Raw genomic sequence first — 57,671 nt, 5'->3', positions numbered from 1 at the left:
AGCAAAAGTTCGTTTGTGTAAACTTCTGATGCGTGAAAGCAACTGGATTTTGTTTGATGAGCCGACCAACCATTTGGATGTGACAGCCAAAGCAGAGTTGAAACGTGCCTTGCAAGAATTCAAGGGTACGGTATTGCTCGTATCCCATGAACCTGAATTCTATGAAGGATGGGTAACCAAAACATGGGATGTTGAGGCTTGGTCCGAGAAACAATAGTAAGTTATCCTAGAATTGAACCAGCTAGTTCAATCACTACATTGATCTTAAAGCAATAGATGAGCAGCGTAATCAATGGAAATGTACGGTGACAAAAAAAGGTGTCTATGGTAACATAGGCTACAGCTTCATATGAACACTAGGGGGGCCGCACGATGCGGCTGAGATGGAAGAATTCGATTCCGGACCCTTTGCACCTGATCTGGATTATACCAGCGTAGGGAAGTGGCGTCTTTCAGCTAATGACAAGAAACAATAATCGTTCATTTTATTGTGACATTGTCTACAAAGTCCAAGCATGCAGTTCTTGTGTATATAACAATAGGACTATCGGTTCTGTGATTATCATGCATAGAGTAACCGCGTGCGAAGCTCATTCAGCTGATACATGAATTTTAAATTCGTGGCCACTCCCCTACGGGAGTGGCTTTTTTGTTTTTTATATATCAAGGTAAATTAGGCAAGAGGAGGGTGAACAGGACGGCGATCTTCCATCAGCATGTAACCACACGATCTTTTGAATTGCATGTGGTTTCACCAGGTACAGGTGATATGGACCTTTTTTGGAACACCGCTAAGGACATATGGCGGTACGTCGATTATATTCACATTCGGGAAAAACAGCTCAGCCTGAAGCAACGGATGCTTTGGGCACAAACATTGAAAAGGCAAGGTGTTCCGTCTAACCGAATCATTATGAATGGCTCAGGTCAGTTGGCTCAACATGGGTTGGTTGGCGGTGTGCATTGGGGCCAAGCTGCTATTCGCAGTTATGATAAGGAGTTGGGGAGAGTCGATCGGCTTCGTCTAGGGGTATCGGTTCATTCTCTGGAAGAAGCAAAAGTTGCAGAAGAACGGGGAGCGGATTATCTCTTTTACGGGCATATATATGCCTCACCCAGTAAGCCAAATTGCGAGCCTAGAGGACTCGCTTCGTTGGCTGAGGTATGCTCCAAACTTTCAATTCCGGTGATCGCGATTGGTGGGATTGGGACAGAGAATATTGCTGCCATTCGAACTGCTGGCGCTAAAGGGGCTGCGGTGATCTCTGCGATTTGGTCAAGCAATAACCCGGAGCTGGCTGCAGCTTCACTGCGGCAGGCGATTACGGATTCAGAGAAGTACGCCGAACCAAGGAGATGAGATCATGAGAGATGAAGCAAAAAGTCGAAGCGGGAATCGTTCAGCTTCTCATCCAGGAGCAGTATCGAGGAGTAACGTTGGATCGGAAATTCGAGGCAAGCTTCATGCAGAAACCATTATTGTAGGCGGTGGAGTTATCGGTTGTGCCATCGCATGTGAACTCGCTACCCGAGGTCATGATGTTCTTCTGGTTGAGCGTGCGCGGATCGCTGGAGGAACTTCCTGTGCAGCCGCCGGGATGCTTGCTGCTGACAGTGAGGAATTCACTCATAGCGTGATGGCGAGGCTTGCCAGGGAGAGCAGAGCATTACTACATGAACAGAGGGAACGGATCAGTTTGCTTAGCGGAGTGGAAATGGGGTTGCAGCAGCATGGATTTATTACTCCTTTTCGTTCATACAGTGAGGTCAGCAGTTTCAAGAATAAACGATCGTCCACCTTATCTACAGAGCATATGTGGTGGGATCGTGTCGCTGTCCAGCAGGAAGCATCATGGTTAAACAGGGATACGTATGGTGCATATTACAGACCTTCCGAGAGCGAGGTTCTTCCTGTTAATCTCACGCAGGCTTTTGCCAGAGCGGCTCAAACCATGGGCGCAAGGGTGCTGGAAGGAGTACAGGATGTCCATTTGCATGCAAATCTAAACGGAATTCAGGGAATTCGATCTTCCATTGGAACGATGACCTCAAAGAACGTCATTGTTGCCGCAGGTTTACATGGAGAAGAATTAATGAGGGATGTAGGGCTGAGTTTGCCTGTTTTGCCTGTGAAAGGAGAGATTGCAGCGGTGCATTTCTCATCTCAACACGTCAGTTACAGACCTGACAAAACGGTGTATGCGGAGGATATATATATTGTACCCAAAGCCAACGGAGAAGTATGGCTCGGTGCAACGAGCCTCCCCGGAAGAACGGACACGAAAGTCTCGGTTCAGGGAATTCAGAAGCTGATTACAGCTGCAACAAGTTGGGTGCCTGGCATGAAGGAAGCCCATTTTCTCCGGGCCTGGGCGGGGGTTAGACCTTCGACGCCGGACGGATTGCCCTATATAGGGGCTTGTGAAAGTATCCCGGGTTTATTCGCTGCTTTTGGACATTATCGTAATGGAATCCTGCTCAGTGCAATTACGGCAAAACTCATGGCTGACTTGATTTGTGGCAAAACTTCGGAGGAGCTGGGGATTCAGGATCTTTATCCAGAACGCTTGAACAGAAAGGAGATATTGCATTGAACATCGTGGTCAACGGGCAATCCATGCAAATTGAAGATAGCTTGAATCGTGTGGATAAATTGCTTCAGTCATTCAATCTGCAAGTGAAAACCGTAGTGGTTGAATTGAATCGGCAAATTTTAACGCAGGAATATCATGAAACGACGGCTTTAAGAGACGGAGATCGGATTGAAATTGTACATTTTGTGGGAGGCGGTTAACACATGTTGAAGATTGGAAAATATACGTTCGGATCCAGACTGCTGCTGGGTACAGGAAAATTCTCGGATTTGGAAGTACAAAGCCAAGCGGTAGAAGCTTCAGGTACGGAAGTGTTAACATTCGCTGTTCGGCGTTTGAATCTGGAGGACCGTAACAAACAACATTTCCTGGACACACTGGATTTGAAAAGATATACCCTGCTTCCCAATACAGCAGGCGCTTCAACGGCAGAGGAGGCAGTACGAATCGCGGAACTTGCTCGGGCTTCAGGACTGTGTGATATGATAAAGGTGGAAGTCATTGGTGATGGAATCACGCTGCTTCCAGACCCGATTGAAACCTATAAAGCTTGCGAGATCTTGCTTGAAAAGGGTTTTACAGTATTGCCTTATATCTCGGACGATGTTATTCTGGCCAAACGATTGCAACTACTCGGCGTACATGCTGTCATGCCTGGTGCTTCACCCATAGGGGCAGGGAGAGGAATCATTAATCCATATAATCTGGAGATTATTATTGAGCAGGCTGTCGTTCCTGTCATTGTAGATGCTGGACTTCGTGCACCCAAAGATGCTGCTCATGCGATGGAATTGGGAGCTGATGGTGTATTGTTGAATACGGCTGTTTCGGGATCTGGAGACCCTGTGAAGATGGCTAAGGCAATGCGAATGGGGGTTGAAGCAGGCAGATTGGCTTATAAGGCAGGGATGATTCCCATTAAGCGTTATGCGGCAGCAAGTAGTCCGGCGGAAGGAATGATTCATACATGACGACTCAGACACGATCCTCTGAGCAGGGAGACCGTTACTCCAGACAGGAACGGTACGCTCCGATCGGTAAGGAAGGTCAGAATAGATTGAGTAACAGCAGAGTTTTAATTGTTGGAGCGGGTGCGCTTGGCACCGGCATTGCAGAAACACTGGTACGTTCAGGTATTGGGCATATTACCATTGCAGATCGTGATTATGTGGAGTGGAGCAACCTGCAGCGACAACAGCTATATGTGGAACAAGATGCCATTCAGCGAATGCCAAAAGCAATGGCAGCCCAGAAGCGCCTATCTGACATTAATTCTACCGTGGAAGTGATAGGCAAAGTGATGGACGTCAGGGTGGATGAACTGGAAGAATTGGTTCAAAGCGCAGACTTGATTATGGATGCGACGGATAATTTTGATACACGGTTATTAATCAATGACATGTCTCAAAAATATCGTATTCCCTGGATTTATGGCGGATGTGTGGGCAGTTATGGAATTACCTATACGTTTCTGCCTGGAGAAACCCCTTGCCTAAACTGTCTGTTAGGTGAGGTTCCGTTAGGGGGAGACACCTGTGATACGTCAGGTATTATCCCTCAAGCGGTGCAGATGGTTACGGCGAATCAGACAGCAGAAGCGATGAAGATACTTAGCGGCAATACAGATGCATTGAGACGCAAATTACTGTCATTTGACGTATGGAGGAATGAGTACATATCCATTAACGTTGATGGTGCCAAAAAAGCAGATTGCCCTTCATGCGGTGAAAAGGCTGCATATCCGTACCTGTCGGCCTCTAATTTGGAAAAAACCGACGTATTATGCGGTAGGGATACAGTCCAGATCCGTCCTTCTCGCCATATGAAACTGGATTTGCAGCAAACGGCTGTTCGTCTGGGCAAACTGGATGAAGGCAAAGTGGAAGCCAATCCGTTTCTTGTCTCTTTTACCACGGGTCCGTACCGAATGGTCATTTTTCAGGATGGACGGGTCCTTGTTCATGGAACAAAAGACACGGCTCAAGCACGTACACTGGTTCACAGATATTTTGGTTAAATCATAATACTCCGAGTCCGTTCCTTTGAGGAATGGACTTTTTCATTTTACGGCATGATAAACAAACAACGTTGTGCGATGCCAGTGAAAAGATGCAGCAGCGCATAGAGACAGGCCGGGTGAAAAAATGACAACATCCATGTTACTGGTTGGCAGCGGAGAGCAGGTTACTTTTATCCAAGATGTATTATGTGCAGAAGGGTATTGCGTTGAACGATTGGAATGGGCCGAATTGAAGCATGGTTCCAAATTACCTTTGGCGGAACTAAGCATGTTTATATTAGTGAATGAAACGAGTAAGGAAGAGGAAGAGTATGTGAAAACGGGACTGGAGTTGTTGGTACAAAAGGGTGTCATTTCCCCACTGCTTGTTATAACCCCAAAGATTTCTCCAGAACGAATTGTGGAATGGCTGGACTATGGTGCTAATGATGTGATGGAAGAGCCAATACATCGTAATGTGCTGATGGCCAGAGTGCGAAATCTGTTACGTGTATTTGCACATGTCACACAGGAAGATGAGGAAGTCATTGTAGTGCATGATCTAAAAGTGAATCTGCGTTCACGTCGAGTGAGTCGAGCGGGTGAATATCTAATGCTTACTCCGAAGGAATACGAATTGCTGGAGTTTCTTGCCCGACATGTCAACGAGGCATGTGCGCGGAACGTCATTCTGAGGGAAGTATGGGGATATGATTTTGCAATGGATACCAACGTGGTAGACGTATATATCAAACATTTGAGGGTAAAGGTGGATAAGGGGAGGGACATGAAATTAATTCATACGGTTCGTGGAGTCGGCTATATGCTGCATACCCAATAAAAGAATACGTTTAACCAAAAACCGGATCATGTTTCCACATACCACCAGTTTGGGAAAGTCCACTTATCGGGTAAATATAAAAGGACCGGATCATTAGATCCGGCCCTACTCGCTTTGGTGTAATTGAAATATGAACTACAATACGCGGCGAGCTTTGATATACGTTTTTTTCCAGTGTCCCGAGTTCAAATCGGAAAGCGTTACACCAGGAGAACCGTACGTGTGCAGAACTTTTCCGTTTCCTGCGTATACTCCAACATGAGTAATATTGGAGCCAGTGGAACGACTACCGCTGGAGAAGAATACCAGATCTCCTACACGCAGATTTGCTTTGGAAACTGCTACGCCTTCTTTGGATTGCTTAACGGATGTACGCGGCAAGTTTACACCATACTTTTTGAAGATGTATTTCATAAAAGAAGAGCAGTCAAAATTCTTTGTTGTAGAAGTTGACGCACCAAATTTATATGGAGTTCCGGTGAATTTTTTACCATAGTTTACAATTTGTTGTCCTGTGGATACAGATGCGCTTGCGGCCTGTGCAACAGGTGCATTAGTCATTAATACAGCTCCAAAACCTAGTGTAGCGCACAACCCGACGGTTACGGCCTTTTGGACAAAGATGTTTGTTTTCATGTGAGTACCTCCAAAATTCGTTTTCGTTTAGTTGCTAGAGCGAGTATAACAGCTTTGTAACAGCCTAAAAATTGGATGAGCCACGCCAAAGCTTAGGGCCGCAACGGTTTGGGTTTGTTTATTAAAATACCATTAAAAATGTCAAAAAATTAATCATTGACGAGTCAGCATGAGTTATAAATACAGAAAAGACCCTTGATATCAAGGGTCTTTGACGTTTTTTTTGATTATATTTAACTATAATCATAGATTACAAAATCGTAATAAGTATATTCAAAAAAAGTTAATCTTTGCTCTGAATAATAAGCAATAACCCGCTTTCGATAGAGACGTTCCCCGACTTTCCGAGCAGTTTGTTACTAATTCCTAAAGACTGCCCCATACGTATGGTCGCATGATCTAAGGGGTACATGAATCCTTCCAATGTAATACCGGTCACTTCATTGGTTAGTGGCAGCAGGGAGATATATTCATAACCACGGTCCTCCACAAAAGCATCGGAGGTCGTTAGCATCATATAATTGTGTTCATCCTGAAGTGTACAGGAAATATGATGCTGCATAGCGCGAACCATAATATGTACGTTGGCAAGCGTATGATCCATCCGTGTACCTGTTGCACCCAACATCAGAATATCGGTAGGCTCAAGATCCAGTGCTGTCTCAAATGCCATCTCGGTATCCGTCAAATCCTTATGCACCGGATCACAGGTGATGATCCGTTCACTGTTATCTCGTACACTCTCCCGTTCCTCTTCGGTAATGGAATCAAAATCTCCAACAGCTATATGAGGTTGAATCCCATGTTCTATTAGAAATAAGGCGCCGCGGTCGGCCGCGATTATAATATCGTCTTTACTGATTTCTTTGAGGAACTCCGAAGAAAGGCTTCCACCTGTAAAAATAATAACTCGTTTCTTAGTCATTCTATTTCATCCTTCCTGATTAATGAGAAACTGGTTCTCTTCTTATACAATGTGGTCGATCTGTACAAGGAACATTCCCAAAACCAGTATAATCCACAAAATGTAGTTGCACAATTTCGGCCCTCGCGGATACAATGGGTAGAGCGACATGGAGATGACTTGAAAAGTGAGGTTTGAACAGGTTGGACTTGCACATTTTTGAAGTATTCAGCATTATAGGCACCATTGCCTTTGCAATGTCAGGGGCCTTCGTAGCAATGGAAGAGGAATATGATATTCTTGGGGTTTTGGTGTTGGGCCTTGTCACCGCATTTGGAGGCGGGGTGATTCGTAACGTGCTGATTGGGGTACCTGTGACAACTCTGTGGAGCCAGGGAGTGCTTATTATGCTAGCCCTTGTATCCGTAGCCGTTGCGTTCATACTACCACTCAAGTGGATTGGTCACTGGAAGCGCACGGAAGCGCTGTTCGATGCGATTGGACTTGCGGCTTTTGCGATTCAGGGGGCATTATATGCGGTGAATATGGGGCATCCCATTAGTGCAGTTATCGTAGCCGCAGTAATGACCGGAATAGGCGGAGGGATCATTCGTGATTTGCTGGCTGGCCGGAAACCACTGGTGCTGCGTGATGAAATCTATGCCGTCTGGGCAATTACAGCTGGTTTTGCGATCGGCATGGGGTGGTTCACAACGAATGTTGGGCTGCTAATATGCTTCGGTGCTGTTGTGTTCTTTCGGATGTGTTCGGTTCATTATAAATGGAAACTGCCCCGTCGTTCTCTTGTACATAAGGAGAATGTGAAACCTCAGGCAGCACAACCGGCATTTAACCACACCTTGAGTAAGGGGGAATAACATGATACACGTTTTGTTTGTATGTTTGGGCAACATTTGCCGATCTCCGATGGCTGAGGCAGTACTGAGACACAAAGTGAAGGAAAAAGGTTGGGATCAACTGATTCAGGTAGACTCGGCAGGCACAGGAGACTGGCATGTGGGTAAACCTCCACATGAGGGCACTCGTAATTTGCTTGATTCGTATCGGATTTCCTATGCCAATATGGCTGCAAGACAATTCGAGAGTGCAGACTTCTCACATTTCAACTACATTATATGTATGGATGATTCCAACGCAGCGAACGTACGGAACGTTCCAGGTGGAGAAGAAGCTGAACTGATCCAATTGATGGATTTGCTTCCTGATGAAACACTTCGCGAAGTGCCTGATCCATACTATACAGGGAATTTTGAAGAAGTGTACAGGCTTGTTGATGCGGGTTGCGACGTGTTGCTGGAACGGATTGAGAAGGATCATTCATTAGTTTAACTATGCTACAGAAGATTTGATGTATAACTACAAGGTTGATAGAAGAGAAGAAGATGGACCGAGAAAGCAGGAGAGTCTGCTTCTTTTTTGAATACATATGTAAGCGGTATCATTCAAAGGTAAAACAATAGCGGCATTTCAGCCGCCGTTGAAGTTGTTGGATTAATGTTCTTGTAGAAAATAAAGCAAAGCTTCGGGCAGTTCCTTCTGCCAGAATCCCCATTGATGATGACCGTCTTTCTCCCGATAGGAGACGAGTGCACCACGTTTTTCAAGCAAATCGCGAGTATCCTGATTCAATTGTACAAAATTATAGGTTCCTGTGTCCGCTTCAAAAGCAGTTTCCTGTAATCCAACAATCATCCAGATCGAGAGCCAGGACAAGTCCTGCTCTGCAGCATAGATTTCCTGAGAAGCTGAGTAGAAGGCGCCGGACAGGCTGATGACACGAGTAAACAGATCAGGGTAGAGCAGGGCAAGATGAAGTGAAACACTGCCACCGAGTGAGTCTCCCGCAAGGACACGCTCTTGTGGAGAGCGGCGAACAGGATATTTCTCTTCTACATAGGGAATAATCTCTTCAGCGAAACATGCGGTATATGCCTTGAACCGATCGCCGAAGGGGGCATATTCTTGAGTTCGCACGGAAACGTCAACCTGAACCCCTACTATAATGAAAGGTTCGGCTCCCTCGTCAAGGATAATGCGGTTAGCAGTGGTGGCAATACGACCAAAGTTGAAAAATTCTTCACCGTCCTGACAGTAAACAACAGGATAGCTTAGCAATTCGTTATAGCCTGGGGGAAGATAAATTCGCAGTGTACGCTTCTCTCCAAGAAAGCGACTCTCAATCTCTTCTTTCACAATCGTACGTTTCAAATAGCGGGAATCCGTCATAAAACGTCACCTTTCTCGGTTAATTTTTGCATTCGACCTCGCAATACGGTAAGATTAACGTTGTGCGGGGATAGGTCAAATACGCAAACATGTATTATGCTGTTATACTAATATTAAGCCCCTGTTATACATACAATCCGGAAGGAAACACAAAAAAATTACGGATATCTTTGACGTATGCAGTGAAACAGGTGTATAATAATATTATAACAGCGGAACTTGATATTCAAATTTTTTGTTGAGGTGAAGAAAAAAATGAGCAAGGTTCCTTATGAAGTGTATACGGAGGATGTAGAAGCTCTGTCCGTGCTGTCTCCTGACGGCGAAATTGTTAACAAAGACATGATGCCTAAACTTTCCGACGATCAATTAAAAGAAATTATGTACCGCATGGTATTTACCCGTACTTGGGATGACCGTGCAGTAAACCTGGGCCGTCAAGGTCGTCTTGGTTTCTATGCTCCAGTATCTGGTCAAGAAGCTACAATGGTTGGTAGTGAATTTGCAATTGAAAAAGAAGACTTTGTATGTCCTGGCTATCGCGACATTCCGCAACTCGTATGGCATGGACTTCCTCTTTATCAAGCATTCTTGTACTCCCGTGGACACCAACATGGTGGACAAATTCCAGATGGCGTTAATGTATTGATGCCACAGATCATCATTGGTGCACAAATCCTGCACGCAATGGGTATTGCTATGGGTTACAAATTGAAGAAACAAAAACAAGTTGTTATTACGTACACAGGTGATGGTGGTTCTTCCGAAGGCGACTTCTATGAAGGTCTGAACTATGCTGGTGTGTATAAACTGCCTGTTATTTTCTTCGTACAAAACAATGGTTATGCCATCACAACTCCTTTTGCCAAACAAACGGCAGCTCTGTCCATCGCTCACAAAGCGGTAGCAGCAGGGATCAAAGGTGTTAAAGTTGACGGTATGGACATCTTCGCAGTTATCAAAGCAGTTCAGGAAGCTGCTGAACGTGGTCGCAACGGCGAAGGCGCAACTCTGATCGAAGCAGTAACTTACCGTTTCCGTCCTCACTCCCTTTCGGACGATGCTTCCAAGTATCGTACAAAAGAAGAAGAGGCAGAATGGAATGCTAAAGATCCAATCGCACGTTTTGCTAAATATCTGGAGAAAAAAGGTCTTTGGACTGAAGAAGATACAGCACGCGTGAAAGAAGAAGCAAAAGCTAAAGTAAATGAAGAAATCAAAAAAGCGGAAAAAACCGAGAAAATGACGATTTCAGGCTTGATCGACAGCATGTTCGAACAAACGCCTAAGCACTTGGAAGAGCAAAAAGCTGATTTCCAATAAGTTTTTTCCGATAAAGCATAAACATCCGGGACGGATTCCGGTGTCCCGGTATACATGTATGAATTCAAATGTGAACTGTCAATGTTTAAGGAGGAAATGAAGCAAATGGCACAAATGAACATGAAAGAAGCAATCCGTGATGCGCTTCGCGTGGAGTTGAAACGTGATCCTAACGTTCTGCTTTTCGGTGAAGACGTAGGTAATGTAGGCGGCGTTTTCCGTGTAACGGAAGGTCTGCAAAAAGAGTTTGGCGAAGAGCGTGTATTTGATACTCCACTCGCTGAGTCCGCTATTGGCGGTCTGGCTGTAGGTCTGGGTGTTCAAGGCTTCCGTCCGGTTGCCGAGATCCAATTCGTTGGTTTTATCTTCGAAGCACTTGACCAAATGGTAGTTCAAGCAGCTCGTATGCGTTTCCGCTCCGGTGGCAAATACAATTCTCCAATCGTTTTCCGTACACCATTCGGTGGCGGTGTAAAAGCGGCAGAATTGCATACAGATTCCCTCGAAGGTTTGCTTACGCAAACTCCGGGTATTAAAGTGGTAGTACCTTCTAACCCTTACGATGCAAAAGGTCTGATGATTGCATCTATTCGCGACAACGACCCTGTATTCTTCATGGAGCACTTGAACTTGTACCATGCATTCCGTGCAGAAGTGCCTGAAGAAGATTACACCGTTGAGCTGGGCAAAGCGAACGTTGTTCGTGAAGGTTCTGATGTAACGATCATTACTTACGGTATGATGGTTCACACTTCTGTGAAAGCAGCAGAAGAGCTAGAAAAACAAGGAATCAAAGTTGAAGTTATCGACCTTCGTACAGTTAGCCCGATCGATATCGATACCATCGTTGCTTCCATTAAGAAAACAAACCGTGCAATTGTTGTACAGGAAGCTCAAAAGAGCGCAGGTGTTGCAGCTGAAGTCATTGCCCAAATCAATGAAAAAGCAATCCTGCACCTGGAAGCACCGGTTCTGCGTGTAGCTGGTCCGGATACTGTATATCCATTTGCACAAATCGAAGATACATGGCTTCCTAACCCAGCGCGTATCGTTGCTGCGGTTAATAAAGTCGTAAATTTCTAATTTAATCATCTGACATGCCGCAAGGCGCAGTATGGTGATCCACACCGCAGCGCAAGCTGCACTGTAAACAGCCATTAGCCCCTTGAGTAACAGTTTATTGCACTAGCAGTAACGGTTGTTTCTTGGAGTTAAGGGTTGTTTTCAGGATTGAGACATAATCAAGGAGGTTTTTCAGTTGGCTAAATTTGAATACAAATTCCCTGAACTGGGCGAAGGCCTTCACGAAGGCGAAATCATCAAGATGCACATCAAAGTCGGTGACAAAGTAACTGACGACGATATCATCATGGAAGTACAGAACGACAAAGCAGTCGTTGAAGTACCTTGTCCGGTTAACGGAACAGTAACAGAAGTGTTTGCTAAAGACGGTCAAGTTTGCCACGTAGGCGAAGTTGTCGCTGTTATCGATGCTGAAGGTGAGCTTCCTGAGCAAGACGACGCTCCAGCTGGCGATCAAGGGGAGCAAGAAAAAGATGCAGCTCAAGGCGGAGCTGACACAAGCGGTTCTTCCGCAGCAGCATCCAGCTCGGATGCAGCTAAAGAAGGCGGTAACAACAGCGTTCCGGCAGTACCTGCCAAAGACGTTCTGGCAACGCCAAGCGTGCGTAAATTTGCTCGCGAACAAGGTGTAGACATCGCTCAGGTTAATGGTACTGGCAACAACGGTAAAGTAACCAAAGAAGATGTTGAATCTTTCAAAAATGGTGGCGGTTCTTCCGCAGCGGCATCTTCCGAAGCTCCGGCTCAAGAAGAGAAAAAATCCGCAGCACCAGCAGCTGTAGCAGCTGATCAACGCCTTGAAGAAGAGCGCGTACCATTCAAAGGTATCCGTAAAGCAATCTCCAATGCAATGGTTAAATCTGCTTACACAGCACCTCACGTTACCATCATGGACGAAGTGGACGTAACTGAACTGGTTGCTTTCCGTACTCGCATGAAACCTATCGCTGAGAAAAAAGGAACAAAAGTTACTTACCTGCCATTCATCGTTAAAGCATTGGTTGCGGCTTCCCGCCAATTCCCTGCTCTGAACGCAATGATCGATGAAGAAGCTAACGAAATTGTTTACAAAAAATACTACAACATCGGTATCGCCACAGATACAGACAACGGCTTGATCGTTCCTGTTATCAAAGATGCTGATCGTAAATCCATCTGGATGATTGCTGATTCCATTCGTGATCTGGCAGCTCGCGGCCGCGACGGCAAATTGAGTGCCAATGAAATGAGAGGAAGCACGATCTCCATCAGTAACATCGGTTCTGCTGGCGGTATGTTCTTCACTCCGATCATCAACTTCCCTGAAGTTGCAATTCTCGGAACTGGACGCATCAGCGAAAAAGCCGTTATCAAAAATGGCGAAGTTGTTGCAGCACCTGTAATGGCTCTTTCCCTGAGCTTCGACCACCGTATTATCGATGGCGCAACAGCACAAAACTTTATGAACTACATTAAACAGCTGCTCGCTAACCCTGAGCTGCTTGTTATGGAGGTGTAAGATATGGTAGTAGGCGACGCTTCTCTCAATATCGACACATTAGTAATTGGTGCGGGTCCTGGTGGCTATGTAGCTGCCATCCGTGCTGCTCAACTGGGCCAAAGCGTATTGATCGTAGACAAATCCGAACTGGGTGGCGTTTGTTTGAACCGCGGATGTATTCCATCCAAAGCCCTGATCTCGGCTGCACACCAATATGAGTCTGCACTGCACGGCGAAGCTTTTGGTATCTCTGCTGAGAACGTAAAAGTGGACTTTAGCAAAACTCAAGAATTCAAAAACGGCGTTGTTAAGAAAATGACTGGCGGCGTAGCTGGTTTGCTCAAAGGCAACAAAGTTGAAGTTTTCAACGGTGAGTGCATGTTCATCAACGAAAACGAAGCTCGTGTATTCAATGATCACGAGTCTCCACGTTACAAATTCAAAAATGCAATCATTGCAACAGGTTCCCGTCCAATCGAGCTGAAACCTTTCCCGTTTGGCGGACGCATTCTGTCTTCGACAGAAGCTCTGAACTTGCCTGAAGTTCCAAAAAGCATGATCGTTATCGGTGGTGGATATATCGGTGCCGAGCTTGGTCAAATGTACTCCAAATTCGGTGCGAAAGTAACGATCATCGAAGGTTTGGATACTGTACTGCCAGGTTTCGATAAAGACATGACTAGCCTCGTTGCTAAAAACATGAAGAAAACAGGCATCGAAATCGTAACGGGTGCAAAAGCGGAAAGTGCTGAGCAAACGGATAAAGATGTAACTGTTAAATATTCTGTGAATGGTGAGTCCAAAGAAGTAACTGCAGATTATCTGCTCGTTACTGTTGGACGTCGTCCAAATACAGACGGAGAGCTTGGTCTGGACCTGATTGGCGTAGACGTTGACGAGCGTGGATTTGTCAAAGTTGATCACCAAGGCCGTACTAGCATTCCTCACATCTTCGCAATCGGTGATATCGTATCTGGTCTGGCACTTGCCCACAAAGCTTCTTATGAAGGTAAAGTGGCTGCTGAAGCAATCGCAGGACAACCATCTGTAGTTGACTACAAATGTATGCCTGCAGTTGTGTTCACAGATCCTGAGTGCTCCAGCGTAGGTTACACTGAGAAAGAAGCGAAAGAAAAAGGCTACAAAGTAAAAGCTGGCAAATTCCCTTATGCGGGTAATGGCCGTGCAGTATCTTTGAACCATGCTGAAGGCTTCGTGAAAATCGTAGCTGACGAAGAAAGCGGCCTCGTATTGGGTTGCCAAATCGTAGGTCTGGAAGCTTCCAATCTGATTGCTGAGCTTGGTCTTGCAATCGAGATGGGCGCTACTCTGGAAGATTTGGCTCTGACTATTCACGCTCACCCAACTTTGGGCGAGATCGTGATGGAAGCTGCGGAATTGGTTATGGGTCACCCGATCCACATCATTTCCCGCTAAGATCGTCTAAGCTTCGGATTCGTCCGGCATTATTCGTAAATTAAAAAGGGATGGATAACGTGATTCAACGTTGTCCGTCCTTTTTTTATGTGAAACACCTAAAGAGAGAAGGTATTTAAGACTTGAATAATGAAGCTACTACAGCACAAGAATCATGCAAACTGAGGCTCGATGTGGTACACTGTAACAACCAATATGACAGCATAGAGGCCCATAGGTCGATGCTGCTTTCAAATAAGGCAAATTGGAGCAAACACAAGCTGTGTGAATGTTCTTGTTTGTTTTTATTGTTATGAAATAAGAAGTGCGAGGAGAATATAATTTGAAAAACTATCTCGATTTATTACAGGATATCCTGGACACAGGCGTTCATAAGGGAGACCGCACCGGAACCGGAACACAGTCTGTATTCGGTAGACAGCTTCGCTATGATCTTTCCGAAGGTTTTCCACTTGTTACAACCAAACGAATCCATTTGAAATCGGTTATTCATGAGCTGTTGTGGTTTTTGAGCGGGGATACGAATATATCCTATCTGAAGGAAAACGGCGTGAAGATCTGGGACGATTGGGCAGATGAGAACGGCGACCTGGGACCCGTGTATGGTTCGCAGTGGCGTACATGGGAAGCACCTAATGGAGAGAAAATTGATCAAATTGCGGCGGTTATTGATTCGATCAAAAACAACCCGGATTCACGACGTCACCTTGTCAGTGCCTGGAATGTGGCGGAGATTAACAATATGAAGCTGCCACCATGTCATTTTGCGTTTCAGTTTTATGTGGCTGAGGGTAAACTATCGTGTATGCTTACCATGCGTTCTGTAGATACGTTCCTCGGGCTGCCATTTAACATTGCCAGCTATGCGTTGCTCACACATATGATTGCCCAGCAGTGCGATCTTGAAGTTGGAGAGTTCATCTGGTCCGGTGGGGATGTACACATCTACTCAAACCATGTGGAACAAGTGAAAACCCAGTTGGAGCGTGAGCCATATGCGTTGCCAAAACTGGTGATCAAACGCAAGCCTGATTCCATTTTCGATTATACGTTTGAAGATTTTGAGTTTGAGAACTATCAGCATCATCCGGGTATTAAAGCCCCGATTGCGGTATAACACGGATTGAAGGAGTGTGTAATCTTTGAGCATTGAACTTGTATGGGCGATGGGCGAGAATGGTGTCATTGGATTGAATAATTCCATTCCGTGGCGTTTGCCAAAAGATATGGCCTTTTTCAAGCAGCGTACGTTAAACAAAACGATTATTATGGGACGCAATACATGGGAGTCCTTTGGAGGCAAGCCGCTTCCACAACGTCGGAATATTGTTGTAACCAGAGATCTGAACTACAAAGCGAATCAGGCTGAAGTGGTGCATACGATTGAAGAGGGTCTGGAAGTTACTAAAGGCGAAGAACTTTGCGTCATTGGGGGTTCTCAGGTCTATCGTGAGTTTTTGCCGCTTGCAGATCGCTTGGTGGTGACCAAAATTCACGAGAATTTTGAAGGGGATACCTTTTTCCCGGAAGTGGACTGGTCAGTGTGGGAATTGAAGGAGCAGATTGAAGGCGAGCAAGATGAGAAAAATGTTTATGCATATACGTTTGAATTCTATGAACGAAAACGCTAAAGGATCCACAGATAGGCTGGCAGAACCCGAACATTTTGCTGTGAACGAATGATGTGGGACGCTGATTTACGAACTATTCGTGAACGGCGTCTTTTCTTATAAAAAGAAAAAGCTTCTAATGGAGGTGACATAAAAATAACATTACCTTTACGTTAAATTAACGATACGAACGAATATAATACATAGCTCAACTAGCTTTTTAGTAAAAAAGTATAAATAATGTAAAGTTTTACCGTTGTAAAGCCCTAAAATTTGGTGAATATTCGGAATTGGCAATGCGTAACAAGGAGGTTTGTGGTTTTATATGATAAATTAGCTTACATTTAATTGACGTTCTGACTTATAGTTTAGGAATCAAACGCTTATTTTACTCGAACGAAACCCGGTTGAAGACCAAATTAAGGGTATTGACCCTTGGTGGACTAGAACGATATGATGTATAAAATACAAATAATTATGCGGATAATCCATTTAATATTCAACAAGCAAAGTGCTACTATAATTGAAATATCTTTGAGAAGATTTTGTGATACAATATACAAAAACTCAAGTAATGAGTAATCCATTTCATATAGAACCATGCAGATGAAGGGATTAAGACAAGAACGGATGGGGGAAACGTAAGATGTCTACACCTACTGGATTTATGGAATACAAACGGCAGCTGCCTGCGGACCGTGAGCCGTCAGAGCGGGTTAAGGATTGGGAAGAGTTTCATAAACATATGGCTGAAGAAGAGCTCAGAACACAAGGTGCACGATGCATGGATTGTGGTACCCCGTATTGCCATACAGGTATAGATATGATTGGCGGAACGTCGGGCTGCCCGGTGCATAACCTGATTCCGGAATGGAATAATCTGGTGTATCGTGGATTATGGAGAGAGGCGCTTGATCGCCTGCACAAAACGAACAATTTCCCTGAGTTTACAGGTCGTGTCTGTCCTGCTCCTTGTGAAGGATCATGTACAGTAGGGCTGATTGGTGAGCCGGTAACGATTAAAACCATTGAGGAAGCGATAATAGAAAAGGGTTTTGAAGAAGGGTGGGTTGTTCCTCAACCTCCGGAGAAACGTACGGGTAAACGTGTAGCAGTCGTTGGTTCAGGCCCTGCGGGACTGGCTACAGCGGCTCAGTTGAACAAAGCGGGCCATACGGTAACGGTGTACGAGCGATCTGACCGTGTCGGCGGTTTGCTGATGTACGGCATTCCAACCATGAAACTGGACAAAAACGTAGTTCAGCGTCGTGTTGATTTGCTTGAAGCAGAAGGCATTCAATTTGTAACAAACACGGAGATCGGGAAGGACATTGCTGCACAGCAGCTGGTGGACGATTATGACGCCGTTGTGTTGTGCGGTGGTGCAACTAAACCGCGTGAGTTTAACATTGAAGGCAGTGACCTGAAAGGCGTGCATTACGCTATGGACTTCCTGAATGGCAGCATCAAAAGTTACCTGGACTCCAACCTGGAGGATGGAAACTACCTGTCTGCACAGGACAAGGATGTCATCGTTATTGGTGGCGGGGATACAGGTTCCGACTGTGTCGCTACATCGCTCCGCCACGGTTGTCGGAGCATTACACAATTTGGTACACATACTCAGGCTCCTATGGAACGTGATCGCATTAACAACCCTTGGCCGCAATTCCCGAATGTATACACTCTTGATTATGCACAGGAAGAAGCGAAAGCATTGTTCGGTGACGATCCGCGTGAGTTCTCCATCATGACGACCAAATTTGTGGGTGATGACGAGGGTAATCTCAAAGAACTCCACACTGTTCAAATTGAACGTATTGTAGATGAAACCGGACGTAAAATCTATCAGCCGATTCCGGGTACCGAGCGCGTCTTCCCGGCTCAAATGGCAATGATTGCTATTGGTTTTGATGGACCAGAACAGACTTTGGTGGAGCAGCTTGGACTTGCAACAGACCGTCGTACTAACGTCAAAGCCCGTTACGGCAAATATAATACCAATGTGGATAAAGTATTTGCAGCAGGCGACATGCGTCGTGGTCAAAGTCTGGTTGTATGGGCTATCAATGAAGGCCGTGAAGCTGCCCGTGAAGTGGACAAATACTTGATGGGTGCTACAGTTCTGGTGTAAAGAGCGAATGAAGTCTTCAGCGATGTATAATCGTATTGCACTCATATTATGTAAAAGATGGATTTCATAAAATGGTAATATGACAACCCTCGCGTTTATGCGGGGGTTGTTTTTGTTTATAAGAAATCGAGAAATGCTCTCATTTATCTTTTGCAAGTGTGCGTTATAGCATTGCTTTTTAATCCATAAAGACTTATTATTATATTATAATTATTATAAATAAGAGTGTAATCATGATTAAATTACGAGCGAATAGTATATCTTGAAAATGACTTGAACATGTTGAAGCGTGAATTCATTAAATTCGGAGGTGCAACCTTATGGCAAGTAATCGGGGCAAATCCATTTCAGAGCAGATCTATAACATTAAAAATCAACTGGTTGAAAAAGGATATAAATTGACACAGCAACGGGAAGTTACCGTACGTGTATTGCTTGAGCATGAGAAGGATCATTTCAGTGCAGAGGAAGTATTTTTGCTGGTAAAAGAACAATTTCCGGAGATTGGCTTGGCTACGGTGTATCGTACACTTGAGCTGCTAAGTGATCTTCACGTGGTCGAAAAGATTAACTTTGGAGATGGTGCTGCACGCTTCGATCTGAGAAGTACGGATGGTTCACATCACCATCACCATCTGATCTGTACCGATTGTGGTAGTGTAGAAGAGATTATGGAAGACGGCTTGCTTCGTCTGGAACAACAAATTGAGCGACAGTATGGCTTTGCTGTAACAGATCATCGGCTTGATTTTCAGGGTGTATGCAAAGAGTGCAGGGCAAAGCGGGCTGTGAATGAACAGGAAGCGGGCTAATTCTGCTGGGGAGGATGCTCCCGCAATCAAAATCTGATATAATAAGGTTCAGAAGCAAGGGGCTTCCGTAGGCGGAAGGCCCCTTTTTGCCGTCATTCGGGCGGTGAAGGAGGAGAGATGGACGGATGAAGACACTGGTTATAGCGGAAAAGCCCGATATGGGCCGAACCATTGCCGCCGTCATAGAGCCAAGGGCCAAGAACAATCGCAATTATTTGGAGGGTGAGCATTATATCATCACTTGGGCGATTGGTCATCTATTGGGACTTGCTGAACCGGATGCCTATGATACGAAGTATAAGCGGTGGAATATCGGGGATCTGCCAATCATTCCAGATCAGTTCAAGATCGTGCCCAATCCCAGAACCAAAGATCAGCTGAAGATTATCGGAGAACTGGCAAAGAGGGCGTCAGCCATCGTTAATGCTTGTGATGCGGGGCGAGAGGGGCAGTATATCTTTGCCTTGATTCAACAGCAGCTAAAGCTGCGTCAGCCCGTCAAACGTTTGTGGATATCAGATCTTACGGCTGAAAGTATTAAGCGTGGTTTCGAAGGATTGAAGGATGCCTCGGAATTTGAAAATTTAACTCAAGCTGCCAGGGCCCGCAGTGAAGCGGATTGGCTGATCGGCATGAATGCGTCACGGGCGTTTACCACGCGTCATAATGCATTGCTGTCTGTAGGACGAGTTCAGACTCCCGTACTGGCCTTGATATATGATCGTGAAATCGAAATTGAAGCGTTCCAGTCCCAGACCTTTTATGAAGTGGCCGCATGGTTTCGCCAGGAGGGAGTCGAGTATAGAGGGCTGCGTCAAGGGGACAAGTTGACCGATCCGGCGGTTGCGGAATCCATTGCTGCGAGTGTGAAGGGCAAGCCAGGACGGATTACCAAGTATGAAGCAAAACAGACCAAGGAGTATCCGTACCGGCTGTATGATCTCACCCTTTTGCAGCGAGAAGCGAATGCCAAGTATGGTTATGGAGCGAAGAAAACGCTGGATATTGCGCAGGCGCTTTATGAGAAACATAAGGTCATTTCCTATCCGCGGACCAATTCCAACTATGTTACAGAACAAAACATCGAAGGAATGCACAAAACACTCCATCTGCTCAAAAATGGAACCTATAGTGAACTGGCGCAAGGAGCGAAGCCTGAACTCGTTCACAAGAATAATAAAGGCGTATGTAATCCATCCAAGGTGGAAGATCACCATGCTATTTTGCCTACGTTAAAACGGCCGGGTACGTTATCCAAGGATGAGCAGAACATCTATGATTTGATTGTCAGACGTTTCTTGTCCCATTTCTATCCGCCAGCCGAGTATAAGCAGCATACCGTGCTCACTGACGTTGAGAAGCACCAGTTCAAAACTTCTGTGAAAGAACTGCTGTCCCTGGGGTGGAAGGTGGTACTGGGCTCCGGAGATCAGGAGCAGGGTGGCTCTGGCAAGAAAAAGACGAAGAAAAACAGTAATGAAGAAGAGGAAGCCGAGGAATGGACGGACAAGGCATTTTCTGTACAGCCTGAGTTGCCTGTTCTCTGTACAAAAAGTGAATTCAAAGAGAAGGCCACACAGCCTCCCAAGAGTTATACGGAGGGAACCTTGCTGAAAGCGATGGAGAGCGCAGGGAAGCAGATTGAGAATGAAGAGCTGCGTGATGCGATGAAAGACAGTGGTCTGGGTACTCCAGCTACTCGTGCAGCAACGATTGAACGTCTCAAGAATGTGGGTTACATTACGATGCAGGGTAAAAAGATGCAACTCACGTTGAAGGGACGAACAGCCATCGAATTGATCCGCCGGGCAGGTGTGGATTTATTAACCTCCCCTGAGATGACAGGCCAATGGGAAAGAAGATTATACCAAATTTCCAAAGGTGAAGCGGGTCAGGACAAGTTTATGGAGAACGTCAAGAAATTCACCATGTCCATCATTGATAAGGTGCGAGTGCAAGCCCCAGCGCCAGCGGATGCTTTTGGCGAAGATTCACGGACGGGACGGGGGAAAGGCAAGGGAGGCAGAACCCAGCGGAGTGGCGGAACAACGTCTACCAAGACGCCCGGCACGAGTGCAGGCGGGGGAGTGAAAGCGTCACGTCAAGCTTCAGGTTCAGGGACTACAGGGAGAACGGGCAGTATCAAGACTGCAGCTGCCAAAACGCAAGCTTCCAGTACAAATCAACCGGGTGTCCGTGAATCGCTGGCTTCTTGTCCAGCTCCAGGGTGTACGGGGCAGATTATTGAAGGCAAAAAAGGCTATGGCTGTACACGATTTAAAGAAGGCTGCAGCTTTGTCATTTGGAAAGAATACGTCGGCAAGAAAATTACCAGTACGATGTTGAAAGCGTTGATTGAAAAGGGGAGTACGCAGGTCCTGTCTTTTAAACGAAAAGACGGAAGCACAGTAAAGGCACGTATTATTTTGCAGGACGCGACGACCGGTAAACTATCTGCTGAAAGGCAAGAAGTATAAGTCGTGGACTTGAAGGCGGGAACGTAAGCTTCATGTAATGAAAGCAGAAGTTGTTTATTTTCTTACTTTCACACCGGATTCTTTCCCTGGATATAAGTAAAAGGACCCTTTGTTAAAGGGTCCTTTTTTGTTGCTGCTGTTGGATATTTTCATGGATAACCTTCGGTACCTCTTCCAATGCCGTAATGGTATACATCGATGTCTCAGGATTGGGCTGAAGCTCCACAATGTTATATTGCCACTCGTTAGGTTGTTTGATATATATGCTATGGATGCCGGCTGTGACTGCTGGCATGATATCCGTGCGCAGTGAATTTCCAATCATCCATGTTGCACGACGTTCAAACGGTCCGGTAGAGAGGATACCTTCAAGAGCCTCAATGTTCTTGTGCTGCCGGATGTAGATGCGGTCATCAAAGTATGCTGACAGCTTCATTTGGTCAATCTTCCGTTGCTGAATTACGGTTTCTCCGCCTGTATACAGGTAGAGAGCATGTCCAGCCGATTTTAAGTTTTCCAATGTTTCAACCATATGCGGATAAGGTTCAACCTCTTGGTCGTATACGCTCATACCCAGTTTGGTGAGATAAGACTCTTCTTGAGGAGAGGTAGGCTTAGCAAATTTCTTGGAAAAATAACGGTACGTATCAATAAGGGATTGTGGGAAATGGTGACTTGCAAATCCCAATTTATTGACTCCAGTCACATCGATTTCCAGCTGTTTCTCCCGGATCTGTTGGGTTGTCAGGGCATGTCCGTCAAACCACTCTTGCATGTTCTCAAAGAACTCACCAAGCACCAGGTTAAAATATTTATTGCAATACACGAGTGTATCGTCGAGATCAAACATAATATGTTGTTTAATGTTTTTCATATCAAAATTCACTCCTTGCAGCCAGCAGGTCCACAGATGTTCATATGTCTATGCGAATATAGGATTCCAGGAACATATTCAATTCAGATACGCCATCCGGCCGGATACTGTATTTCTCTTTACGGTTGCTGCCGAGCAGATGAGTTCGTAGCAAACCGGCGATGCGAAGAGCCATAACCTGGTCTTTAACCATATCCTCGTCTTTACCTAGTTCTTCACACATCTCAGCAAGTGATTTCGGCTCCTCTGATACGTAACGAAGCAGACGGAGTCTTTCTGGATCTGCCAGAGCATGGGTGAAACGAAGCAGACAAGTTGGCGGCTGATCCTCATCTTCTTCGGGAGCATCCACGGGATACTGCATAATCATCATGCCCTCGTAGAAGCAGTACATATTAATGGGGCGATTGTGAACGGTTGGAAATAGAATGACCTCATCCAGCCCAGGCATTGGTTCAACCAAAACACCTGCAGTGGCATACTCAATGAGTAATTCAGGTCCCATTTTATCAAGCAAAATGCGTTTCTCTTCAGCGTCTTCCTCCAGCCAGATACGATAATCCTCACTCATATGCTGGCAGTAATGCTGATCCCAGAGTCGAAGCAGGGGAACATAGCTGTCCCGAATACGAGTTGATTCTTCTATGGTAAGACTGGGCAGCAGAGGTGAAACACGTGCAAACAGCTCATCGGCTGACTGGCCTGCAAGCATGTCCAAAAAATCGCGATTTTCTGTGGAGCCATCTCGGTACGCAGCCCATGCAAACAGGACGTCAAAGTCATCAAAAGGCCAAGTAGAAGCAGGCGCGAGCGCAGCTCGTACATTGGAACTTAGTTTGCCTTCCACTTCAATAATCCATTCTGGACCGACATCGAGATGTTGAATCCATTTCTTCGTTACATATACCAAAAAACTGTTGAGCATTTCATATATCGGTGAAACATCGATTTTAACATGATAAGCCATATGTTGCAGAATCCTCCCGTCACATCTAAATGTACGCAGCGACTTAAGTACTATTATGGCTTGTTTTGCAGGGCGTTGTCCACTATAATGTTCAAGTCCAGGGCAAAGCCCTGGTGTAACCGTGCGCGATCAACAGAATAGTTATAACATGCGAAAGGTCGTCAGGGATGGCGATTTTTCTTTGTATGCTTGCAGGAGGAATGAAATTTCGTGTCATCTCTAACTAAAACCAAATTGTCAAATTCTACATCGAACTATCTCATACTGATCATCGTTATTGTTGTAGCGGGTATAAGTCAGGGACTTCTATTGCCAGTGCTGTCCATTTTCCTGGAGCAAAAGGGAGTTTCCTCGGGTTTGAACGGATTGAACGCTGCCGCATTATACGTTGGTTCTTTTGCCATGACCCTGGTCGCTGAACGACTGCTGGGAGCGATCGGTTTCAAAAAGCTGATTATCGGCGGCTTGTTATTTGTCATGATTCCCCTCATTTTGTTTCCTTATTTTCCGGATATCAAAATCTGGTTCATTTTACGTCTGGTCGTCGGAATCGGTGACAGTGCACTTCATTATGCTGCACAATTATGGGTTCTCCTGGTTACGGCACCCGAGAAACGGGGACGATACATTTCTCTATACGGCATGTCCTATGGACTCGGATTCAGCATTGGGCCATTGGGAATCAAACTGCTCGGCTTTGGTGATGCTGTTCCGTTCTGGGTATTATTTGTTTGTATGGCGGCGGTACTCATCCTCGTATTAATGAAGCTTCCCGATACAAAGCCCGAAAAAACAGAACATGGCCAGCTGCCTGAACGTCGTTTCCGTCGAAGTCTGGCTTGGGCATGGTATGCGTTATTGCCTGCTTTATTGTATGGATACATGGAAGCCGGGATGAACAGCAACTTCCCTGTTTACGGACTGCGTATTGGATTCGATGCCAATCAGATATCTTCATTACTGCCGTTCGTCGGAATCGGTGGACTGTTTCTTCAATTACCTCTTGGCATGTTAAGTGACCGGTACGGTCGAAAGAAGACGTTGATGTTTGCCGGTATAACGGGCGGCATCGTCTTCATGCTAGTTCCCGTGGCAGGCACGCATTTCTGGTGGACACTAGTGCTGCTAACGATAGCTGGTGGGTTGGTAGGATCGTTTTTCTCGCTTGGCCTGGCCTATGCCGCAGATATTCTTCCTAAAGCGCTTCTGCCTGCAGCGAATGTGGTGGCTTCGTTTCATTTTACGATTGGAAGCATTATTGGACCGAACCTGGGTGGCCAAGTCATCAATTGGATCTCACCGGGAAGCATGTTTACTTTGCTAGGGTTCATGTATCTTCTTTTTGGTGCAGCAGGTGTATTATTTCGTCGTAAACCTAAGCTTGAATCTGTGTTAAAATAGAAGCTGGTGTTCGCATGGAAATTGATGTCCATTTCCGAGTACACTAGTAGTTAGGGAAAAACATGGACAAGAGGAGACATCGCGATGATCAGAGTGGAAGGCTTAAGCAAATCCGTAGGAGCGGACCGGGTTCCGGTTCTGCGGGATATTCAATTTGATATGCAGCAGGGAGAAATGATTGCAGTAGTCGGTTCCAGCGGGAGCGGAAAAAGCATGCTGCTTAAATGCCTTGCCATGATGGAGAAATGGGATGGCGGCCGATTTACGGTGGACGGAGCCGAGATTTTGAAAGAGGGCTGGTCCGGAAAACGGAAAATTAAACGGGAATGGGCATACTTGGAACAGAATCCGCAATTGTACCCGAGACGTACTGCTTTGAAAAATGTATTGATCGGTCGGTCGGGTCAGACCCCTTTGTGGAGAATGGTAACGGGCATGGTACGTTCCGATGATTATATGGGCGCTATGGATTATCTGGAGGGATTGGGATTACTGGATAAAGCGCACCAGACGGCAGAGAAGCTCAGTGGTGGTGAGAAGCAGCGTGTTGCCATTGCCCGTGCGCTTGCACATGGTGCCAAAGTTGTCTTGGCGGACGAGCCTGTCGTGGGTCTTGATCCTCATACCGCTGATGCTGTTCTGGAGACGCTGCGCAAATTGTGCGAAGAGGAACGGGCTACTGTAATTGCGGTATTGCCGATTGAACTGGCAGAGAAACATGCCACCCGCATCTGGGGGCTATCGGAAGGCAAGATTGTTTTTGACATAAGAGGACGTCGATTGACACAGCAAGAAAAAAATATGATTTAAACTATTGAAAAGAGTGATGAATTTGCTTAATTCACGGTGGGGACGGCTGTTGGCAGGTGGAGCAGTAAGTATCCTGCTTGGTTCAGTCCTTAGCGGATGTACTGTTCTTAGCGATCCCAAGTTACTGATGAAACAACCCATGATGTCGATGGACAAGGAGAGATTGCTTACAATTGTACAAAAAGAACAACCTCCTGAGAGCAAATTGATTCGTCCCAAGGACATGAACAATACAAGCATGATTCGAGTGGCAGATCTAAATGGGGACGGGACCCGAGAAGCTATTGTTTTCTATGAAACACCGAGTGAGAATGTCCGAATTCATGGGATGATTCTCGAAGAGCAGAGTGATACTTGGGTGAAAAAGCTGACTTTCGACGTCCCGGGTAATACATTACAATCATTTAAATTGCTGGATATTACGAATGATGGCAATCCAGATATCGTTCTGGGGGTAAGCCTGGAAGCTCAGAAAGCCTTAATGGCCTATTCCTACAAAGGAGGGGCCCTAGAACAGGTAATGGGTGGAGTACCCTATAATCAGTTGATCATTGATGATTTACAAGGGAATCCTTTGGATTTAAATGGAGACAAGAAGAATGATTTTGCCATCGTATCACTTAATACCAGCGGATTTGCATCCCTTGCCTTGTATCAGTATGATGATGGCAGTTTCAAGGAAGTGGACCGCGTACAGACCGATTATACAGTAAAAGAATTTTATAACGCACTTGGCGGTCAAATAGCTAAAGATAAAGTGGGTATTGTGTTGGATGCTGAATTAGATGATCGAAGTACTTTTACACAGATTGTGTATGTGAAGGACAATAAATTGGTGAATGCGTTCAATTCTCCTGATCAAACCTATAGAGATGACAAAATTTTAAGCGGTGATTTTAATAATGATGGTATTATTGAATTTGGTTTGAAGGAATCGCCAAGGGGCTGGGAACATTATGTGTTTGATGCCCGGATGTGGTTTTATACCTTCTATCAATGGAATGGCAAGGATGGGAAAGATTTTGTGTCCTTCCAATACCGTGATGATGCGAATGCATTCCACCTCAATCTAAAAGCGGAATGGTTCGGAAAAATCACAATTGACACCAAATCAGAAAAAGAAAAATATATCCGATTTAAAATGATTGATACGGATGAAACCGTAGGAGAGATTAAATATTTCACCCTTACTCAGTGGGAACAGGACAAAGGAAAAGGGTGGAAAGAGATTACCAAGTCGAATGATCAAGTGATCGCTTATCGTGGCGCACAATCTGCGAATAATGATGGTGGATTATTGGATAATATGTCGCATTTGAATAGAAAGGAAGAACTACATGAGTAAAGTACTTATTCTTGAGGATGAAGAATCCATTCGCAGTTTTATTGTTATTAATTTGAAAAGAAACGGATTTGAAGTGCTTGAAGCAGGAGATGGACATGAAGCGCTTCGTATTTTGCAAACTGTTCCAGATATTGACTTGGCTTTGCTGGATGTTATGGTCCCAGGCATTGACGGTTTTGAAGTGTGCCGACGCATTCGTGAAACGAATGAACGTCTAGGTATTATTTTCCTGACAGCAAAAGTACAGGAGCAAGATAAGGTGTATGCGTTATCTGTCGGAGCGGACGATCACGTAAGTAAGCCCTTTAGTCCTACAGAGCTGATTGCACGTATTCAATCGTTGCTGCGCCGGGTGAATGTACATCGGGAGACGGCTGCCAAGGTAACGTTCCAGTCAGGGCCGTTCTCACTTGATCTAATCTCCAAACAATTTAAGAAACAGAACGAATTAATCGAATTAACACCAACAGAATTTTCACTGATTCAATTTTTCCTTGAAAAAGAAAATACACCTTTAAGCCGGGATGTGCTGCTGGATCACGTCTGGGGCAAGGAGTACATGGGCGATCCAAAAATCGTGGACGTTAACATCCGACGCCTGCGTCAGAAAATTGAGAACAATCCTTCCGAACCTGAATACCTTCAGACTGTATGGGGTCACGGGTACAAATGGAAGGGCCGGGATCAATGATCAAAAAAGGCATTACCCGGCAGATCGTATTACATTATTTTATTGTAGTGTTTCTGGCTCTGCTGTTGGTGGAATTCGTTTTTTTAATTGCAGTACAAAGATATTATTATGAGAGTATTTACAATACAATTAATCAGCAGATTACTTCGACAAATGATTTTAAAGAAACATTATCCCGTACGGATGAAGCTAATAATCTATCGTATTTACTTGCAAATCTTCAATTGGATAGTACGGAGCTGCAAATCCTTGATATGGAAGGTCGTGTCCTCGCTAGTTCTACCGCTTTTGAGTCGGAGCATGCCGTTCTCCAAACGAGCGATATCTCGCAGGCTATGAATGGGAGCATTGGACGCTGGGTAGGAAGGCAGCCCGTTACAGGTGAGCAAGTCATGGCGGTGTCCCATAAGTTGGATTTGGGTGGTGAAAATACGTATATTGTAAGGTATCTCACCTCACTTGATATGGTTAATTCCAAGCTTCTGGTTATGGGGCTACTCGCAGTAGCGGTAGGTGTAGCCGTCCTGGTTATTGTCTTAATTATTAGTATTGGAATGGCGAACTCCATTGTACGTCCCCTCAATAATATCACAGCCGTATCGGCTCAAATGGCGAGAGGACGGCTGGATGTCAGAGTTAAGGGGAATTACAAGCATGAACTTGGCGAGCTCGCATCCACCCTAAATTTCATGGCTCATGAAATTGTGCGCAGTAACCAGATCAAGGATGATTTTATTTCCTCCATCTCTCATGAATTGCGGACACCTCTGACCAGTATAAAAGGGTGGAGTGAGACGCTGGATTCCGGTGGATATGATCCGGATGAAACAAGAATTGGAATGAGTATTATTTCTAAAGAAACCGAGCGTCTAATCGGACTTGTTGAAGAAATGCTCGATTTCTCCAAGTTACAACAAAATCAAATGAAGTTAGTAAAAGGAACGGTCAGTATTCGGGAGATTGTACAGGAAACGATGCTTAATGTATGGGCCAAAGCAGAGCAAAAACAAGTACATCTTAAGCTGGATACCGATGAAGATCGTGCATTTAATGTATTTGGAGATGGAAACAGACTCAAACAGGTTTTTCTTAATCTGGTTGATAATGCCATTAAATTCTCTCATGAAAATTCGTGGATTTTCCTTTCTGTCAAAGAAGAGAACGGGCAGATTATAGCTGCTGTTCAGGATACGGGTATCGGAATCAGTGAGGAACATCTCATTAAAGTACGGGACCGTTTCTTCCAAGTGAATCATCAGAATGGGGGAACAGGGCTGGGACTTGCCATTACCCAGGAACTGGTTGAATTGCATGAAGGTACCATCACGATACAGAGTGAACTGGGATCAGGAACCACTGTGACAGTTGCCTTACCAGCACTACCTGAAGAAGAGGGCGTGGGTGAAGCTTCAAAACAGAAAAGTGATTCTGAAACGCTAAAGGATTCCTCATCTGAATAAGAGCACCAAAAAGGCGAGCCATATCGGCCCGCCTTTTCTTTATCCTTATGAGGAAAGTTCTCCAGCGCGCAGGCGCCCGCTTTTCTCATACACTTCTTTAAGCATACGAACGGGTTGGGTACGCACTGCCGGTTTGGCAGAGACAATCTCATTGGGTCCTACTACCACAATTTCATCTGCAGTGCCTTTGACGATGGCACCGTCTTTAATGATGGCACCTTCACCAATGATGGCACGTTCGATATGAACCCCGCGACCTACTCGTGCATTTGGCATAATTACGCTGTCTTTAACCTCTGAACCTTTGCCGACCTCAGCCCCGCAGAAAATAACAGATCGTTCGGCTCGGCCTTCAATGGCGCAGGATTCATGAACCATGGACGCAAGAAGTTCTGCTCGCGTATTACGTGCTTTGTATGCACTTGGTTTAGTTCTCCAATCACGGGTAAACATGGGCCATTCTTCTTTTTGCAAGCTCCAGTCCTCATCGTTATGAAGCAAGTCCATATGTGCATCCCAGAGACTCTTCACCGTACCTACATCCTTCCAATACCCATTAAAGTTGTAGACGAAGAGAGGTGTATTTTCGTTCAGCATCTGAGGAATCACATCTTTACCAAAATCATGGCTGGATTCGGGGTTTGCAGCATCTTCAATCAGGTGACGCTTCAGATAATCCCATTTGAACATATAAATCCCCATGGAAGCCAAGTTGCTTTTCGGTTCGGCCGGTTTCTCCGCAAACTCGGTCACACGCGAATTGGCGTCCGCTGCCATAATACCGAAACGATGAGCTTCATCCCATGGAACCTCCATAACCGAAATGGTGGCTGCCGCTTCATTCGCTTTATGAGCTTCCAGCATCTCACGGTAATTCATATGGTAGATATGATCACCCGACAAAATTAGAACATTTTCGGGGTTTTGTTGATCAATATAGTCAATATTTTTATAAATTGCGTCCGCAGTTCCCAAGTATTCGTCATTTCCTGTATGATAAGATGGAAGTAAGGAAATTCCTGCCTCTTTTGACGTTTCGAGGCCCCACGGTTCTCCTCCACCAATGTGATCATGTAGTGAATCAGCTTGATACTGCGTTAGTACACCTACAGTGTCGATACCTGAGTTTACGCAGTTGCTGAGAGGAAAATCGATGATCCGGTAGTGCCCGCCAAACGGTACAGCGGGTTTTGCGATACTTGAGGTTAAAGGGTTTAATCTTTTCCCTTCTCCTCCCGCCAACAGCATAGCGATGCAATCTTTCTTAAACATAATCGTTTCCCTCCCAAAATATTTGTGCAGTGTAGTACATACTTAACGCAATGCGGGGCTATTGAAACGATGTATATTGTAAAAATCCTGAAAAATTACAACATTTTTTTACACACCGCATTTTTCTTTTCAACTTGGCTAGAATGGGGTAATGGTTACTGTTACATCTATTTTCTGGAGAAGAAGGTGATCTCTTGGCCATTCAACCATTGGCAAACCCGGAAATATCGCCGGAGCATATTTATTTGTTTCATGAAGGAAACCTTCATCACAGTTATCGAATATTGGGCGCACAGCCTGCGATCGAAGATCATCGACAGGGATATCGCTTTACCGTGTGGGCTCCTAATGCCAAAGAAGTAGGTCTAGCGCTTGACCGCAATGATTGGAAAGGTGAACAGGAACCATTATATAAGATACCCGATTCTGGATTTTGGACTCGTTTTTTTCCGGAAATCAGTGAAGGAACTTTATACAAATTCCGTATATTAACGGAAGAGGGAACCGAATTGCTTAAAGCAGATCCCTATGCTTTTCATGCTGAAGTCCGTCCACGTACTGCTTCGATCACGAGTTCCATTGAAGGTTACAAATGGAATGACGGCGCGTGGAGACGCAAACAACGATCCATCTATAACAAACCTCTACATATTTATGAAATGCATGCAGGAACGTGGAAACGTAAAGAAGACGGTACACTGTACAGTTATCGTGAGCTAGCGGACTTGCTTGTTCCTTATTTATTGGAGATGAAATATACCCATGTAGAGATGATGCCCCTAAGTGAACATCCATACGACCTTTCGTGGGGGTATCAAAATACAGGTTTTTACGCGCCAACAAGCCGTTACGGGCAGCCTAAAGATCTGATGTATCTGGTTGATACGCTACATCAGGCTGGAATTGGTGTATTACTTGACTGGGTTCCTGCACATTTTGCAAAGGACGCACATGGTTTGCGTTTGTTTGACGGAACACCTTTGTACGAATACGCAGATCCACTGTTAGCAGAGAGACCAGGCTGGGGCACCTTGAGCTTTGATTACTCCAAACCTGAGATTCGCTCGTTCTTGATCTCCAATGCCCTGTACTGGATGGAGATGTACCATTTTGATGGGCTGCGTGTTGACGCAGTGACCAGCATGCTTAAACTGGATTTCGAAAAGCAACCGGGTCAATATCGAACCAACAATGAAGGCGGTCTGGAAAACAAGGAAGCGGTCGCTTTTTTACAGCAGCTTAATGAGACTGTCTTTAAATACTTTCCATATGCACTGATGATGGCTGAAGAATCCAGTGCATGGCCGATGGTGACGTCGCCAGTGGATCAAGGCGGATTAGGCTTCAACTATAAATGGAACATGGGATGGATGAACGATACGCTTGATTACATGAAATCAGATTTTCATGAGCGTCCTTCCAAACATCATTTGCTGACTTTCCCGGTCGTATACTCCTTTGCTGAAAATTACGTGCTTCCTCTGTCTCATGACGAGGTGGTTCATGGCAAAAAGTCACTCCTAGACAAGATGCCAGGAACATACGAGCAGAAATTTGCTGGCATGCGTGCCTTTATGGGTTACTTTATGACATTCCCAGGCAAAAAGCTGCTGTTTATGGGTGGAGAATTTGGCCAGTTTATCGAATGGAAAGATGAAGATGAACTGGACTGGTTTTTGCTGAACTATGACAGTCACCGTAAACTCCACAAGTTTGAACGGGATCTGTCCGAGTTATACTTGGGCGAAAAAGCTTTGTGGGAGCTTGATCATTCCTTTGAAGGGTATGAATGGATTGCTCCAGATGATCAGGATCAGAGCGTCATTTCATATGTGCGCAAAGGAAAAAAACCTGCGGATACACTCCTTGTGCTCATTAACTTTCAGCCGGTCAAGCGGGAGCGTTACCGGATTGGCGTCATGCGTCCCGGTATGTACACCGAAGTCCTGAACAGTGATCATTCCGATTACGGAGGATCAGGTATACTCAATGATATGCAGGTAGCTACTGAAAAGATTCCTTTTCATGGTCAACCACATAGCCTTGAGCTGGTCCTCCCTCCGCTAAGCGTAGTTATTTTAAAAAAGAATACTCGTCGGAAAACGGATGCAGCACCCCCTGAAGTGAAATCCGTAAGATCAAAAACCATCGCAACAAAAGAAAGGAATACAACTACTACAAGTACATCAGGTAAACCGAAGAGGAGGACGAAGGCATGAACATTCTATTTGCTGCTGCTGAAGTACATCCATTTATTAAAACAGGAGGACTTGCTGACGTCATTGGTGCATTGCCACAGGCATTGAAGAAAGGCGGGGCGGATGTTCGCGTCATTTTGCCCAAATACAAAGGTATTCCGGATGAATACAAAGACGCCATGGAGCCAGTCATTACAACGGAAGTACCTCTAGGCTGGCGAAGACCCTATTGTGGGATTGAAAAGTTGGTGCATGACGGCATTACGGTTTACTTTGTGGATAATGAATATTATTTTGGACGTGACGGTGTATACGGCTATATGGATGATGGCGAGCGATTTGCTTTCTTCAATCGTGCTGTTCTTGAAGTGCTGCCGCAAATCGAATTCAAGCCGGATGTATTGCACAGTCATGACTGGCATGCAGGGATGATTCCTTTATTGCTGGAGGCTCATTATGCACATGATTCTTTCTACAGTGACATGAGAACGGTGTTCACGATACATAACTTGTTATATCAAGGTGTGTTCCCCCATGAGCTATTCAGTGATCTGCTGGAGTTGGATGATCGGTACTTTACGGTGGACGGGGCGGAGTATTACGGTAACGTCAATTTCCTGAAAGCAGGCATTGTCTACGCGGATCATGTAACGACGGTCAGCCCTACATATGCCAGGGAAGTACAAACGTCCTATTACGGTTATGGCCTAGATGGATTGCTAAGTTCCCTCGGAGAGCGATTTAGTGGAATCGTGAACGGTATCGACACCAAGAGTTACAACCCTGCGGCAGACTCGAAAATTCCGGTTAAATACAGAACAAGCTTGTCCAAGAAAATAGAGAACAAGATAGAGCTGCAGAAGGAGTTGGGACTGCCAGTTCGACCGGATGCTCCACTTATGGTCATGGTTACAAGGCTTGTGGATTCCAAAGGTTTGGACCTGGTCTGCCGAGTATTGGATGAGTTGTTGTATTATGACGACATTCAGTTTGCCGTATTAGGTACGGGTGATCCGGCTTATGAGCATTGGTTCCGTGAGGCAGCCAATCGTTATCCGCTAAAAATGTCTGCCCAGATTACATTCAACGATGGATTGTCTCGCCGTTTCTATGCAGGTAGTGATCTGTTCCTGATGCCATCCAGATTTGAACCATGCGGTATTAGCCAGCTGCTTGCACTCCGTTATGGCAGCGTACCTCTTGTCCGTGAAACAGGGGGTCTGAACGATACCGTGCAGGCATACAATGAATTCAGCGGTGAGGGGAATGGATTTTCATTTACAAGCTTTAACGCCCATGACATGATGAATACCATTCGCCGTGCCGAGGAATTTTACCGTCAACCGGAGCACTGGAAAAAGATCGTGAAAAACGCAATGAGCGGTGACTACAGTTGGAACGTATCAGCTGAAGAGTATATGAATATATATCGTAGGATCACGCTAGAATCCAACAAATAGTCCTTCAAACGAGCCGCAGTATAATCGTACTGCGGTTTTTTTTGTACGATGATAAGAGGGGGCGAATGGATAATGAACTTCATTAATTTTAACACGAAGTACAATCCTAATTTGCAGGCTTTAAGTAGTGCTGACGGGTACAATTCGGTCAAAATGAATGAAATGTTTGCTCAGGTTATGGGCAACATCGCCGCTGTGCAATCCACCCTCTCAGGCAATATCATTGATGTGAGAAATTTTGCGCCAGGAGATGGCAGCAATCAGTCTGTACAGCTCAAGGCTTTTTTTGATTCGGCACAGCAAGGAGATGTTTTATTATTTACGCCAGGACATTATAAAGTGGTCAAGACAGGATGGTTCTATACCTTTAGTGGCAGATCCGTGATCATTAGAGCCCTTCCGGGAGCGATCTTGGAGGTTTCGGATCAGGGAATCCGGATTGAAGGCAGTGACCATGTTGAAATCAGTGGGCTAACTTTGGTGCGTACGACTCAAGCCGCTTGGAGTAAAAACAAAACAGGGCTCCACATTGAAAATTCGAGCAATGTACTATTGCAACAGAATGAAATAAGCCAATTTACCGACGGGATTGGAGTTAATGGTTCCAACAGTCAAGATCAGCCTGCCCGCAATGTGGTTATTCGAAATAATAAGCTGCATCATCTGGGAGAAGAGCCGATTGCAGTCCGCAGAAACTTGGCTTTTGTCGTGATTCGTGAGAATGATTGTTCCAGATTTCTTGGGGATGGGATTCTCGTCAAGGCAACATGGCATGTCTCCATCACGAATAACTTTTTGCACTCCCCAGTGTTGTCCAGTGATCAGGATTATGCTGCTTTTTCAGGAGGACAACAGTTGGCAAATGCACCTACAATCGGTGGGGGAATCACTTGCAATAATGAGGGTGGTGAGTCCGGGGCCAAGAACATGCATATCCATGGGAATAGCTTAATTGGTACCGCATTTGGTGTAGGATTAATCGGGTTCGAAGGTGCATTTGTAACCTCCAATTATTTTAATGCGATCCAAAAAACATCGGTCATTTCGGTGTCTTTCTCTCCGTCACAGTTCAATCCCAACGATGTAAGCAACCACCTGTTTGTGATCCAGGGTAACCTGATTGACACGATCTCTAGGCCAAGTGCTATGGCTGCCATTGAAGCGAAAACAACTAAAGGTCCAGAAGGCATGGACATCGGCATTATATCTGACAATATTATTATTCCAAGAGGAAAACACTGGGGAATTGTCGCAGATGGTCATATTATCGTAAAAGGCAATTACATTGCCGAGGCGGGCATCGCCATGGATATTGCCAATGGAGTAATTGCGACGAGCAACATCATTAGACCCGGTTTTGAGAATTCTAATCCTGACCGAATGGTCAGCTTGCATAATGATTGTACCTTTTCTCATAATTCAGTGGAAGGGAAGGGGACATGTCTTCAAGTAAGAGGCTCAAACAATATGGTCACGGGAAATCGATTGAAATATGAAGGGACCTGGTGGGCAGTACATCTGGACATGGTTAATAACACGGTGGAGGGCAACATCATAAGAGACAACATGCTGGTGATTACGGCAAATGCCACGGGGCGTTACCTATTTGGCGCAAGTCCCTCGACAAATGGGAAAAACGTAGTGGTTGACCTTGTGAAGGATAATAACGGAACCGTTTATCAGCTGGTAAACGAAATGGTTATGATGGGTGCGAACTCTACGAGGTGGAGAATAACGATCGCTGCCAATGGGGATCTAAAAACCACAAAGTTATAACATTAGAAATGATTGTTACCTTCTGAAAAAAAACTTATGGAGCATCCGATGAATGGAAACATTCACCCAATACTCCATAAGTTTTTTGGTATGAGTTAGATCGTCTCCAGTTGTCTGTACAAAATACGGTACCCGTATGGATCAAGTTTGATATTCATCATACCATCCGTTGGAACTACGGGTTCTTCAGTCAACGCATCTCTCCAGTCCCTCGTTTCCATTGGGTGAGACAGTGTACGTTCTTGCGGAGTATTGTTCATCCATATCGTAAAGTGAAGGGTGTCGTCCACGCGTTCGTACACGATACAGGGATCATTGCGATCTGCTTTGAGGAAACGAAAACGACCTTTCCGCAGCGCCTCATTACTTTTACGCAAATCAATCATCAGGCGGTAGAAATCATAAAGCTCCCGATCTTGCTTGGCCGGATCCCATTGCATACATTTGCGACAATCCGGATCAGCCTCCCCGCTTATACCAACTTCATCCCCGTAGAATATACAAGGCGTACCGATATAAGTGAAAAGAAATACAACAGACAACTTTAATCTGCGTTTGTCTTCTCCGCACCGAGTGAGCAGGCGAGGGGTATCATGGCTGCACAGCATATTGAAAATCACTTCGTTGGTCTGTTGCGGGTATCGCATAATGAGTGAGCCCATCTCGTTAGCAAAGTTGTAACCATCCATAGAACCACAGAAGAACTCAAGCACTTTGTCAGCAAAAGGATAGTTCATCACGGAATCAAATTGATCCCCCATGAGCCAGGTCAAGGAATCACTCCAGACTTCACCTACTATATAGGCTTCCGGATTGGCGGCTTTGACCACTTTGCGGAAGTCACGCCAGAAATGATTATCCACCTCATTGGCCACATCCAGTCGCCAGCCATCGAGCTTGATTTCCTTGATCCAGTATTCAGCGACATCGAGCAAATAGGCTTTAACTTCGGAATTGGCAGTATTAAACTTGGGCATATTGCCATAAAACCCAAATGTATCGTAAGTAGGGATTCCGTTCTTGATCTGCACCGGATATTCATTGATATGAAACCAGTCTGCATATTTGGAATTTTTTCCATTCCTCAGTACGTCCTGAAACGGGGGAAAGTCTTCACTGCAATGGTTAAAAACCGCGTCAAGCATGACCCGGATTCCACGGCGATGGCATTGTTCTGCTACTTTTTTGAGTAATTCATTGTCTCCGAAATGGGGGTCTACTTTTTTATAATCGACGGTGTCGTATTTGTGGTAGGAGTTGGCTTGAAACAATGGGGTGAAGTAGATGGCGTTGACACCGAGTTTGGTCAGATCGTCCAGGTGATTAAGCACACCTTGCAGGTCTCCGCCGAAGTAGTTATCCAGTTCAGGCTGGCCGCCCCATTCCTGGGTCCCTTCCGGATTCAGATCCGGATTACCGTTCGCAAACCTTTCGGTCATGATTTGATAGAAGACGGCTTCTTTTGCCCATTCGGGGACCTTAAATACATCAATTTCATGTATGTAGGAAAATTCATAATATCCTCCGGTGGGATAAGGGGCATCGTAATGAATTCCGTTGTCAGCCAAAAAAATATTTTCTGATCCGGCGGTTATGCGGAAGATGTAGGTCAGACGCTTAAATTTGGGATTGACTGCAGCCTCCCAGTAATCAAACATGCTGTCTGAAGCAGCCTTCTCCAGTTGAATTTCCTTGTAAGTTCCATCCCAATCGTACTTATCACCGGTCAGTGCAGTCACATATTCTACGTCATTTCTCTTGGTTCGTACACGCAGGTGAATGGTAGACGGGTTATATGCATAAGCCCATTTGTCGCGGGGAACGTGATACATCGCTTCGAGCAGCATGACAGCACCTCCTGAACTCAAGATAAAGTTATAGCTATAAATAACCAAGTTAGACAGCAAATGAACCATGAAGTGCTGCAACAAATGTAGAATTTTCAATAATTTTCAATATTTTCTTTTCACAGCATTTCCAGCTTGGGTCTGGATATACGTATTCAAAATGAACAAAAGGGGTGTCTCCCAGACCTGAATTACAGGTCCATGAGGACACCCCTTGAAGGATGGCGCGCCAGTTTGCGAATAAACTTAGCGACGTACACCATCAAATTCTGTTCGAATTGTTTGCAGCAGTTCAGGCTGGGTCAAGACATCATACGCGGTTGCAGCAAGTGCCTTGGCTCCGAGAATCATACCATCCAGGGCGCGGTCTTGCAGCGCCAAATCACGGAACTCGATGGAGTGAAGGGTATGTACCTCGTCCACAACACGAATATAAGGGTGGATGGCAGGACAGCGCAGGGAAACATTACCGATATCCATGGAACCGTGATCATTCCCGCTCACAATCTCCTCTTGAGGAATGCCCAGCTCAAGCAAGTTTGCACTAAAGGCAGCCGATAACGATTCATTGGTAACCATCTCATCATAAGAAGTCTCATAATTGGATGTAATCAGCCGGCACCCGGTTTGCAGAGCAGAGCCTTCCGCAATCTGAATCACACGCTCGGTGAGGATATTCAATTCTTTTCTCGTCGAGGCACGAACATAGAATTGGGCAGAAGCGTAGTCTGGAATGATGTTCGCTGCCTGTCCTCCGCTATTGATAACACCGTGAATCCGAACTGTGCTTTTCACTTGTTGGCGGAACGCATTAATCCCATTGAACGTCTGAATTACCGCATCCAGTGCATTAATGCCTTCATGTGGACTTGCAGCAGCATGTGAAGATTTGCCATGAAACTCAAATTGCACCGCGTCAATCGCCAGAGAGCTGCCTGATTTCTCATACGCATAGTAGGGGTGAGCCATCAGTGCGATATCACAATCATCGAATAAACCTGCTTCAGCCATAGGCACTTTGGCACCGCGTGTTTCTTCCGCTGGCGTACCGAACACTTTCAATGTTCCGCCCGTTTCATCCAGTATGGATTTAAGACCAACAGAAGCTCCGAGGCTCATCATGCAGATTAAATGATGTCCGCACGCGTGTCCGATTTCAGGCAGTGCATCGTACTCACACAGGAGGGCAATGGTAGGACCTGGCTTAGAGGCAGAGTACGTACCGATGAAGGCCGTCTCCAATCCAAGAACAGGAGCTTCTACTGAGAATCCGTGATAGGCAAGTTCTTCCTTTAACCGAGCCGAAGCGAGATATTCTTCATTCCCGAGTTCCGGATGGGCACCAATGTATGATGAAATCTCCTTAAAACGGGAAGCATATTGATCAATGACCGTTAAAATTTGTGTTTTGGTATGTGTCATCATGGACTCCTTCGCAAAAATGAAAATAATTAATGATTATATCATAGTTGCAGTTATTTTTCAGAAACAAGCTGTAATAAAACATCACGAAATGCATTGCATAATCATGCATTCTACTTTATAATGACTCAGGCATCAACAAGAGAAGCACACCAAGTTGTATAAGGGGAGAACAGGGTTGAAATTGATTAGTCGTTACACTATGATGCTGCTGGCTTTGTTGGTTCTGTTAACTACCGTTGCGCCTGTTGCATCGGCAACGGGAACCACAGGCGATTCAAGCAGTAAAAAGCTGGTGCTCGGTACTAGCGCCGATTTTGCACCATATGAATTCCATAAAGTCATTGACGGTAAAGACCAAATTGTGGGCTTTGATATTGCCATTGCCAAAGAAATTGCAGCCGATCTTGGCGCAGAACTTGTGATCGAGGATATGGGTTTTGACGGACTGCTGCCTGCATTGCAGAGTGGTCGTGTGGATATGGTCATCTCGGGAATGACACCGACAGATGAGCGCAAGAAAAGTATCGACTTTTCCGATACCTATTATAAATCAAAACAAGTTATCATGATACGTAATACGGATAAAGACAAATATCCTACGATGGCAGAATTGGAAAATGAAAAAATTGGAGTACAAAAAGGCTCCATTCAGGAAACGATTGGTCAGGGAATCCCAGGCGCAAAACTGACAGCACTTGATAAAATATCCGATATCGTGCTGCAATTGCAGACCAATCGTGTGAATGCGGCGATCGTCGAGGATACGGTAGCTGCTGGTTATCTGGATGATATTATCGGACTAGCTCCTGCTATTCCGGATGAAGAGCAGGTAGAAGCAGCGATCGGGATTCGCAAGGGCAATACGGAACTGCTGACCGCAGTGAACGGGACGCTCGAACGTCTGAAAAGCGAAAATAAAATTGAGCAAATGGTTAAAGAAGCGAGTCAGTTGAATGCGGACAAGCTGGACAAAAATCAGAATATTTTTGAAGTGTTCTGGCAGTATAAAAGCTTTTATGCGACAGGTGTGGGCTACACCCTTCTACTGTCTGCACTTGGTGTGATATTCGGGGTTATCATCGGTTTGATCATCTGTCTGTTCCGTTTGCATGACGTCGCAATTTTGCGCTGGATCGGTACAGCTTACGTTGAGGTCATTCGAGGTACGCCAATGCTGGTTCAACTGATGATTATCTACTATGGCCTTGCACTGACTATGGGTATTAATTTCACGCCACTTCAGGCAGGTATCATTACACTCTCCATTAATAGTGGTGCCTATCTTGCGGAGATCTTCCGTGCGGGTGTTCAGGGTGTGGATCGCGGTCAGCTGGAAGCGGCACGTTCCCTGGGGATGGGCAGAACAGCTGCAATGCGTTTCATCGTGCTTCCACAAGCTTTTAAAGCCGTATTGCCAGCAATCGGTAATGAGTTCGTAACCATTATCAAGGAATCCTCCATTATCTCGGTTATCGGTATGGTGGACATTATGTACCAGGCAAGTGTAGTCAAAAACATTACGTACCAAGGAATGAACCCATTCCTGATTGCAGCAGCCATTTACTTTGTGCTGACGTTCATTTTGTCCAAGCTGCTGGGTCGACTGGAAAGGAAGTTGAGTGCAAGTGATAGACGTTAGACAATTACACAAATCATATGGTAATAACGATGTGCTCAAGGGCATTAACGTAACAATCGGCAAAGGTGAGGTTGTTGTGGTCATCGGACCGTCCGGATCGGGAAAAAGTACATTTTTGCGCTGCTTGAACCTGCTGGAGCAGCCGACTTCCGGCGAAATTAATTTTGAAGGCGTGTCGATCACAGATCCTAAACACAACATTAACGCGACTCGTGAAAAAATGGGCATGGTCTTCCAGCACTTTAACCTGTTTCCGCACAAAACGGTCCAGCAGAACATTACAATCGCTCCCATCAAAGTGAAAAAGCAATCCGTTCAGGAAGCGGAACAAATCTCGGCAGAGTTGCTCAAGACGGTCGGCCTGTCCGACAAAAAAGATGCTTATCCGAATCAGCTGTCTGGTGGACAGAAACAGCGGATTGCTATTGCAAGAGCTCTTGCCATGCAGCCGCATGTCATGCTGTTTGACGAGCCAACTTCTGCACTTGACCCTGAAATGGTCGGTGAGGTGCTGGATGTCATGAAGCGTCTTGCTGAAGGTGGCATGACCATGGTGATTGTAACGCATGAGATGGGCTTTGCTCGCGAAGTCGGAGATCGGATCCTGTTTATGGATGGCGGGGTAATTGTAGAAGAAGGAACACCTGCTGAAGTGTTTGGTGAACCCAAGCATGCACGTACACGTGATTTCCTGGCCAAAGTGCTCTAATTTTAATGGACTTTAGCAACCACGATAAAGCCTTGTCGACACGCAGTCGGCAAGGTTTTTTGTGATGGTGAACATAACATAAGATTGAATTTACATAAAAAGTAACGTTTCTGTCATTAAAGGAACAACAACAAACAGATGGTAACTTGAAAAATTCGCATATTTTCTGCATTTGTGAAGAGATCTTTTACCCATTTGGTAACATTTACTACGACTCAAGGTTACAAAATTGTGATATATTTGTTCCTGCCGAAACTTCTGGACAAGAAGTGTGGAGGATGTAATGATGCAGAATGTGCTGGGGAAGAAAGAGGGCACGCTGCTTGGGGTGAATTAGGGCGTACATATAGTCTTGAATGTAATTAGGACCTATAGGGTGGTCTCCTCCATCCGAATCCGACAACTAACTTCGCAGGCACAATGAGGGAGGAAGACCATGATTAACAAGAAACGTATAGCCAAAACAGCAACAGCTTTGCTGACAGCAGCAATGCTGATTCAGGCGGTTCCGGCTCACGCTGATTCAGTTCATGTGGCCAAAGAGGGGGATACCTTCTACACCTTATCCAAGCAATATGGAGTTGGGTTAAACACACTCATTAAAGCTAACAGTGACATTTCCACTTACAACATCTATGGCGGTTTGAAAATTACGATTCCTGGCAAAACAAACACCGTATCTGCAGCAGCAGCTACAAACGCTAAAACGATAACGACAGCCAGTCTTGATGTCAACGCAGACAACAAGAGCGTTCAAGCCTGGGGGAAAACATTTGACTACAGCAAGTCAGTCGATGTAAAAGCAACGGCCTACTCCGCAGACGCTTCCGAAAATGGAGGATGGGGTGCTGTGGACTACTTCGGTAACCCGCTCGAATTGGGTACCATTGCAGTAGACCCGAGTATTATTCCGCTGGGAACGAAGGTCCTAGTAACTGGTCACACACATCCAGGGCTTCCTAAACAGGCATTTGTTGCTACGGCTCGAGATGTGGGGAGTGCGATCAAAGGGCATAAGATTGATATCTATATTCCAGGGAGCAAACAGTCCGTGAGTACATTCGGTATTCAGGATGTAGAACTTTACATTTTAAAATAACAACACAAATGAGCTGCACATTTCCAGTGCAACTACACTTTGAACTTACGAATTAGAATAGGGTGTCCTTTGGTCACGATAATGTGATGGAAGGACACCCTTTGTATATACGAACTCCTCACATACTAACAAATCCTACTTGCCCTTAGGCAGGCCCAGCATTTCGTCCAAAGTGACCAGCTCATACCCTCGATTACGCAATTCCTTAATAACTTCAGGCAGTGCTTCGATCGTGCCGTTCAGATTCGAACCTACACCGCCTCCTGCATGCTGCAAAACAATCGAACCGGGTTTAACCGCGGAGAGAATGTTCTCCTTTACTTTATCTTTGGGTAGGCCCTTCCAGTCCAGGGAATCAACGTTCCAGTTCACAATGCTGTAACGTTGCTTGGCTGACCATTGCAGCTGTTGTTCGTTAATGTCTCCATAAGGTGGGCGGATCATCTTGGGAGTGTAACCCGCCAAATCGCGAATGATATCTCCGGTATGTAAGATTTGTTTGCGAAATGCATTCATGGACAGCTTGCTGAACTCCGGATGATTGTAGCTGTGATTACCTACAATATGTCCTTCTTTTACCATGCGTCTCACCAAATCCGGATGTTTCTCAGCGCGATTTCCCACAATGAAAAAGGTAGCCCGAACCTTGTATTTTTTCAAAATATCAAGTACCTGCGGGGTGAACCTAGGATCAGGTACATCATCAAAAGTCAAAGCCACCTGTTTGGTTGAAGGACCATTCGTTTTGAATGTATCGGCATATTTCTGCCTAAGCTGTCCGAGTGTCAGCTGTTCCTCCTCGGATGAATCCGACTTCGAAACAGGTTCATCTTGTGGACTTGAGGCAGCGCTTAATTGAGCAGGGGCAAAGCTTCCTCCCAGAAGAATGAACATGATGAATAACATAATGAGGCGTAGACGCATGTTAGTGCCTCCTTTTCCCAATTTGCGTTCTCTTTGGTATGCCCGGGAATGCAGCCATTTATTCGTGATGTGAGATGTTTCATTGCTGATTCATTGAATCCGATCCATACTTCCACCATACATATCACAAACAGAAAAGGATAGGTGGTACAAGATGAGTACATACGACTTGAAGTCTGTTCGTATACAGGTGATTGAGGCTGGAGAAGACAAAGTATTTCTGGTGACTGGAGGAAAACCACATATTGGAGCGGTAGCGACATTTTATCCGGATGGAGAACGGGTGAGCGGGGTTACCGTGCATATTCCAGGGCATAAAGAACAAGAGTTGTGTGAGAGGCTTGCACGTAAAGCGGCCATGCATTTGAAAGTAGCTGTGACCTTTATTATGGGAATTCATTTTGATGCAATTACGCGGATGCAGATTGATGAGATTGTGCAGACTGCAGAGAGGCTGCTTGATGAAGCGTTGATTCAATTCGATCAGCGGATTCAATAGTTCCATTGAAGCTAAAATCGTCTTTTATGATTTTTTTTGTTAAAATTGAAACGAGTAGAAGGTTGCCACGTATGTATGGTTATATACAAGGATGTAATATCGACTAGGAGGAATACCATAATGTCTATTTTCAAACGATTGCGCGATTTAACGATGTCTAACATTAATTCCATTATTGACAAGGCAGAAGACCCGATTAAAATGACGGATCAATATATCCGTGACATGCAGGAAGATCTGGAAGATGCGGAGAAAGCTGTAGCCGCACAGATTGCCATTGAGAAGAAATTCAAGCAGCTGTTCGAAGAACAGGAAGCTCTTGTGAAGAAACGTGAAGAGCAGGCTCACACCGCTGCCCGTGCCCAGAACATGGACCTCGCACGTCGTGCGCTGGAAGAGAAGAAAGTCGCTGAAGAAAAAATGGCTGAGTACAAAACAAGCTACGACCAGAACAAAGCGTCTGCTGATAATCTTCGCGGCAAGCTCGACGAAATGCGCAAGCAGTTGACTCAGATGAAAAACAAACGTGAGACATTGGTTGCGCGCTACAATGCAGCAAAAGCTCAAACTGAAATCAACAAGGCAATGAACGGATTTGGTTCTGACACAGCTAGCGCGGGTCTGAAGCGTATGGAAGAAAAAATGATGCAGATGGAAGCACAGGCAGAAGCCAGCAATGAAATGTCGTCCAAAGGAAAATCGCTGGATGATGAATTTGAGAAGCTGGGCAAAGATCAGGCAGTCGAAGATGAATTGGCTGCATTGATGAAGCAGTACGAAAATAAAAACTAAGCCTTGTATGTTAAGCAGGGTCACCAGCGGAGGAGAGACCAGCGTTTCTCCTTCGCTTTTAATTGCGGTTCATGTTGAGATGTGGGGGCTATGAAGATGGATTTGAACATTTTGGCAATGCTGGTCTGGACGTTGTCGGGTTCGGTTTTGCTGTTTGTCTTGATGTATGTGGATTCGTTGTTCACGAAATATAAGGATTTTGCCGAAGTGAAAGCGGGCAACATGGCTGTGACGACACGCATGGTCATGAAGCTTTTTGCTCAAGGCTATGTACTCGCTACCTCCATCTCGACAGCGGGTCATCTTGGAGAAGCGTTACTGGTATCCGTCGTTTCGTTTATCATTTTGTTGATTCTGGAGAGTGTAGTTCACTTCATCATTCGGACGTGGGCCAATCTGGATCTGGATACGGGGATTCAGCAGGGAAAGACAGGTTACGGTTTATTCTCAGGTGCACTTCATATTGTGGGCGCATTAATTATTGCAGCTTGTTTATAAGATAAAGAACAGGAGTAATAGGCATGAGTGTGTGGAAACGAATTAAAGGGATATTAGCCAAACCGGAACCTCCCCGGGCAGAAAAAACGATGCTCCAACTGACACCTGGTGATATATGCGAGGTTTCACTGGTAACCTATGAAGTTGTTGGACGTGTGCATCATCGTGCACGGAATGCGGCTGTCCTTACCTTGCAGGATGGTACAGCAATTCGGCACTTGCATATTGAAGAACGGGAAATGACACGGTATGCCCTCTATACACCGATCGATGGTCGGCTTGATGCACCTGATGAGGTGCCTACCTTGCTGGACCTGGATGGACGTGCGTATCATCTGGAGGAAGAATACGGAGGAATGGTAACCACGGCAGGAAGGACACCCTATGGTCAGGCTGGAGAGCAGCTCGTATGGCAATATCAGTCAGATGATAACATGCTTCTGCGTGTGGAGTGGCAAGACAGAAGATTTACGCTGTATGAGGGAGAGTCCATTCTTCCTGCGGATATCAAAGTGATTCGTTCGAGCTAGGAGAGGTTCCAATGAAAAAGCGCTTGGCACACGGATTAAAATTAATGCTGGTTCTCAGCCTTGTGATGTCCCTGTTGTCCGCGTGCGGAGCACCCTCCGTTCAGGACACATATCCGCTTGAATCGGTCAGTGGCAGCGGTAACACGACGTCCTATGTGTACCGGGCCGCCGATCGAACGGTTCCCGAGGTTGCTCAGGAATTGTCTGAACAGCGTAAACCGGACCAGATTTCGGCGGAAAATACAGAGCGGATGTTCCTGGTGTATCAGGACCAGTACTATCATCTACAACAAGACCCGAATAAAAAAGAAGATACCTTGGTTGAAGTCGATTCCAAGGAATATGTTCGGCAGAACTATGATTCATCCTTTTTGCAAGGGTACTTAACTGCAACGTTAATTGGTAATTTGTTTGATACGTTTGGAGGTAATCGATCCGCCGGAAAGTATCGGGGTTATACGAACAAAGACACGTACAAACCGAGTGAAGGTTCTTATCGAACACCAACAAGCAGTGATAAAAAGGCCGCCCCGCCGATTACAGTTGATCGAAAAGGTTCAATTACCCGGCGTGGAAGTGATAAGGACACGAGCGTAGGCTCGAGTGGAGGACTATTCGGTCGGAAAAAGGAACAAAGCAAGGGTACAATTGATCGTAACAAGAGCAGTGGTGGCCTGGGAGGATTATTTGATTCACCGAAGAGTTCTTATAAAAAGCCCAAAACAAGGGTTGGTGGCGGCCGGATTATGAGGCGCAGGTAATATGAAATCTCTTGGGCAGTGGTTCGATAATGGTTATTTCTAAAAGGTTTGGCAAAGGAACAGTGAAAGAGGTAGGTGGGGAAAGTTTTGCCACTGAAAATTACCTTGGACGCTGTTCTTTTTTACGATTTACGTACATGTTGGGATTTGCGCACGCGAGGGATCGTTGTCGCCGGTTGTTTACGAATCCAGCGGATATAAGGGGCTACACGCTCATCCTGCCTTAATGCCTGAACATCAGTTAGACCGAGGGTTACCAGGTCTCGGTTGGTGTACAAAGAATGAATTTGCTTGTGGCAAGGGATGCAGAGATGAGCAATAGGCATTAAGGTACCACCCATTTCTTTAGGTGTCAGATGATGGACTGTGGTGTCTACAGGTTCTCTTCCACATAATTCGCATCGGTTGTTCACAGATCTCAACTCCTTTTCTATATTATAATCGGACTACAGGGCTTTCATGTGAGTTGGACAGAAGGGTAGTACTTGTCACAAATTAGCTTTCGAGCTACACTTTCAGAAACAATTAAATGTCCTGGGGAGGATCATATACCATTGAAAAAGAACTCACATTCGGTTGATATGACGACTGCCAAATTTGTCCGTAAGGCTATTCAGGTCGCGGATGCTCAAGCAAAAGTAGCAGCTCATGTCACTTCAAGTCTGATCGAAAAAGTAACGCTAGAAAACGCACATGGCCGAACACTTGCCGAGACGATCCATGCCCCTCACCCTTATCCGTTCTTTCGCCGTTCCGGAATGGATGGCTTCGCTATTCTAAGTTCGGATACGGTAGAAGCATCAACTGATCAGCAAATATGGCTGCGTATTATTGATGAAATTCCATGCGGCTATACATCGGATTATACGATCACATCCGGTACAACGGCCCGGATCATGACAGGAGCTCAGGTCCCGGAAGGTGCAGACGCGGTTGTCATGATGGAAATGACGGAAAGCAAAGAAGAGCATGGCGAACAATGGATTGCACTGAAGCGACGTATTGAACCGGGAACCAACATTACGCCAATAGGATTGGAAGTACAAGAAGGCCAAGTGCTGCTTGAAGCAGGGACCATCATTCAGGCGGGCGAGCAGTCTGTGCTGGCAACATTCGGTTTTGCTCAAGTGCCTGTATATAGACGTCCTAAGGTGGCCATTTTTGCAACGGGTACTGAATTGCTGGAAGTGGACGAACCGTTACAACCGGGGCGAATTCGAAACAGCAACAGTTATATGCTGCGCTCTCTGGTCGTTGAAGCAGGCGGGGAGCCGGTGATGTACGGTTCGATTGCAGATGACGTTGACACTGCTCGTGCGAAGCTGACGGAAGCGGTTGAACATAATGATATGGTGGTTACAACAGGCGGAGTATCGGTTGGGGATTATGATATTATGGGTGATCTGGTTCGGGAAGGGAATATGGAGATGCTGTTTAATAAGGTAACCATGCGTCCTGGCAGTGTGACAACGGCTGCTGTAATCCATAATAAGTTACTCTTTGCCCTTTCTGGCAATCCCGGGGCGTGCTTTGTCGGATTTGAATTGTTTGTTCGGCCAGCGATTCGCTCCATGCAGGCGGATACACATCCATATCTGGAAGAATGGACGGCCATCTTGGATGAAGCATATACGAAGGTGAACAATTTTACCCGATATGTACGTGGACGGACCGAGATACGCAATGGAATGGTGTATGCCAAACCTGCTGCTTCCCGTATAGACGAATCCAGTGTCATGATTACAATTAAGGATAGTGATTGTCTGATTGTTGTTCCACCTGAGAAAAAAGGTATTCCTGCGGGCGAACAGGTACGCATTCTCAGACTTCCCACAGGACAAGTAAGGTAGGTCATACATGACTAAGATACGCAATACAGCACCATACATTGTTCAGATTGTCGGATACAAAAACACGGGCAAGAGCACATTGACGGCTGCGCTTACCCGGTATCTGACATCCATTGGACGAAACGTAGCCGTAATTAAACATGATGGACATGACCATTTTGAGATGGATCATGCAGGAACGGATTCTTATAGCTTTACACATGCAGGGGCTGCTGCTGTTGTTGTAATGTCGGATAATCGTACGGCAATCATGAAACAGCAACCGACTGCATTGGATGAAATGTTGAGTTATCTATCGGACGACTATGACTGGATTCTCATTGAAGGGTACAAACAAGCGACTTTTTCCAAGCTGCTTCTAGTTCGTGAAGAGAAAGACTTTGCTTTGAGCGAGACGTTGCATGGGGTAATTGGCATTATCTCATGGTTGCCGGTTGAAAAAAACAAGTTATTGCAGGCAGCGGAAGAAGAACTTGTATGGCATTCTGTTGATGAGACTGAACAGATCGCGAAGTGGCTTGTATCGTTAGAGGGTAACGTGGAGGGGCATGTTTAATTTTACGCAAAAAATATTATGTAAACTAAATAATTGAGTTGGATAAAACGTTTGGTTGTTTTCATGATATGAGAAGTACGAATAGACCAATAGCGATCCTTTCCGGAATATTCCTGTAGGGATCGCTAGGTCGTATTTTTTGGATACCTTGAAGATTCTGAACTGGAAAAAAGGCTACATGCCATCATCCGTGCGGCGTTCAATAGCTTCTGACATGGTTTTGTCAGTAAGGTGAGCGTAAATTTCGGTCGTTTCTGTAGAAGCGTGTCCGAGCTGCTCTTTGGTTTTATAAATATCATTCTGCAGATAATAATCGGTCGCAAAGGAGTGACGCAGTTTATGAACAGTTAGATACGGTTTGCCAAATCGTTTGGCGTACTTCATAATCATCGCCTGTATCGCTCGTTTGGTCATCCGGCTTCCTTCGGAATCCCCGTTGCGAAGAGCGATGAACAACCCTTTTTCCCGCTTGGGTGTACGGTAACGTGATTGGCGCAGATTGATATAGGTTGCAAGCTCGTCCTTGGCTTGCTCTCTGAAATAAACGGGTGTTTTGAAGGTCTCATCATTATTGCCCTTGCGATATACATACAACAGCTTATTGTTCAAATCGAGATCATCCACGTTCAGGTTCACAACTTCCGATACACGCAAACCCGAATTCAGAATGAGGCTTGCAATACATGCATCCCTTTCTTTGTTTAACTCATGCGAATATAGTGCCTGTTTGTTTTTCTCCATATCCACAGCGTATCCTTCAAGGATGTACCCGATAAATTCCAACAGCTCTTCATCTTCCAAGAGCTTTCCTTTTAACTTCGCTGCGGTATCTTTTGGCTTATGGGTACGTTTAATTTCAATCTTCGCCATGATGTTTCGTTTCAGCAGAGGATAGAAATCTTCATCTTCAGCAATCTGACTTAAATAATGAAACAGCGAACGCAGGGATGAAAGCTTGCGGGAGACCGTGATTCTGGAATTCGCTCCTTCACGCTTGGTAGCCAGAAACAAACGGTATGATGTCACTGATTCCATTCGAAGCACTTCCAGTTCAGTCAGTGTAACCTCTTTATTGGAACCAGCCTGGGACAGACCTTCTGCTCGCATCCAGCCAAAAAAGGCTTCATAATCCCTTATATATTCAAGCAAGGTAGACGGTGATAAATCCGGTAATTTATAGTCAATGAATTGCTGAACGAACCAGGGCATGGAAGGAAGTTTGTCATCCAGCTTGCGTCGGTCGATCTCTTTTTGCACATTGGTCAAGTTCGGCACCCCCATGGTAATATATGTTTGAAGATATGCTATAACTCAGTGTACCATATTTATATCGTCACAGCTGTTCACAGAACCACGTTATGAAGGTCGATGTTTCCTTGCTCCTGCGGACTCCAGGTATTAAAGTATAAATTATATGTAGAGCAGAGGAGGTGAACCGGGATGAGTATGAAAATAGAGCTGGTTCCCCGGGAACGAAGTCAGGTGATTCGTCATTTGATGCAATTTTATCTGTATGATTTTACGAAGTATCTTAATATTGACGTGGACAACAACGGGATTTTTCCAGAATACCCTGGACTTGACGCATTTTGGACGGGGGAAGGTACCAAGTTTCCTTTTCTCATTACGAGTGACGGGTCACCGGCAGGGTTTGCATTGGTCGAACGTTGTGAACCAGGCAGCAAGGATAATGACTATTATTTAACCGAGTTTTTTGTCATGCAGAAATATCGACGTAGCGGGGTGGGGACTTGGGCCGCTTATGAATTGTTCCAACGTTTTCCGGGAAGATGGAAAGTGACCCAGGTTCGGAATAACGTGATTGCACAGGCATTCTGGCGTAAAATTATTGGGGAATACACGGGAGGCCGTTTTCGGGAAAAGTTCCACCCGGAGCTAGGTAATCCCAGTCAGTATTTTGTAACCTGATTGACTTATGGACGACTTGGGACAATACTGCAAGAGACCAATAAGAAGTTTACCCAAATCAAGATAGGAAAAATGGGTGTAATGTCCAAGTACAGGGTAATAACATACGGAAGACGAAACAGTACTTTTATACATCCTTTCATTAATCACCATTCTGCACCTAAATTTACGAAGCTCGGAGGAATGAATCCATGGAACTGCGTAATTACGGAAACACGGACATGAAAGTAAGTACACTTGGGTTTGGCGGGGCAGAAATTGGCAGAGATGTATCCAAAACGGAAGTGGAGACACTGCTGAATAGTGCACTGGATGCAGGATTAAATGTGATTGATACCGCGGAGTGCTACGGCGACAGCGAAGAATTGATCGGTGAGGTGTTGTCACACCGTCGAGATGATTATTATTTGTTTACCAAATGTGGACACGCCGCTGGGATAGAGGGCCCCGACTGGGATGCCAAAGTTCTGGAGCGGACCATTGATCGAAGTCTTAAACGGTTGAAAGCAGACTATGTCGATGTCATTCACTTGCACAGCTGCTCGGAAGAAGTACTTCGACAAGGCGCTGTGATTGACGTGCTCCAGCGTGCTAAGCAAGCCGGTAAAACAAGATTTATTGGATACAGCGGAGATTCAACAGATGCGCTATATGCGATTCAGACCGGGCTCTTCGACAGTCTGGAGACTTCATTAAACATCGCGGATCAGGAGGCCATCGAACTTACGCTGCCCGAGGCGAGAAAGAGAAACATGGGTGTAATCGCCAAGAGACCGATTGCCAATGCTGCGTGGACATATGATACGCTTCCGGAGGAAGCATATCCTTATGTCTATTGGAAGCGCTTAATTGAATTGAATTACGGTTTTCTGAGTGATGATGCTCAGGAAGCGGTGGAAACAGCACTGCGTTTTACTCTAAGTACTGAAGGCGTGGACACCGCAATTGTAGGTACGGCGAAGCCGAACCGCTGGCAGCAGAATGCTGATCTCGTAGCTCGCGGACCACTTCCTCAGCATGTATATGATGAGATAAGAACACGCTGGAAAGAAATTGCCGGAGCCGATTGGACGGGCAGAACCTGAGCCCATGAGATTGGAAAAATAGAGACCATTTGCCGAAGCCGCCATATGGCGGCTTTTATATTGCCAACAACCTTATATTTTCAACATATGAAAATTTCATAATAGTTAATACGATTTATATTTCACTGAAATCCTTCCTACATAAATCAGGAAAATGGATTATTTAATATAAATTTTTGTAAAACCAATGTTAGTCAGTATTTCAGCGAATTTGGAAGAAAAATCCTTCAACCTACCTTATTATATTATTTCAACATATGAAAAATTCACAACAGAAAACCAATTCTTCTCCTTAGATACTCCCTGCTGATATCAACGTTCCTTCACCCACCATGTTAAAACGAACTATCTCTTATACGGTTAAAAGTCAACCTATTTTTTTCAAAAAGGCGAAACAGCTGCTCCATATATGAAAGGAACAGCCGTGGTGGAGTATCTATTGTGGAGTATATTTTGGAGTGGATATAACGGGGGAGGTACCTTTGATGTAGATCTTCTACCTACTGAAAGTATTGCCATATCGCCAGAACGAATTTATACAAAAAGTAAAAGGAAAAGCCGATTAAAAGCACACCTGCCAAGGCGGAAACAATCTGGATCATTCTCTGACTCATCATTTTTCGGGTAACAGAAACGATAGTGAGCAGGCCCAGATCATGTAGGAGAATGCCGCACAATACGCCCAATGCAGCAATGACAAAACTTAATTTACCTGCTGAATGATATGAATCAGACAACACGACTCCGAATACGGATATCCAGAAGATTAGATTCCCCGGGGAGATGGCAACCAGTAACCCGTTGCGGTATGTTCTCCAAAATGATTTTTTGATCTTATCATCTGCTGCCGTTATATTCAGGTCTGCATTTCGAATCGAATCATAACCCAGATAAGCCAAAAAAGCAGCACCTGCCAGCCATAATGGAATTTGAATGTAAGGAAGCGATAACAAGGAGGCAAACCCGAAATACATGGCCAGAATCAAACTTGCATCCACGGTCATTCCACCCAGACCAACAGCCCAACCATGAGTGAATCCGTTTCTCAATCCCTGTTTGGTCATTTCAACTGTGATCGCTCCTACAGGCATAGCGATGGCGAGACCGATTAGTATGAATTTAATATAGATTTCCATAGTCATTTCCCTTTCATATATGGGATGAAATTGTGCATTCATTTGGGCTTGTCCAATATGTATTTCTCCGAAAATCAAATGGATTGCGCTCCTCCTATAAACTGGTGATATACAGCTTATTCGGAGGAGAGTTTATTTAGAATCCCGCCGTACTAATCCTTTATTTTATCCTGCTGAAGTGAACGCAGAAACGGACAGGCAGAAAGAGAGGTATCATCATCTCGTAAAAAATACTGTTTATATTCCAGATTTCCCTGAGCCCCGTATTGTTTAAGTTCAGGATGGGCAGGGACGGTATCGTACGCGGCTAATCGTTCACGAATTTTTGGTGCGATGGCTGCTGCTTTTTGAGGTTGTGCATTCCATATGTCGAGTACCCAACGTGGTGTCATCGCCAACATGAAGTAAGGGAAATATCGACTCTGACGTGAAGTATGGGCAGGCGTACCACAATAGACGAAATAACGTTCGTCACTGAAACAGAATTCCCACATGGGTTGCTCCGGATCTTCAGGAATATCTTCAGGCCAAGATTTGTCATCCAAACTTCTTATCTGACTTAATAAACTCCAGAAAAGTTCTTCATAGCGTAGGACATCGAGTGTCTCCTGCTCTTTTTCGAAAAAGACAACCAACGATGAATATTGACCATTGGAACGCGAAGATTGGCCATATTCCGTGATGATATTCGATAATGTACGGCCAGCGGATTCGCTCCCAGGGGAAGCAACAAAACCATATCGGAGGTGACCCAGAGCAAAGGCTTGTGTAGCCGGTATGCAGGGGAACCGGGCTTCTCGATTACTCATTTTGGCAGAAAATAAACGATAGGCATCTCTCTTCCAAATCTCAAGATGAACTTCTTCATTCTCCAGATCAGAAGATGAAAACAACAACGACATGAACAGTCCTCCTTTACCTATAGGATATAACCCAAGGGCAAAATGGTGACAGTCCATATGAGTTCCTTCAAAAAATGAATGGACATCAGCGCAATAAGGAATTTGTGAGCTAACCAAAGATTGTTAGGCAAGCAATTACATAAAATCAGGATGATCGTAGAAACTAGATTATAATATTACTTGAATGGAGGACAACCATGTTTTTTTATCGTGAAGATCTGATTAATATGATCGTTCCGGACAAGCCGGATCCAGCAGCAGCCAAAGTGCTGCAAGAGACCCTTGGAGGTCAATTCGGTGAAATGCGAACCATGATGCAGTTTTTTTTTCAAAGCAGTAATTTTCGAGGTAATGCTACGCAATATAAAGATCTGATCCGTGGGGTATTTCTTGAGGAATTAAGCCATATTGAGCTGGTTCAGCAAACGATTAATCAATTGTTGACGGGGGCCGGGGCAGAAGGTGCAGGTAACGCAGGTGTGGACGGTGCACCACTGGATGAAGCAATTAAACATGCTAATCCGCACCATTACATTATGGGGGCTCAAAGTTCATTGCCTGTAGATGCTGCGGGCAATCCGTGGCTTGGAAACTATGTGTATGATCACGGGAATTTGATAAGCAATCTGCTTGATAATATTGTGTTGGAATCTACAGGTGTCTTACAAAAGTCGCGGATATATGAGATGAGTACCAACAAAGCGTTCCGTGAAACATTGGGTTTCCTCATTGTTCGTGATAATGCCCATCAAAATGCATTCGCTAAAGCGTTAGAGACGCTTGGCGTGAATTGGGGGAAAATATTCCCTATACCGAATTATGATATTCATAAGTATCCGGAGTGCAGAAAATACGTGGATATGGGCTTCCATAATGCACAGTTCAACTTCCGACTGGATAACACACGAATTGCTGAAATATTCAGTGGGCAAACCCCTAGTCGTAATGGAGGCGAGCTGCAAGTAATTGATCCACCACAGGGGTACCCGGTTCCTTATATGCCTGAACTCCCGAATGAACATAGTCCAGGTATGCATGATCTCAATGCTTAGCCAGTAGAGGTAAAAGGAATAAAGGTGTCTGTTAAGGCCTTAATCTATTCCTATAACTACTAATTTAAAAACTAAAAAAGGAACCCTTTTTAACGGGTTCCTTTTTGGTGCTTATCATGCAGTTATTGCGGGCGATGCTGATTCGAATAAGTTCCGAACGATTGGCCCGTAGAAATATTTGCTGCGTGAGCTGCTGAGCAAGTTGAGTGATTTGTTGAGTCTGAGAGAATTGATTCATGTGTAATGAACCTCCTGTATGTGTTGGATTTACCTGTTGTAGTATGCAATGAGCTCAAAACAAATATACAAACATCCAATTTCTATGAAATCAACATGTTTAACACTGAATTGGGAAGGCTACCATAAGTAACTTAAAATGATACAGAAAAGGAATGACAACATGAGTAAAGCATCAACAACTTCAACCGAAGAAAAGAAACTGAAATGGTGGCAATTAAGTCTGCTGGGTGTAGCCGGCACGATTGGCACCGGATACTTCCTGGGTTCCAGCCTGGCAATCTCCATTGGAGGCCCGGCGGTATTATTAGTCTATGTCTTTGCTGCTTTGGGTACATATGTAGTTTTTGATGCTTTGGCGAGAATGACTTCCGATCATCCGGAACAGGGGTCCTTTCGTTCCTATGCGAAGAAGGCGTTTGGAAGTTGGGCGGGGTTTGCCAGCGGTTGGATGTACTGGTTCTCCGAGCTACTAATAATGGGAAGTCAGTTAACAGCGTTGTCCATCTTTTCTCGCTTTTGGTTTCCATCGGTCCCATTATGGATCTTTGCTGCGGGATTCGGTATTGTAGGACTTTGCATCGTGTTCTTTGGTAACAAAGGGTTTGACCGGGTGGAAAATGTGCTGGCGATCATTAAAATTGCAGCAATCATCATGTTTTTGGTTATTGCTATTGCACTTCTGGCAGGGTGGATCGGGGGAACGAAGTACGAACATAAAGTACCAATGGACACTGCGACTATTTTTCCAAAGGGCGGGATCGGCCTATGGTCGGCTTTTCTTTTTGCGTTCTATGCCTATGGAGGGATTGAAGTGCTTGGAATCATGTCCTATCGGCTTCAAAAACCGGAGGATGCCCCGAAGGCTGGAAAAGTTATGCTCATTGCACTGTCAACCGTATATGTGGTTTCCATTGGGCTGGCACTGATCATGGTCCCTTTGAAGGCATTCAATCCCAAAGAGAGTCCATTTGTACTGGCCCTAAGTAGTGATCATTTGGCGTTTGTACCCCATTTGTTCAATGGTGTACTGATTGTGGCTGGATTTTCGACGATGACGGCTTCTCTATATGCTGTAACTTCAATGATCATTACACTCGCTCAGGAGGGAGACGCTCCGAAGTTATTTTCTCGAAAATGGAAGAAAAAGTTCCCATTATTTGCCCTTTCCCTCATCGGTTGTGGGTTAATTGGTACCATTATTATGTCATTATTACTTCCAGGAAAAGTATATGAATATATTACGACTGCAGCTGGGTTGATGCTGTTGTATAACTGGTCGTTTATTTTGCTATCCTCCGGCAGACTGCTGAAACCAGGAAAGTTCGATAACGTAAAGCGATGGACCGGATTATTGCTAATTGTTGCTGCGGTAACAGGGACGCTCTTTCACACACTCAGCAGACCAGGATTCTATATAAGCTTACTGCTTGTCTCTCTGATTGCTATTAGTGATGTCATTCTACAGCGGATTCGCAAGAAAAAGTCCACGACAAAAACATCCAACAGCCTGACGGAAGAAGAGGATGAGGATGAACACGTCGCACAGGATCTGTCGGGTTATCACATCACAGGTATTCGACTGCGCAAAAAAAGTAAACTTAAATAAAGAAAAGAAATTGGACGGCTTTGACTCCAAAATAACATCCGAAACCCACTAAAGAGAGTCCCGAAACTAAAGCGATTCCTTTGAGTACGAAGCGAGTGAGATATTTGCGAAAAAAACTCACTGCAGTCGCCATGAATAGATCCCATAAGACTACGCCAAAAATGATTGCACCGCTATAGATCAACAATTGGTTCATAGGAGAATCATTCACAGCTTTAGCCAGAACAGAGCCGTAAATTCCAAGCCAGAACATGATGGAAAGGGGGTTAAATAGAGACATTAGGAATCCTTGAAGGAATGACTTGGATAGTTGAGAATCATCTCCTCTCATCTGAGAAGGAGCCAGGTTTCCTGCATTTTTAATACTATCCACACCCGTATAGATCAGTACAAAACAACCAAACATCCACAGGAATACCTTGACAAAAGGAAGTTCAAGCAGGTGAACAATGCCAAAATAAACAAGCAGCATGTAGATGATATCGGCTGCAATCGCTCCCAGTCCGACAAACCAGGCAGGCATAAATCCACCTCGAACACCCTTGTCCAATTGTGCGGCATTGATGGGTCCAATAGGAGCAGAGAGTGATAGACCCAGAATAACGTATCCTAACAGTATATAAATAAGGTTGTCCTCCTTTCCATACTGTAATAGCATATTCTTCAAAGTGCTTTTATAGGACACATAATTAACGTTGTACGTTAGTCTGCGGTACAGTCGGATACTCGTTCGTGCTCTGTTAGTGAACAACAAATGACTC

General features: G+C 45.1%; 55 protein-coding genes and 2 riboswitches (1 of these 57 cut by a window edge). Of the genes, 40 read left to right on the top strand and 15 right to left on the bottom strand.

What is annotated here, in order from left to right:
* The 7 genes from PPA03S_RS19640 to PPA03S_RS19610 all read left to right on the top strand — a co-directional run.
* A protein-coding gene (locus PPA03S_RS19640) for an ABC-F family ATP-binding cassette domain-containing protein (protein ID WP_062325403.1) crosses the window boundary here: on the top strand, positions 1 to 217 show its final stretch. 1,334 nt of this gene lie to the left of the window's left edge; only the last 217 of its 1,551 coding nucleotides appear in the window; the start codon falls outside the window, past its left edge; the stop codon is at positions 215 to 217.
* 131 nt (positions 218 to 348) lie between these two features.
* Positions 349 to 458, top strand: a riboswitch (TPP riboswitch).
* 230 nt (positions 459 to 688) lie between these two features.
* A complete protein-coding gene (locus PPA03S_RS19635; RefSeq protein ID WP_157284272.1) occupies positions 689 to 1,360 on the top strand; it encodes a thiamine phosphate synthase in 672 nt (223 codons plus the stop codon).
* A 4-nt stretch (positions 1,361 to 1,364) separates the two neighbouring features.
* Entirely contained in the window at positions 1,365 to 2,594 is a 1,230-nt protein-coding gene (gene thiO, locus PPA03S_RS19630; RefSeq protein ID WP_062325399.1) for a glycine oxidase ThiO, read from the top strand.
* Positions 2,591 to 2,794 (top strand): sulfur carrier protein ThiS, encoded by a 204-nt coding sequence (gene thiS / locus PPA03S_RS19625; protein ID WP_062325397.1) that lies wholly within the window; start codon positions 2,591 to 2,593, stop codon positions 2,792 to 2,794. The genes thiO and thiS overlap by 4 nt, the downstream gene beginning before the upstream one ends.
* A 3-nt stretch (positions 2,795 to 2,797) precedes the next feature.
* On the top strand, positions 2,798 to 3,565 hold the full coding sequence (locus tag PPA03S_RS19620) for a thiazole synthase (protein WP_062325395.1): 768 nt from the start codon (positions 2,798 to 2,800) through the stop codon (positions 3,563 to 3,565).
* A complete protein-coding gene (locus tag PPA03S_RS19615; RefSeq protein ID WP_062325393.1) occupies positions 3,562 to 4,611 on the top strand; it encodes a MoeB/ThiF family adenylyltransferase in 1,050 nt (349 codons plus the stop codon). Before PPA03S_RS19620 ends, PPA03S_RS19615 begins: the two co-directional genes overlap by 4 nt.
* Before the next feature lie 127 nt (positions 4,612 to 4,738).
* On the top strand, positions 4,739 to 5,434 hold the full coding sequence (locus tag PPA03S_RS19610) for a winged helix-turn-helix domain-containing protein (protein WP_062325391.1): 696 nt from the start codon (positions 4,739 to 4,741) through the stop codon (positions 5,432 to 5,434).
* Between the two features lie 135 nt (positions 5,435 to 5,569).
* Here the strand turns inward: PPA03S_RS19610 and PPA03S_RS19605 are convergent, their stop codons facing one another.
* Both PPA03S_RS19605 and PPA03S_RS19600 read right to left on the bottom strand, forming a co-directional pair.
* Complete coding sequence (locus PPA03S_RS19605; protein ID WP_062325389.1) at positions 5,570 to 6,070, bottom strand: C40 family peptidase; 501 nt, start codon at positions 6,068 to 6,070, stop codon at positions 5,570 to 5,572.
* Positions 6,071 to 6,353: 283 nt separating this feature from the next.
* On the bottom strand, positions 6,354 to 6,995 hold the full coding sequence (locus PPA03S_RS19600; RefSeq protein ID WP_062325387.1) for a thiamine diphosphokinase: 642 nt from the start codon (positions 6,993 to 6,995) through the stop codon (positions 6,354 to 6,356).
* Between the two features lie 188 nt (positions 6,996 to 7,183).
* Between PPA03S_RS19600 and PPA03S_RS19595 the strand changes: the two genes are divergently transcribed.
* Together PPA03S_RS19595 and PPA03S_RS19590 are read left to right on the top strand one after the other, a co-directional pair.
* Positions 7,184 to 7,852 (top strand): trimeric intracellular cation channel family protein, encoded by a 669-nt coding sequence (locus PPA03S_RS19595; protein WP_062325499.1) that lies wholly within the window; start codon positions 7,184 to 7,186, stop codon positions 7,850 to 7,852.
* A 1-nt stretch (position 7,853) separates the two neighbouring features.
* Positions 7,854 to 8,324, top strand: coding sequence for a low molecular weight protein-tyrosine-phosphatase (locus tag PPA03S_RS19590; protein WP_062325386.1), 471 nt, complete (start codon positions 7,854 to 7,856; stop codon positions 8,322 to 8,324).
* Positions 8,325 to 8,486: 162 nt separating this feature from the next.
* On the opposite strand, the gene PPA03S_RS19585 is transcribed toward PPA03S_RS19590, so the two are convergent.
* On the bottom strand, positions 8,487 to 9,221 hold the full coding sequence (locus PPA03S_RS19585; RefSeq protein WP_062325384.1) for an alpha/beta hydrolase: 735 nt from the start codon (positions 9,219 to 9,221) through the stop codon (positions 8,487 to 8,489).
* 255 nt (positions 9,222 to 9,476) lie between these two features.
* Between PPA03S_RS19585 and pdhA the strand changes: the two genes are divergently transcribed.
* From pdhA to PPA03S_RS19540, 9 genes are all read left to right on the top strand, one after another.
* Positions 9,477 to 10,544 carry a pyruvate dehydrogenase (acetyl-transferring) E1 component subunit alpha gene (gene pdhA, locus PPA03S_RS19580; protein WP_062325382.1) on the top strand — a complete coding sequence of 356 codons (1,068 nt, stop codon included), beginning with the start codon at positions 9,477 to 9,479 and terminating at the stop codon, positions 10,542 to 10,544.
* Between the two features lie 105 nt (positions 10,545 to 10,649).
* On the top strand, positions 10,650 to 11,627 hold the full coding sequence (locus tag PPA03S_RS19575; protein WP_062325380.1) for an alpha-ketoacid dehydrogenase subunit beta: 978 nt from the start codon (positions 10,650 to 10,652) through the stop codon (positions 11,625 to 11,627).
* Between the two features lie 175 nt (positions 11,628 to 11,802).
* The gene (locus PPA03S_RS19570; RefSeq protein ID WP_062325379.1) at positions 11,803 to 13,125 is read left to right on the top strand and encodes a dihydrolipoamide acetyltransferase family protein; all 1,323 of its coding nucleotides are present in this window, start codon (positions 11,803 to 11,805) and stop codon (positions 13,123 to 13,125) included.
* A 3-nt stretch (positions 13,126 to 13,128) separates the two neighbouring features.
* On the top strand, positions 13,129 to 14,544 hold the full coding sequence (gene lpdA / locus PPA03S_RS19565; protein WP_024630356.1) for a dihydrolipoyl dehydrogenase: 1,416 nt from the start codon (positions 13,129 to 13,131) through the stop codon (positions 14,542 to 14,544).
* Positions 14,545 to 14,866: 322 nt separating this feature from the next.
* Complete coding sequence (gene thyA, locus PPA03S_RS19560; protein WP_062325377.1) at positions 14,867 to 15,661, top strand: thymidylate synthase; 795 nt, start codon at positions 14,867 to 14,869, stop codon at positions 15,659 to 15,661.
* A 25-nt stretch (positions 15,662 to 15,686) separates the two neighbouring features.
* Positions 15,687 to 16,175 (top strand): dihydrofolate reductase, encoded by a 489-nt coding sequence (locus PPA03S_RS19555; protein WP_062325375.1) that lies wholly within the window; start codon positions 15,687 to 15,689, stop codon positions 16,173 to 16,175.
* A 625-nt stretch (positions 16,176 to 16,800) separates the two neighbouring features.
* Positions 16,801 to 18,288: a glutamate synthase subunit beta gene (locus PPA03S_RS19550; protein ID WP_062325373.1), complete on the top strand. Its 1,488-nt coding sequence runs from the start codon at positions 16,801 to 16,803 to the stop codon at positions 18,286 to 18,288.
* 344 nt (positions 18,289 to 18,632) lie between these two features.
* A complete protein-coding gene (gene fur / locus PPA03S_RS19545) occupies positions 18,633 to 19,100 on the top strand; it encodes a ferric iron uptake transcriptional regulator (protein ID WP_157284276.1) in 468 nt (155 codons plus the stop codon).
* Between the two features lie 125 nt (positions 19,101 to 19,225).
* Complete coding sequence (locus PPA03S_RS19540) at positions 19,226 to 21,577, top strand: DNA topoisomerase 3 (protein WP_062325370.1); 2,352 nt, start codon at positions 19,226 to 19,228, stop codon at positions 21,575 to 21,577.
* Between the two features lie 112 nt (positions 21,578 to 21,689).
* Here the strand turns inward: PPA03S_RS19540 and PPA03S_RS19535 are convergent, their stop codons facing one another.
* Together PPA03S_RS19535 and PPA03S_RS19530 are read right to left on the bottom strand one after the other, a co-directional pair.
* Entirely contained in the window at positions 21,690 to 22,451 is a 762-nt protein-coding gene (locus PPA03S_RS19535; protein ID WP_062325368.1) for an HAD family hydrolase, read from the bottom strand.
* A gap of 40 nt (positions 22,452 to 22,491) precedes the next feature.
* Entirely contained in the window at positions 22,492 to 23,418 is a 927-nt protein-coding gene (locus PPA03S_RS19530; RefSeq protein ID WP_062325366.1) for an ArsR/SmtB family transcription factor, read from the bottom strand.
* A 210-nt stretch (positions 23,419 to 23,628) separates the two neighbouring features.
* Here PPA03S_RS19530 and PPA03S_RS19525 point away from each other — a divergent pair, with 210 nt between their 5' ends.
* From PPA03S_RS19525 to PPA03S_RS19505, 5 genes are all read left to right on the top strand, one after another.
* Positions 23,629 to 24,819, top strand: coding sequence for an MFS transporter (locus tag PPA03S_RS19525; protein WP_439955831.1), 1,191 nt, complete (start codon positions 23,629 to 23,631; stop codon positions 24,817 to 24,819).
* 84 nt (positions 24,820 to 24,903) lie between these two features.
* Positions 24,904 to 25,629 carry a phosphonate ABC transporter ATP-binding protein gene (locus PPA03S_RS19520; RefSeq protein ID WP_062325364.1) on the top strand — a complete coding sequence of 242 codons (726 nt, stop codon included), beginning with the start codon at positions 24,904 to 24,906 and terminating at the stop codon, positions 25,627 to 25,629.
* 16 nt (positions 25,630 to 25,645) lie between these two features.
* On the top strand, positions 25,646 to 26,974 hold the full coding sequence (locus PPA03S_RS19515; protein ID WP_167666072.1) for a hypothetical protein: 1,329 nt from the start codon (positions 25,646 to 25,648) through the stop codon (positions 26,972 to 26,974).
* Positions 26,967 to 27,665 carry a response regulator transcription factor gene (locus PPA03S_RS19510; RefSeq protein WP_024634004.1) on the top strand — a complete coding sequence of 233 codons (699 nt, stop codon included), beginning with the start codon at positions 26,967 to 26,969 and terminating at the stop codon, positions 27,663 to 27,665. Before PPA03S_RS19515 ends, PPA03S_RS19510 begins: the two co-directional genes overlap by 8 nt.
* On the top strand, positions 27,662 to 29,125 hold the full coding sequence (locus PPA03S_RS19505) for a sensor histidine kinase (RefSeq protein ID WP_062325360.1): 1,464 nt from the start codon (positions 27,662 to 27,664) through the stop codon (positions 29,123 to 29,125). Before PPA03S_RS19510 ends, PPA03S_RS19505 begins: the two co-directional genes overlap by 4 nt.
* A gap of 45 nt (positions 29,126 to 29,170) precedes the next feature.
* Here PPA03S_RS19505 and PPA03S_RS19500 read toward each other — a convergent pair whose 3' ends face one another.
* Positions 29,171 to 30,397, bottom strand: a complete 1,227-nt coding sequence (locus tag PPA03S_RS19500; protein WP_062325357.1) for a glucose-1-phosphate adenylyltransferase — start codon at positions 30,395 to 30,397, stop codon at positions 29,171 to 29,173.
* 194 nt (positions 30,398 to 30,591) lie between these two features.
* Between PPA03S_RS19500 and glgB the strand changes: the two genes are divergently transcribed.
* From glgB to PPA03S_RS19485, 3 genes are all read left to right on the top strand, one after another.
* On the top strand, positions 30,592 to 32,616 hold the full coding sequence (glgB, locus tag PPA03S_RS19495) for a 1,4-alpha-glucan branching protein GlgB (RefSeq protein ID WP_157284270.1): 2,025 nt from the start codon (positions 30,592 to 30,594) through the stop codon (positions 32,614 to 32,616).
* On the top strand, positions 32,613 to 34,055 hold the full coding sequence (gene glgA / locus PPA03S_RS19490; protein ID WP_062325355.1) for a glycogen synthase GlgA: 1,443 nt from the start codon (positions 32,613 to 32,615) through the stop codon (positions 34,053 to 34,055). Before glgB ends, glgA begins: the two co-directional genes overlap by 4 nt.
* 72 nt (positions 34,056 to 34,127) lie before the next feature.
* A complete protein-coding gene (locus PPA03S_RS19485; RefSeq protein WP_062325353.1) occupies positions 34,128 to 35,831 on the top strand; it encodes a NosD domain-containing protein in 1,704 nt (567 codons plus the stop codon).
* Positions 35,832 to 35,926: 95 nt separating this feature from the next.
* On the opposite strand, the gene PPA03S_RS19480 is transcribed toward PPA03S_RS19485, so the two are convergent.
* A complete protein-coding gene (locus PPA03S_RS19480; RefSeq protein WP_062325351.1) occupies positions 35,927 to 37,678 on the bottom strand; it encodes an alpha-glycosidase in 1,752 nt (583 codons plus the stop codon).
* A 246-nt stretch (positions 37,679 to 37,924) separates the two neighbouring features.
* Positions 37,925 to 39,100 (bottom strand): M20 family metallopeptidase, encoded by a 1,176-nt coding sequence (locus PPA03S_RS19475; RefSeq protein WP_062325349.1) that lies wholly within the window; start codon positions 39,098 to 39,100, stop codon positions 37,925 to 37,927.
* 178 nt (positions 39,101 to 39,278) lie between these two features.
* On the opposite strand from PPA03S_RS19475, the gene PPA03S_RS19470 reads away from it, so the two are divergent.
* The 3 genes from PPA03S_RS19470 to PPA03S_RS19460 all read left to right on the top strand — a co-directional run bounded on the left by PPA03S_RS19470 (position 39,279) and on the right by PPA03S_RS19460 (position 42,550).
* A complete protein-coding gene (locus PPA03S_RS19470) occupies positions 39,279 to 40,742 on the top strand; it encodes an ABC transporter substrate-binding protein/permease (protein WP_062325347.1) in 1,464 nt (487 codons plus the stop codon).
* The gene (locus tag PPA03S_RS19465) at positions 40,729 to 41,451 is read left to right on the top strand and encodes an amino acid ABC transporter ATP-binding protein (RefSeq protein ID WP_062325346.1); all 723 of its coding nucleotides are present in this window, start codon (positions 40,729 to 40,731) and stop codon (positions 41,449 to 41,451) included. The genes PPA03S_RS19470 and PPA03S_RS19465 overlap by 14 nt, the downstream gene beginning before the upstream one ends.
* A 237-nt stretch (positions 41,452 to 41,688) precedes the next feature.
* A riboswitch (cyclic di-AMP (ydaO/yuaA leader) is annotated at positions 41,689 to 41,885 on the top strand.
* A gap of 2 nt (positions 41,886 to 41,887) precedes the next feature.
* The gene (locus PPA03S_RS19460) at positions 41,888 to 42,550 is read left to right on the top strand and encodes a 3D domain-containing protein (protein WP_062325344.1); all 663 of its coding nucleotides are present in this window, start codon (positions 41,888 to 41,890) and stop codon (positions 42,548 to 42,550) included.
* 135 nt (positions 42,551 to 42,685) lie between these two features.
* Here PPA03S_RS19460 and PPA03S_RS19455 read toward each other — a convergent pair whose 3' ends face one another.
* Positions 42,686 to 43,474, bottom strand: a complete 789-nt coding sequence (locus PPA03S_RS19455) for a polysaccharide deacetylase family protein (protein ID WP_062325342.1) — start codon at positions 43,472 to 43,474, stop codon at positions 42,686 to 42,688.
* 154 nt (positions 43,475 to 43,628) lie between these two features.
* Here PPA03S_RS19455 and lpdD point away from each other — a divergent pair, with 154 nt between their 5' ends.
* The 5 genes from lpdD to PPA03S_RS19430 all read left to right on the top strand — a co-directional run bounded on the left by lpdD (position 43,629) and on the right by PPA03S_RS19430 (position 46,554).
* Complete coding sequence (gene lpdD / locus PPA03S_RS19450; RefSeq protein WP_062325340.1) at positions 43,629 to 43,973, top strand: prenylated flavin chaperone LpdD; 345 nt, start codon at positions 43,629 to 43,631, stop codon at positions 43,971 to 43,973.
* A gap of 120 nt (positions 43,974 to 44,093) precedes the next feature.
* Positions 44,094 to 44,765 (top strand): PspA/IM30 family protein, encoded by a 672-nt coding sequence (locus tag PPA03S_RS19445; protein WP_062325338.1) that lies wholly within the window; start codon positions 44,094 to 44,096, stop codon positions 44,763 to 44,765.
* A gap of 96 nt (positions 44,766 to 44,861) precedes the next feature.
* Positions 44,862 to 45,263, top strand: a complete 402-nt coding sequence (locus tag PPA03S_RS19440) for a DUF350 domain-containing protein (protein WP_062325336.1) — start codon at positions 44,862 to 44,864, stop codon at positions 45,261 to 45,263.
* A gap of 23 nt (positions 45,264 to 45,286) precedes the next feature.
* Complete coding sequence (locus tag PPA03S_RS19435) at positions 45,287 to 45,793, top strand: DUF4178 domain-containing protein (protein ID WP_062325334.1); 507 nt, start codon at positions 45,287 to 45,289, stop codon at positions 45,791 to 45,793.
* Positions 45,794 to 45,804: 11 nt separating this feature from the next.
* On the top strand, positions 45,805 to 46,554 hold the full coding sequence (locus PPA03S_RS19430) for a DUF4247 domain-containing protein (protein ID WP_062325332.1): 750 nt from the start codon (positions 45,805 to 45,807) through the stop codon (positions 46,552 to 46,554).
* A gap of 122 nt (positions 46,555 to 46,676) precedes the next feature.
* Here PPA03S_RS19430 and hlpB read toward each other — a convergent pair whose 3' ends face one another.
* Positions 46,677 to 46,967 (bottom strand): HNH nuclease-like protein HlpB, encoded by a 291-nt coding sequence (gene hlpB, locus PPA03S_RS32410; RefSeq protein ID WP_082704229.1) that lies wholly within the window; start codon positions 46,965 to 46,967, stop codon positions 46,677 to 46,679.
* Positions 46,968 to 47,135: 168 nt separating this feature from the next.
* Between hlpB and PPA03S_RS19425 the strand changes: the two genes are divergently transcribed.
* Positions 47,136 to 48,404, top strand: coding sequence for a molybdopterin molybdotransferase MoeA (locus tag PPA03S_RS19425; protein ID WP_062325495.1), 1,269 nt, complete (start codon positions 47,136 to 47,138; stop codon positions 48,402 to 48,404).
* Between the two features lie 7 nt (positions 48,405 to 48,411).
* Complete coding sequence (mobB, locus tag PPA03S_RS19420) at positions 48,412 to 48,960, top strand: molybdopterin-guanine dinucleotide biosynthesis protein B (protein WP_062325330.1); 549 nt, start codon at positions 48,412 to 48,414, stop codon at positions 48,958 to 48,960.
* A gap of 174 nt (positions 48,961 to 49,134) precedes the next feature.
* Here the strand turns inward: mobB and xerS are convergent, their stop codons facing one another.
* Positions 49,135 to 50,241, bottom strand: a complete 1,107-nt coding sequence (gene xerS, locus PPA03S_RS19415; RefSeq protein ID WP_062325329.1) for a tyrosine recombinase XerS — start codon at positions 50,239 to 50,241, stop codon at positions 49,135 to 49,137.
* A gap of 159 nt (positions 50,242 to 50,400) precedes the next feature.
* On the opposite strand from xerS, the gene PPA03S_RS19410 reads away from it, so the two are divergent.
* Both PPA03S_RS19410 and PPA03S_RS19405 read left to right on the top strand, forming a co-directional pair.
* Positions 50,401 to 50,889, top strand: a complete 489-nt coding sequence (locus tag PPA03S_RS19410) for a GNAT family N-acetyltransferase (protein WP_062325328.1) — start codon at positions 50,401 to 50,403, stop codon at positions 50,887 to 50,889.
* A gap of 191 nt (positions 50,890 to 51,080) precedes the next feature.
* Positions 51,081 to 51,974, top strand: a complete 894-nt coding sequence (locus PPA03S_RS19405; protein WP_062325326.1) for an aldo/keto reductase — start codon at positions 51,081 to 51,083, stop codon at positions 51,972 to 51,974.
* A gap of 500 nt (positions 51,975 to 52,474) precedes the next feature.
* Here the strand turns inward: PPA03S_RS19405 and PPA03S_RS19400 are convergent, their stop codons facing one another.
* Entirely contained in the window at positions 52,475 to 53,110 is a 636-nt protein-coding gene (locus tag PPA03S_RS19400) for a LysE family translocator (RefSeq protein ID WP_062325493.1), read from the bottom strand.
* Positions 53,111 to 53,262: 152 nt separating this feature from the next.
* Positions 53,263 to 54,012, bottom strand: coding sequence for a YqcI/YcgG family protein (locus PPA03S_RS19395; protein WP_062325324.1), 750 nt, complete (start codon positions 54,010 to 54,012; stop codon positions 53,263 to 53,265).
* Between the two features lie 197 nt (positions 54,013 to 54,209).
* Here PPA03S_RS19395 and PPA03S_RS19390 point away from each other — a divergent pair, with 197 nt between their 5' ends.
* The gene (locus PPA03S_RS19390) at positions 54,210 to 55,064 is read left to right on the top strand and encodes a manganese catalase family protein (protein WP_062325322.1); all 855 of its coding nucleotides are present in this window, start codon (positions 54,210 to 54,212) and stop codon (positions 55,062 to 55,064) included.
* A 64-nt stretch (positions 55,065 to 55,128) separates the two neighbouring features.
* Here PPA03S_RS19390 and PPA03S_RS32975 read toward each other — a convergent pair whose 3' ends face one another.
* The gene (locus tag PPA03S_RS32975) at positions 55,129 to 55,302 is read right to left on the bottom strand and encodes a hypothetical protein (protein WP_157284266.1); all 174 of its coding nucleotides are present in this window, start codon (positions 55,300 to 55,302) and stop codon (positions 55,129 to 55,131) included.
* Positions 55,303 to 55,464: 162 nt separating this feature from the next.
* Here PPA03S_RS32975 and PPA03S_RS19385 point away from each other — a divergent pair, with 162 nt between their 5' ends.
* Positions 55,465 to 56,910, top strand: coding sequence for an amino acid permease (locus PPA03S_RS19385; RefSeq protein WP_062325320.1), 1,446 nt, complete (start codon positions 55,465 to 55,467; stop codon positions 56,908 to 56,910).
* On the opposite strand, the gene PPA03S_RS19380 is transcribed toward PPA03S_RS19385, so the two are convergent.
* Positions 56,903 to 57,535: a LysE family transporter gene (locus PPA03S_RS19380; protein WP_062325491.1), complete on the bottom strand. Its 633-nt coding sequence runs from the start codon at positions 57,533 to 57,535 to the stop codon at positions 56,903 to 56,905. The genes PPA03S_RS19385 and PPA03S_RS19380 overlap by 8 nt on opposite strands.
* Between the last annotated feature and the right edge of the window lie 136 nt (positions 57,536 to 57,671).

The organism is Paenibacillus pabuli NBRC 13638 (genome assembly GCF_001514495.1).
GTDB lineage: Bacteria > Bacillota > Bacilli > Paenibacillales > Paenibacillaceae > Paenibacillus > Paenibacillus pabuli.
Note: the sequence above shows the minus strand (reverse complement) of the source record. Positions and strands in the feature narration are given on the sequence as shown.

Excerpts from the sequence above, each read along its gene's own strand:
- thiO (WP_062325399.1), top strand. The coding sequence starts at position 1,365 with ATGAGAGATGAAGCAAAAAGTCGAAGCGGGAATCGTTCAGCTTCTCAT.
- PPA03S_RS19620 (WP_062325395.1), top strand. The coding sequence starts at position 2,798 with ATGTTGAAGATTGGAAAATATACGTTCGGATCCAGACTGCTGCTGGGT.
- PPA03S_RS19615 (WP_062325393.1), top strand. The coding sequence starts at position 3,562 with ATGACGACTCAGACACGATCCTCTGAGCAGGGAGACCGTTACTCCAGA.
- PPA03S_RS19610 (WP_062325391.1), top strand. The coding sequence starts at position 4,739 with ATGACAACATCCATGTTACTGGTTGGCAGCGGAGAGCAGGTTACTTTT.
- PPA03S_RS19605 (WP_062325389.1), bottom strand. The coding sequence starts at position 6,070 with ATGAAAACAAACATCTTTGTCCAAAAGGCCGTAACCGTCGGGTTGTGC.
- PPA03S_RS19600 (WP_062325387.1), bottom strand. The coding sequence starts at position 6,995 with ATGACTAAGAAACGAGTTATTATTTTTACAGGTGGAAGCCTTTCTTCG.
- PPA03S_RS19590 (WP_062325386.1), top strand. The coding sequence starts at position 7,854 with ATGATACACGTTTTGTTTGTATGTTTGGGCAACATTTGCCGATCTCCG.
- PPA03S_RS19585 (WP_062325384.1), bottom strand. The coding sequence starts at position 9,221 with ATGACGGATTCCCGCTATTTGAAACGTACGATTGTGAAAGAAGAGATT.
- pdhA (WP_062325382.1), top strand. The coding sequence starts at position 9,477 with ATGAGCAAGGTTCCTTATGAAGTGTATACGGAGGATGTAGAAGCTCTG.
- PPA03S_RS19575 (WP_062325380.1), top strand. The coding sequence starts at position 10,650 with ATGGCACAAATGAACATGAAAGAAGCAATCCGTGATGCGCTTCGCGTG.
- lpdA (WP_024630356.1), top strand. The coding sequence starts at position 13,129 with ATGGTAGTAGGCGACGCTTCTCTCAATATCGACACATTAGTAATTGGT.
- PPA03S_RS19550 (WP_062325373.1), top strand. The coding sequence starts at position 16,801 with ATGTCTACACCTACTGGATTTATGGAATACAAACGGCAGCTGCCTGCG.
- PPA03S_RS19540 (WP_062325370.1), top strand. The coding sequence starts at position 19,226 with ATGAAGACACTGGTTATAGCGGAAAAGCCCGATATGGGCCGAACCATT.
- PPA03S_RS19535 (WP_062325368.1), bottom strand. The coding sequence starts at position 22,451 with ATGAAAAACATTAAACAACATATTATGTTTGATCTCGACGATACACTC.
- PPA03S_RS19530 (WP_062325366.1), bottom strand. The coding sequence starts at position 23,418 with ATGGCTTATCATGTTAAAATCGATGTTTCACCGATATATGAAATGCTC.
- PPA03S_RS19520 (WP_062325364.1), top strand. The coding sequence starts at position 24,904 with ATGATCAGAGTGGAAGGCTTAAGCAAATCCGTAGGAGCGGACCGGGTT.
- PPA03S_RS19515 (WP_167666072.1), top strand. The coding sequence starts at position 25,646 with ATGAATTTGCTTAATTCACGGTGGGGACGGCTGTTGGCAGGTGGAGCA.
- PPA03S_RS19510 (WP_024634004.1), top strand. The coding sequence starts at position 26,967 with ATGAGTAAAGTACTTATTCTTGAGGATGAAGAATCCATTCGCAGTTTT.
- PPA03S_RS19505 (WP_062325360.1), top strand. The coding sequence starts at position 27,662 with ATGATCAAAAAAGGCATTACCCGGCAGATCGTATTACATTATTTTATT.
- PPA03S_RS19500 (WP_062325357.1), bottom strand. The coding sequence starts at position 30,397 with ATGTTTAAGAAAGATTGCATCGCTATGCTGTTGGCGGGAGGAGAAGGG.
- glgA (WP_062325355.1), top strand. The coding sequence starts at position 32,613 with ATGAACATTCTATTTGCTGCTGCTGAAGTACATCCATTTATTAAAACA.
- PPA03S_RS19485 (WP_062325353.1), top strand. The coding sequence starts at position 34,128 with ATGAACTTCATTAATTTTAACACGAAGTACAATCCTAATTTGCAGGCT.
- PPA03S_RS19480 (WP_062325351.1), bottom strand. The coding sequence starts at position 37,678 with ATGCTGCTCGAAGCGATGTATCACGTTCCCCGCGACAAATGGGCTTAT.
- PPA03S_RS19475 (WP_062325349.1), bottom strand. The coding sequence starts at position 39,100 with ATGACACATACCAAAACACAAATTTTAACGGTCATTGATCAATATGCT.
- PPA03S_RS19460 (WP_062325344.1), top strand. The coding sequence starts at position 41,888 with ATGATTAACAAGAAACGTATAGCCAAAACAGCAACAGCTTTGCTGACA.
- PPA03S_RS19455 (WP_062325342.1), bottom strand. The coding sequence starts at position 43,474 with ATGCGTCTACGCCTCATTATGTTATTCATCATGTTCATTCTTCTGGGA.
- lpdD (WP_062325340.1), top strand. The coding sequence starts at position 43,629 with ATGAGTACATACGACTTGAAGTCTGTTCGTATACAGGTGATTGAGGCT.
- PPA03S_RS19445 (WP_062325338.1), top strand. The coding sequence starts at position 44,094 with ATGTCTATTTTCAAACGATTGCGCGATTTAACGATGTCTAACATTAAT.
- PPA03S_RS19440 (WP_062325336.1), top strand. The coding sequence starts at position 44,862 with ATGGATTTGAACATTTTGGCAATGCTGGTCTGGACGTTGTCGGGTTCG.
- PPA03S_RS19435 (WP_062325334.1), top strand. The coding sequence starts at position 45,287 with ATGAGTGTGTGGAAACGAATTAAAGGGATATTAGCCAAACCGGAACCT.
- PPA03S_RS19430 (WP_062325332.1), top strand. The coding sequence starts at position 45,805 with ATGAAAAAGCGCTTGGCACACGGATTAAAATTAATGCTGGTTCTCAGC.
- PPA03S_RS19425 (WP_062325495.1), top strand. The coding sequence starts at position 47,136 with ATGACGACTGCCAAATTTGTCCGTAAGGCTATTCAGGTCGCGGATGCT.
- mobB (WP_062325330.1), top strand. The coding sequence starts at position 48,412 with ATGACTAAGATACGCAATACAGCACCATACATTGTTCAGATTGTCGGA.
- xerS (WP_062325329.1), bottom strand. The coding sequence starts at position 50,241 with ATGGGGGTGCCGAACTTGACCAATGTGCAAAAAGAGATCGACCGACGC.
- PPA03S_RS19410 (WP_062325328.1), top strand. The coding sequence starts at position 50,401 with ATGAGTATGAAAATAGAGCTGGTTCCCCGGGAACGAAGTCAGGTGATT.
- PPA03S_RS19405 (WP_062325326.1), top strand. The coding sequence starts at position 51,081 with ATGGAACTGCGTAATTACGGAAACACGGACATGAAAGTAAGTACACTT.
- PPA03S_RS19400 (WP_062325493.1), bottom strand. The coding sequence starts at position 53,110 with ATGGAAATCTATATTAAATTCATACTAATCGGTCTCGCCATCGCTATG.
- PPA03S_RS19395 (WP_062325324.1), bottom strand. The coding sequence starts at position 54,012 with ATGTCGTTGTTGTTTTCATCTTCTGATCTGGAGAATGAAGAAGTTCAT.
- PPA03S_RS19390 (WP_062325322.1), top strand. The coding sequence starts at position 54,210 with ATGTTTTTTTATCGTGAAGATCTGATTAATATGATCGTTCCGGACAAG.
- PPA03S_RS32975 (WP_157284266.1), bottom strand. The coding sequence starts at position 55,302 with ATGAATCAATTCTCTCAGACTCAACAAATCACTCAACTTGCTCAGCAG.
- PPA03S_RS19385 (WP_062325320.1), top strand. The coding sequence starts at position 55,465 with ATGAGTAAAGCATCAACAACTTCAACCGAAGAAAAGAAACTGAAATGG.